The sequence below is a fragment of the Listeria immobilis genome, from assembly GCF_014322765.1.
Classification (GTDB): domain Bacteria; phylum Bacillota; class Bacilli; order Lactobacillales; family Listeriaceae; genus Listeria; species Listeria immobilis.
Genome location: NZ_JAASTZ010000018.1, coordinates 1 through 56,553 on the forward strand (window position 1 = coordinate 1; position 56,553 = coordinate 56,553).

Here is a 56,553-nt window from a genome sequence, read left to right on the forward strand (position 1 = left end):
TAAGCTTTGGCCGAATCATATGCTTTTCCTTTTAAAAAAGGCTCGAGGGTGAACTGACTGATTGCTTGTTGGATTGCCTCATAACCCTCTAAATGTTGTTGGCAAACTTGGCTGGTACTCGTCGCTTGGGCTTTCGATTTAGATACATACATATCAATACTCATGGTTTTGTTTTGCCTCCCGTTCCATCTATTCGTATCCTCTCTTCTTTTGTTAGGAGTCCATTCTCCTGTTCTTATTATATCATTCACAAATGGAAATGCTAGAAAAAAACATAGACCAAAAGCCCTAAATATGTTATTGAACTGTTGTATATTCTGTGCAATAATCAACATGTAGATACTGTTCGTTATCTACTTTATTTTTATTCAACTTTTGCACCGCTTGATACTATTCCTTCATCCCGTTTTTGTCTCTAGTAAATATAGTAGTAACGCTAAGCATAGACTTAGCATCAGACTGTAGAAAAAGTGAGAAATGAACCGACCCCCAAAAATCTAACTTTTGGGGGGCGGTTCATTATGAAAAAAGACTATGCCTTTTTATTTTTTTCTACAGTCTGGACCGATTCTAACTACTGCTAGAATCGGTTTTCTCTATTATTGTGACTGCCAATCAGCCGGGTAAGTAACATAAACAAATCTTGCTTCACCAGTAACAGAGAACTTGATTTTGCTTCCTTTTGGAATGAAAATAATTTCTCCTGGACCTGCTGAAACGGTTCTGCCATCAATAATAACATCTAATCTACCTTCAATTATATAATCCACTTCATCATAATCTAAAAACCAATCAAATGTTGTATCTTTCATTTCCATTAAGCCAAAACCTAGTCGTTTGCTTTCTTCTAATGTGACTAAATCTTTTGTATACACTACGTCACTAGGATTTCCAGTGTCTAATCGATCTTCTTCTGCCACTTTTACTTCTGGAAGTTTGATAGATAAAATGCCACTAACATCCACTTGCTTCGTTGTATTCCCCATTTTTTCTAAAACTACTTGTTTGACTAATTGTTCTAATAACTCTTTCGTAATATCAGCCATTATTTTTCACCGCCGTTTGCTCTTTTGCTTTATTTTTCTTCATCATTCGGTTAGCCATATAAATCGCTACCCCAACAGCTGTAACCCCACCAACTAATTTTCCGACAATCATTGGGAAAATCATATCTTTGGCAACACCAGCTGTAAAGCCTAAATGATCTCCGAGAACGAAGGCAGCAGACACTGCAAAAGCGACATTGATAATTTTTCCGCGTTCATCCATATCTTTCAGCATTTGAAGCATAGGAATACTATTTGCCAAAGTTGCGACCATACCAGCAGCAGCAACTTCATTCATTCCAAGTAATTTACCCATTTTCATTAATGGTTTATTGAAAAGTTTTGTGATAACAAATACTAAACAGAAGGCTCCTGCTAGTACAAGGGCGATACCACCAACGATTTCAATCCCTTCACTTACTGGTGCAATTCCTGGAATAATAGTTAAGCCAGTTAATTGTTGAATCGCTCCAGCAACCAGTCCGATTGTTGCAACAATAACTACACCTTTTCCAAAAATAGTGAAGCCTTTAATCATTGCTTCTGGTTTAAACCAAAGCCCAATCATAATTAATACTGCTACTAAAATAATTGGTACTAAGTTTTTAAAAATCATGATTGGTGAGAAGCCAGCTACAAGTCCGCCAATTAAACAACCAATTGGAATCGTAATAATACCAGATAATACACCTGTTGCTAAATATTTGTGATCTTCTTTTTTAATAATTCCTAATGCTACTGGAATTGTAAAAACAATCGTTGGTCCCATCATAGAACCTAAAATAGCTCCGGCAAAAAGCCCAGCATCTGGTGTTAACGCAAGTTCTTGAGCTAGTGCAAAACCACCCATATCATTTGCTAAAAGTGTTGTTGCAAACATCGCCGGATCTGCTCCAAGTGCTGTATAAATTGGCACAACAATTGGACTTAAAATTTTTGCTAAGACTGGGGCAAGTGTGATAATCCCAACCATGGCAAGCGTTAGCGATCCCATCGCCATAATTCCTTCTTCAAACTGTGCTCCTAAGCCAAATTTATTCCCAATAATTTTGTCAATGGCGCCAAGAATCATAAATATTACCATTAAATATATAATAATTTCATTAATGCTCAAAAGTGTTCCTCCATTCTATAGATAGCGTTTTAAAAGTTCATCAGGAGAAGGAATAATCGTGTGATGTATCACCTTTTTTGGTTCAGCAGTTTTGATAAGAATCTGCATCCCTTCCTCGATAGCACTAACTTCCCCTGTAAAAACAGCAACAAATTTCCCACCAATCGAAGCACCAAGCGTCATCCGTTTTAAATGAATATCCGCCTTTTTTAGCGCTTCATTAACAGCATTTAAACCAGCTCCTAATTGACTGATTTCGATAATTCCAACTGCATCAATATCAACTTTAGGGTGTTTATTCTGTAAAAAATTGAGCAATTCTTCATGCACTAAATGAAGTATGTAAGAAGAAACATGAAATTTCCCAGCCTCTTCTTTTGCATGTTGCATTGCACTAGTAAGTTCTCCAGAAGCACCTTGCAAAATAATTAAAAATTTACCTGGACAAGTGGGACGAAAAGTAAATAAAGTTACATTTCCGGTTTTTAAAAAATTATCTGCCATTTCATAACCTTTACTTATACTTCTGAGTTCAAGAATACCTAAGGATTGTTCAGCCATCACGTTCTACCGAGTCAATAATGCCAACGATACATGCATCTACTGGAATAGTATTATCTCCCGTTGATGCCCGTGCTGCGCTACCAGTTGTAACAAGAACGATATCGCCACTTCCTGCTCCGGCATTATCAGCTGCCACGATGGAATGTCTTACATCTTCCACTTCATCGGTACAAATCTCTACAAGTAGTAATTTTAAACCATTTAGTTTTTCATCTTTTCTCGTTGCCCATAAACTTCCGGTAACTTTTCCAATTTGCATGTGGCTCTTCCTTCCTAACTTTCTTTAATGCTAATTCGGTGTTCCTCTAAATAGTCTTTTGCTAGTGGAGTTAAGAAACTTCCCGCTGGCAAAATAAATTCGCTTTTATTCTTCGTAAGATTAATAACATCTTGTTCGCTTATAACTTTGCTTATTTTCACTTCTTTTACCGGACTGTCGATAAATTCTACTCCAAAACGAACGAGTTTTTCTTCATATTCTTGAAGAGCTTGTCTAATAGCATATTTAGCAGAATGTTTATAATCCTTTGCTTTAATTCCACTTTTCAACAACCAAATAGGACGTCCTTCTAAAAGATGTTCTACAGTAAATTGTTCTTTTTTGTTCATAGGTGCAAGCAAACTAATTCGAGCTAGTTCGGCGATTTCGATTTCTTCTAATAATAAAATGTCACAAGTGCGTTCAGAACGATCATAAAGCGAAACTTGATATTCTTTTTGATAACACTGTCTGAGAGTGTGTTCTGAATCCTGCCCCATGATAATCATTTTTTTATCTGGAAGTTGCAAACGGCGCATAACTTCCTCAGTGACGGCTTTTATAAGAGCTTCTATATCCATACTCATTTTGCCTTTGTTTTCTTAATGATTTGACCTCGAATTCCTTTTTTAAAGCCGCATGCGTTGGCTTCGTCATAATCAATATGCATATATGTAGCAAAATCAGGGCTAATTCGAACGACCACATCATCAAAAATAAGCGGTCTGTCGCCATTAATTTTCACTTGCACAATTTCGCTTTGTATTACTTGTTGTTTTTCTGCATCTTGTGGTGTCATATGAATATGACGTTTGGCAACAATAAGTCCTTCAGATAATTGAACACTATTTTTTGCAGATAATAGTAAAATCCCAGGCGTTCCAGCTATGTCTCCACTTTCACGAACTGGTGCTTTTATACCAAGTGCAGTACCATCTGTAGCACTAATTTCTACTTGTGTTTTTTTACGGATTGGTCCAAGAATTACCACGTTATGAATGACGCTTTTTGGTCCAACAATACTAATTCTTTCTTTACAAACATATTGACCTGGTTGAGAAAGATCACGGAAATGTGTAAGTTCATACCCAGTTCCAAATAGTGCATCGACAGTTTCACGATCTAAATGTACGTGACGACCAGATGCTTCTACTTCGACGCCAGTTTCTAATAGTGCCCGGCGAGTGACTTCTTCAATAAGGCTTGTTATTAACTCATTATTCATGAATAAGCCTCCTTACTTTTTATATTCACCAGTTCTTACACGAAACATAAGTATCCAAAATAAGCTAGATAATCGGTTAAGCGCTTCGATAATATCTGGTCTTTTTATTGAATAATCCGCTTCCTTAAATGCCGTAAAAGCAGCAAGTTCGGTTTCGCGAACCATTGTTCTTAATTTGTTTAAATGAATTACAGTACTTCCCATTGTATAATCGGGCATAAAGTGGGGCATTTGATAATATTTTTTCGGATTATGACTACGTTCTCGCAGTTCTTTTTCATCCATTCCAAGCAAATTAATTGTTTGGATTGGCTCGTTTAAAACTTCTGACCGAACAATATTTCTTACAAAGTTGAGGATTTCTTGTAAATCTTCTGCAAGTTTTTTAAATTCAGAAGCAACCGAACACTGAGTTTCCAATATTTCTGCTTCTAATGTATCTAATTTTCCGCGGAAAGCGATTTGTGGATGATCTTTAAACACAAGCAGATTGCCGCGCAAATGTGTCATATGCTCTGGCTTCTCATCTAATGCGCCACCATAAATCGTTTGAAATTTTGCACGCGACATTTCTTTTTTTACTGGTTCTACTTCTACTTTAGTTTCTGTAACTTCATCAATATAACAAAGGTCGATTTTCTTTTCAGATAGAAAACTCTTGGCTGATGGTGTGATAATCGTGCCTTTTTTTATATCTAGTTTTTTCTTTGTTTTTAAATCGGTGTGTAAGTAGGCTTTTCGTAACTCTTCTTCTGTCAAAATAGCCAAAGAACCACATCCTTTTGTCCCATTTACAATTGGTGTTAGTAATGATGGGAAGCTTTGTCTTACTTAAATTTAGGAAAAAGCGGAAGTTTGCGGCATTTTCTTTGGAGTCTGATGGAACTCTTGCCTTCGCTAACGCTTCTTCCTGATTGATGTTAGAATTTTGTCTTATTCAGCGCTTTTTGGTAAAATTGCATCTACTTCGCTGTGTGGACGTGGGATTACATGTACGGATAATAATTCTCCAACACGTTCTGCTGCTGCTGCGCCGGCATCTGTTGCTGCTTTTACTGCGCCAACATCGCCGCGAACCATTACTGTTACTAGACCGCCACCAACTTGTTCTTTACCCATAAGTGTTACGTTCGCTGCTTTCACCATTGCGTCTGCTGCTTCTACTGCTCCTACTAAACCTTTTGTTTCGATCATACCTAATGCGTTTGCGTTTGCCATTTTAAAATTCCTCCAATTAGTGTTTTATTTTTTATTTTAATTCTGCTAAAACTTTTTCGACTAAACTTTGGATGAGTGCATCTGCATCAGCCGGAAGTTCAGATGTTGCTTGGTTTTCTTCTTTACGAATGTCTTCTAATTCTCTAACTCCTGTTGCGATACGGCGAATGTTGAATAGATTTTCTGGTCCGATATTGTCAGACGATGAACTTCCACCAACTGCCCCACAACCGAGTGTTAAAGCAGGTACTAAGTTTGTTGTTGCGCCAATTCCGCCAAGTGCTCCTGGTGTATTAACAAGCAGACGAGAAACTGGTTTTTTCAGTGCGAATTCGCGAATGATTGCTTTATCTTCGGAGTGGATAATTAAAGTATGACCAGCTCCTTCATGATAAAGAATATCCATGCTAAGTTCGCAAGCATCTTGCCAAGTTTCCGCTGTATAAAACGCCAAGATTGGTGCTAATTTTTCTCTTGAATAAGGGATTTTAGCGCCCACTTTTGTTTCTTCAGCGATAAGCACTCTTGCGTCAGCCGGAACAGTTAATCCGGCAAGGTTAGCGATATGTTGCACGCTTTTACCAACGATGGCAGGATTCATTGAGCCATTTGGACGTAAGATGAATTTACCAAGTTGAACAGCTTCGGCATCGGATAAGAAATGCGCCCCTTGCTTTCTAAATTCAGCAATTACAGCTTCTTTATTCACTCGTTCCACTACAACAGATTGCTCAGATGCGCAAATCGTTCCGTTGTCAAACGTTTTTGAATCAAGAATATGTTTTACTGCTTGGGGTATGTTAGCACTACGTTCGATAAATGCTGGACCATTACCTGGACCAACGCCAATTGCTGGAGTACCAGATGAATAAGCGGCTTTTACCATTGCAGAACCACCTGTAGCAAGGATTACTGCTGTATCTTTATGTTTCATCAGTTGATCTGTTCCTTGAATTGTTGGAACAGTCATACAGCTGATAGCCCCTTTTGGACAGCCAGCTTTTTCTGCTGCTTCACTAATAATTCTCACTGTTTCAAGAATTGCTTTTAGTGCATTTGGATGTGGAGAAAATACGATACTATTTCCTGCTTTGATAGAAATAAGTGTTTTGTAAATAACAGTGGATGTTGGGTTTGTTGATGGAATTAATCCTGCAACTACGCCCAGTGGAACTGCAACCTCCATTACTTGCTTTTCGTTATCTTCTTTTAACATACCAATGGTTTTCATATCTTTGATGTAATTGTAGACGTGCTTGGAAGCGAAGACGTTTTTAATTACTTTGTCTTGCCAAATTCCAAAACCAGTTTCTTCATGTGCCATTTTTGCGAGTTTTTCGCGCGCATCATAACCGGCATCTGCTATCGCTTTTACAATTGTATCAATTTGTTGTTGGCTCATTGCAGCAAGCTCTTTTTGTGCAGTGTTAGCTGATTCAATGAGGCTTCGAACTTCTTGGATTGAGCGTAAGTCTTTATCTTCTAGTGCCACTAGTTTTCACTCCTTCCATAAATATCTTTTAGTGCGTGAACAAGTTTATCTTTGTTCGCATATTTAATCTTGCTTTTTGGAATAGGCACATTAGCTAATGTGTAAGCAAGTTTCCTTAAATCAATAACTTTCATTTCGCGAAGTTTCTTTTCTGTTGCATCGGTTGTTGTTTTTACTTCCGCTACTTCTTGAATAACTTCACTTGTTTCTTCTTTTTCTTGCTCTTTTGGGACAAAGAGTGATTTGGTTTCTTCACTCATTCTTGCTATCACATGACTAGAAATGAGACAACCTAAACTTTCGGTTGCTGCTTTTCCTGCTTCGACTGCTGCATTTACTGCGCCAACATCACCAGTTAATTCAACGGTAGTTAGTCCGCCTTTAATAACTTCACATTTAATGAGTTCCACATTGGCTGCTTTTAAACAAGTATCGGCAGCGACTACAGCTCCAAGGAAACCAGTAACTTCAATTAAACCGAGTGCTTCATTTGGCATTTATCAGCACCACCTTAATATTGAAGTGGATTTTCAGCCACATTTTCTACTGCCATTTTGAACGCATCACAAGCAGCTTTACATGCAGATTGACTACCTGTTAAAAGTGCTCCGCCGAAGTTTGTTTCGGATGGTGGTCCGTAGAAAGTTCCAATTGTTACATCTGCTGCTTTAAGTGCTGCGTCTAATGCGTACATTGCTTCAAGTGGAGGTGCGATTAAGTAAGCAATCGCTTCACCTTCTGCTACGTTTGCTTCTTTGGAAAGGAAAGTTCCAGTTCTTGATACACAGTGCGCAAAGTAAGGTACACTATCATCTTCATTAGCACTAACAAAACTAGCACCATTTTCAATGAAGTCTACTGCAACTGATAGACCACTTTTTACTTCTGCTGGGCTAGGTCCGGCGATAATACCGATGACTTCACCAGCTAATTTTGTTGATGCATTTAAAGCACCAGCATACATACTTTTCGCATATACAACATCAACTTCTGCTGCTTTTGTTGCTTCATCAAGTGCTGTGTATGTAACATCATCACAATCAGATGTAATAATACCTAGGCTTCTTTGATGTGGTTTTAAGTCTAGTTGTTTAAATAAACCGTTGTCTACATTTGATACAACTTTGACACTTAAAACGGATGCAGGTAATTTATCATTTTTCATGAAGTTTCCTCCTCTAACTCGCTTATTTTAAATCAATACCAGAACATTTTTTCTCTAACATATCGTGAATTAATTCAGCAATATAGGCACCTGCTTCTACTGGTGGAGTTCCGCCGCTATGAATATTAGAAATAACTGTACGACGAGCTTCTGGCATACCAATAGTTGGTTTGTAAGCAATATAAGCACTCATGGATTCAGCAGTTACAAGTCCTGGGCGCTCACCTACAAGTAAGCAAACTACGTCAGCACCGGTAATTTCGCCGATTTGATCCATGGATGGTACACGACAATGTTTGACAAAAATAATGTTATCGAAATCTAGGTTGTACATTTTTAGACCTTGTTTAATAGATGGCAAAATGTCTTTGATGTTAGCCTCGATTGCCGCTGAACTAAGTCCATCCCCAACAACAATTTGTAGTTTTGCATTTTTAGTTGTATTGGTACGAATAACTTCTACCATTTCCTCAGAGAACTCACGACCTAAGTCTGGACGAGTTAAGTATTCATCTTTATCTTGGCATTTAGTACCAACTGGGATAAAATTCATTTCTTTGATTAAATCCTCCGAAACATAAGAGAACACGGAGTCTTGCGCTACTGCATGGTCCGCACGGAAACGAAGAATTGTTTCTGTTTTATAACGTGGACCGGCACGCCATAAACCTAGTCTAGCTGGCGTCATTTGCTTCATCTTCAAATAGCCTTCGCGGTCAGCTGGTTCTGGGACAAGTAATTGTTTTTTTATGTCTACTTCAGTTATATCTGGAACGCTTCCTTCTGATACAACTGTTTCAGTCGCTGCTTTTGTCGGCATTACTGACGCTGTTTCAGTTGCTTTCCCACTAGACATTTCCGTTAAAATGCCTTCAATCATTTGTTTTAATTCTTGTTCGTTCATCGCTTTATTCCTCCCTTCCTTATTTTAGGAAAATAGATGCATCTCCAGCACGGCTAGTTAGTTTACCATTTTCGCTGAAGCCCATTTTTTCCATCCACTGATCAAATTCTTTAATAGGTTTTAAACCAAATAATTCGCGTAGAGTGGCTGTTTCATGGTACCCAGTTGTTTGATAGTTAAGCATAACGTCATCACCGTGAGGAATACCCATAATAAAATTACATCCTGCTGCTGTTAAAAGTACGGATAGATTTTCTACATCGTTTTGGTCCGCTTTCATATGGTTCGTATAACAAACATCACAACCCATTGAGATACCAGTTAATTTACCCATGAAATGATCTTCTAGACCGGCACGAATAACTTGTTTGGAATCATATAAATACTCTGGTCCAATAAATCCAACAACCGTATTAACTAAGAATGGATCAAATTTCTTCGCAAAGCCATAACAACGAGCTTCCATTGTTACTTGGTCTACACCGAAATGTGCATCAGAAGAAAGTTCAGAACCTTGGCCTGTTTCAAAATACATCACGTTTGGTCCTGTTGCAGCACCACTTTGAAGTGCTAATTGTCTCGCTTCTTCAATGGTTGCTCCATCAAAACCGAAAGCAGTATTTCCTTTTTCAGAACCGGCAATAGATTGGAACACAAGACCAGTTGGAGCGCCGCGACGCATTGCTTCCATTTGAGTCTTCACATGTGCTAATACACAAGTTTGCGTTGGCACGTCCCATTTGCTACGGAATTCTTCAAATTTATTTAGTAACCGAACAACGCTATCTGTAGAATCATCTACTGGATTAAGTCCGATTACTGCGTCGCCGATTCCATATGTTAACCCCTCCATTAGTGATGCAAGGATACCGTCTGGATCATCTGTTGGGTGGTTCGGTTGTAGTCTAGCAGAGAATGTTCCTGGAAGACCGATTGTTGTGTTTGCATGAGCGATTACACGGATTTTTTTTGCTCCATAAATTAAATCTAAATTGGACATTAATTTGGTTACAGCAGCAATAATTTCTGATGTAAGTCCACGCGCGACACGTTTAATGTCAGCGTCTGTAGTTTTATGATCTAAAATCCACTCCCGCAATTCTTCCACTGTCCAATTCTTAATGGAATCATGGATACGATCGTTTACTTGGTCTTGAATAATACGTGTTACCTCATCTGTTTCGTATGGGACAACAGGATTATTACGCAAATCACCAAGTGTCATCTTAGAAAGCACTACTTTTGCAGCTACTCGTTCCTCTGCAGATTCAGCAGCAACTCCAGCTAAGCGATCGCCTGATTTTTCTTCGTTTGCTTTTGCCAACACATCCGTGATGGATTTAAATTGATATGTATGGCCGAATAAATTCGTTTTTAAAATCATTCGATAAATCCTCCTCTCAAAATTAAAGCTATATATATGGATCAGTTAAAGACTAGGGTTTTTACTACAACTGGTAGTACTTTCCCGTCAGCAACTGGTTTTCCTATATCAATATAATCACCATTATCAACTTTGACACTATCCAAGCAAATAAGTGGATAGCCAGCTGGTAAATGCCCGAAAATACTTTGTCCGAGGGCTTTTGCCATATCGTGCCAAGTAATGATAATTAATGGATGACCAAGTGCGATTGGTTCTTTCATTCCTTCACAAATGGCTTTTGCATATTCTGTAACTGTTTGGAAACTCGGGCTATTTTCGCCTTCAATCGCGAGTGCAATTCGTTCCATTTCATTATCTATTTTGAACCAGTTTAGTTTTTCCTGGATGATTTCTGCCATTTGCTCTTTCTCTTCTTGTTTGGCAAGTTTCAAAATCGGAATATTTTTCACTGGGAAAATTTTTTCGGTGTAAGTAATGGTGCTACCACTAATTTCGGCTGTATGTGAACCGGCTCCGACTACAGTTGCTCGTATGGTTTCGACAGATTCGATATACTTTTTTTCGGTCATCAGGCTAGATTCTGCTATCTCCTTGCCTAGTAAAAGACCAATATCTCCGTATCTAAATGGATCAGTTAACGCTCCAGTTGCGATACAATCTGCCACCCCGCCGGAAAAGGAAATAGCTTCCATTTCATTGGTTTGTTTTAAGCCTTTATTGGTGATAATTGTTTCATAAAAGTCATTTGCTGCCCCAAGTCCCACACTATTTTTAAGTAATTCAACCATTTCACCTAAAATTGGTTGTAAATTTTCTGGCGAAGTAGTTGCACCAAGCATAATAGGATAACCACGCTTTTCGATTAATGCTTGGATTTTGGGTGCTATATAGGTAATTTTTTTAGTTTCACGGTCGACTTTGATTAATCTGCCACCAATATCTAAACATGCTGTATCAATTAGTTCGCCACGATCAAACAATGATAAGTTTGTCGTCCCACCACCAATATCTAAGTTCACTACAGAAGTATTATTTTCTTTGGAATAGGTATGTGCGCCTGCTCCTTTCCCAGCGATGATACTTTCTAAATCTGGTCCAGCAGTTGCTACAACAAAATCCCCAGCAAAGCCGCTCATAGCATCAAGAACATTACTGGCATTATCTTTTCGAGCTGTTTCGCCTGTAATAATTACTGCTCCCATGCCGATGTCTTCTTTTTTTATACCTGCATTAGCGTATTCTTTTGTTACAAAATCGCGAATTGCTTCTACATCAATCATGTTATCCGCGAGTATTGGCGTAAATAGTATTTCACTTCTGAAAATGATTCGTTTATCTGAAATAACAATTCGTGGCACGGTAAAGCTTGATGCCATATTTTGAATTTCTAGTTCTGATAATATTAGCTGCGTTGTCGATGTTCCAAGGTCAATTCCTACACTTAAAATCGTTTCCGCCAACCCATTCACTCCTCTCATTCCAAAAAGAAAAAGCTTAAAGACAAATAACGTTATCGTTACTTGGCTTTAAGCTTCATCGCTTTTTCATCACTACTTCTTTGTAGCGTGGATAGAATTGTATTTAAAATCAAACATTGTTTTCGTCCCATGTTCATTTGATTCAATCGTTACTTTGCCGCGAAGTTTATCTTTTATGTAGCTTTTTACAATCGAAAGTCCGAGGCTCTTCTCAGAAACTTTACGAACGTTAAAGCCATGTCCATTATCAGTTACTTCGGCATGAATAATATTTTTTTCTTCTTTTATTTGTAGTAAAATTTCACCTGATTCATTTGGATGAAATGCGTGATCATAAGAGTTTTGTAATAGCTCATTCATGACTAGAGCAAGTGCAACGGTTCGATCACTATCCAAATAAATTCGTTTATCAATATCCATCCGCACTGCTATTTTAGGGCAATCAGTACAGCATCTTTCTACATTGTAAGCCACCGTTTCGATTACCATATATAAGTTGATGCCGTCTTCCATTTGCTTTGATAGCAATTCGTGCGTTGCGGCAATGGCGAGAATTCGACTAACGCTCTCATTTAAAATCTTTTGTGCCTCCACGCTTGTTGACCTACGCCCTTGAATTCGGAGCAGCGATACAACAGATTGAAGATTATTTTTAACACGATGGTGAATTTCACGAATGGCAACTGACTTTGATACGATCTCGGCTTCTTTTACTTTAATATCTGTTATATCATGTAAGATGAGGATAAACCTACATTCCTGTGCATCATCTTCTTTGACAAAAATTTGCTTCATTATGAAATAGTTACCAGCAATGACCACTTCTTTTTTTAGCTGAATAGGCTGTTTACCAGTTTCGATTTGGTACATAATCGCATCAAACATCATTTGATCCAGCGATAAATTATCATAATGCATTCCGTGGATATTTTCCATGTACCCAAGTCGTTCATAATACTGATCGGCTGCATAATTCTTTTGTTGTAAAATACCATTTCTGTCAAAAATTAAGATTGCATCATCAAGTTGATCCGTAATAGAGTCTGTTAATTTACTCATTGCAGACAAGGTAGTTGAGACATCTCGATAGGCCATATCTTCCGTATCAATTTCAAAATGTGCTTTAATTTCTGCACTTATATCCTTTTCTAAAATCAAGACAGCGATAACTCGTTGCTTATTTCGAATGGGATACACTTTTTGACGAATTAAAACATTTTCTTGTGTTTTTGCAAGCAGATCATTGGAATTCATTCCCGTTTCGAGTGTTCTCAGTACACCTGGTTCATTACTTCGAAGGGCTGTTTCTCCAATGACAGTGTTTTTATAAAGTGAGTTGGTTGTTTTTGGTGGTGTATGGTGGACTACGAGTGCCTCATTTGTTAGCTTATTATAAACATCAATAAAAACATCCACGTCTTGATACATCGCTGACTTACTTAGAGATTCTGCTGTATGAATCAATTCGTCAATATCATACTCGGCTAAATCAGTATAGCGTAAACACATTTCTCTAATAGTGTTAGTCATCGCTCATCACAATCGTTTCTGCAATTTCCATCATTGGGCAACGTTTATCCATGCTTAAGTTTCGAATCATATTATAGGCTTCTTCCTCTGTGATGTTATTCTCAATCATAAGCACACCTTTTGCTTTTTCAATCACTTTTCGTTCTTCTAATTTTTTGGTTAGTTTTTCTAATTGCTGTTCTAGTTTTCTTGTTTCTCGTCCTTTGGCAATACTCATTTCAACTGTTGGAATTAAACTTTTTTCGTCAAGCGGTTTTACTAAATAGCCTAATGCTCCGAATCCTTTTGCTTTTTCCGTGTTTTTTGGATCACTAAACGCGGTTAGTAAAATAATCCCGCCAGCAAGGCCTTCTGAAATAATTCGTTTCCCTGCTTTCAAACCGTCTAAGAGTGGCATTTGAATGTCCATGATGACTAAATCTGGTTGATGGCTTTTGCAAAGTTCAATTGCTTCAAAACCATCTGTCGCTTCCCCTACAACTGTGTAGTTCGCTTCTTCCAGTATGTCTCGGATATCCATTCTTGTAATAGGTTCATCATCGGCTATTACAATTCTTCCATTCATTCCTGTCACGTCCTCTTTTTTTGCTATAAGTTAATTCGTACAAAAGATGTTCGAATCACTATTAGAAGCATTTACTTGAGCGAAAGAGTTAAAGAGCTAGAGAAAAAATCTCCAAGAAAATAGAAAGAGCCCCTTAAAAATATTGTGTAATATTTTTGAGGGAGCCCCGTTGCTCTGCTATATTTATTATTCCACACGTCTTTGTGCTCGGTTCTATTATAAGGTAGCATGAAAACGATGTCAATAGGTTATTTATTTCACAACTAGAAATAACTTAAAATTAAGCAAGCATTTTTTCCAAGATAGCACTTACGTCTGTTTCTGTAGGTATTCTCGGATTAGTTGCTGTACACCCGTCATTTAGCGCACCTTCTGCAATTTGTGAGCTATATTCATTTAATTCTGTGCGACTAATACCACATTCTGCTAAAGTCGTTGGCATATTCAATTTCTTTTGAAGCTGTTTAATCGCATTAATTAAACTCCGCACGCCAAGTCTTGTGTTAGAAGCGGGCATTTTAAGTATTTTCGCAATCGCTGTATAACGTTCTGCTGCACGGCTGTTTGGATTGTTACCAAAATCACTTGTTAGTCCAGCATTATAGCTAATAACATGCGGTAATAATAATGTGTTCATACGACCATGTGGAATTTTAAATTTAGCTCCTGCTGTATGTGCAATTCCATGATTTAAACCTAATGAAGTAATATTAAAAGCCATTCCCGCAAGACAAGAAGCATTGTGCATTTTTTCGCGCGCTTCTAAATCATTTCCATCTTTGTAAGCACGTTCTAAATAGGTGAAGACTAGCTGAATTACTTTTTCCGCCATGGCATCTGAATAATCATTGGCTTTAGTTGAAACATAGGCTTCTAGTGCATGCGTAAGTACATCCATTCCTGTATCCGCAGTAATTGCTGGTGGAACTGACTTAACCAAATCCGCATCCAGAATAGCTTCATCTGGTAAAATAGCATCCGTAATAAGTGGATATTTAATGGCTTTTTCTTTATTGGTAATGACAGAAAAACTGGTCACTTCTGAACCCGTTCCACTAGTTGTCGGGATAACGATAAATGGCATTGCGCGCACCGTACCTAGTTTTTGTCCGAAAAATTTCATTGCTTTCGCTGCATCAATCGCTGAACCACCACCAATAGCAATCATTAAATTAGCATCACATTGATTTAAAACTTCAATTCCAGCCACTACATTTTCAATTGGCGGATCTGGGATGATTTCACTAAAAATAGTGTATGTATTGGATGGATCAATTTTTTCTGTAATTGCATTAATCATGCCCGAACTAACCATAAATGGATCTGTTACAATAAAAATTTGTTTGTCTTTAAAATCTAGTAAACGATCTGTTGCTCCTTGGCCAATATAAAGGTCTGTTTTAAAACTAACTTTTTGCATGAGATTACCTCCTAAATTTTTTAAAAACTAAAAAAGAAGCTTTGAGTAGAGGGTTTTCCTCTTTCAACTCAAAGCTTCTTTGCTAAGTAAACAGCACGCCTTTGTACTGTAAAATATTTTATTTGTCCACTTTATTAAAAACCAAACGAGTGGAAATGTCAAATCTTTTTTGTTAATAGGCAATGTAGATACGCTCTTTGTATCCCTCTTTTCAACGTTGAAAAGACCATTGCCCACTATAAACTTAAGCGGTGCACTTCTTTGTGCGCATGGTGCTTGGTAAATGATAAATCCAGCTCAATTCTCGGCACCAAAACCATTACAGTGGGCTTATTTGCTAAAAAACAAATAAAAAAGCCCCAGTGAGACAACTACACTGGAACCAAGAATTGTATTTGCTTTGCCTCGAAGCAGTACAACCAGTTAAAACAAATAGATAAAAGACCTGACTTAGAGCGTCTAACTCCTTACAGTGGCGGGACCGTGCTGGATTTTCACCAGACTTCCATTATCTATTAGTTTGTATGAGCGAATTCATTTACCACCGTTATTATAGCACAAATACATTGCTATGCAAGAAAATTTTGCTTCAACTACTTATTTGAACTCCGCCAGTCGTCCATTCCCGAAAATAATATCTGCTGTAAAAAGTAGTGATATAGCGCCGTTCTAGTTCAAATAAAATTTCGAGCGGATCGATTTTCTGCTGTTCATAAAATATACCAACAACGGTTCCACTATGAGAAACATTAACACCTGGTAAATCAAGCTGTTCGATAACTTCAAGTATTTCTTTAAAAAAAGGTTTAGCTAAAATGGTTTGATTACATGTTGCGCTAATGGTGGCCGCTTCTCCAAGTAAGGAAATCGAGTGTTGCTCAACTGCTTGTTCAAAAAGCGCGAATCCGTGTGCCAACTTCTCCTCATTTTGTAACAATTGCTTTTGATGACTTTCCTGCCTAAAAATGGCTGTTTCGAGAATAGTAAGTGGCTCTAAAACTACCACGCCTAACTTTGGTAACCAATTAGTGGAATGAATCGTAATCCCTTCTAAATGGTCAAATAGTGTGAGAGTTGGAAAAATAGTGCTATCAGTTGGTTCGAGTTGTAGACATAGTTTAGCAATTTCTGTATCTGTTACCGGTTGCTTTAACCAGCTAGCTGTTGCGCCAATTGTAGCAGCAATATCCGCTGTAGAGCTTGCCATTCCTTTAGCGACAGGAATGGTTGATTTTACTTGAAGTGAAACATTTGGCCGCTCATTTTTAGGCACACCAAAATGCTCACAAGTTAGATGAAATGCGCGCCATGCTTTCGTTTCACCTGTACTAGGAGCAACTATTTTATCGGATAAAGTGACTTCGGAAAACCAATTGATTGGATAGGAAATTAATTTTTCGCCACCTTGTATCCACCCCTGTAAAAGCTCGCCACATGAAGCTGGACATTTTGCTTTAACTTCCACTGAAAATCACCTCAAGCGCTTGTAAAAGTTGCTGATTATCGCTGCGGTTTTTGACTGCTACGCGGTAATAACGCTCGGATAAACCACGATAGTTAGCACAACTGCGGATAAAGATTTTTTTAAGTAATAATTCTGTTCGCAAGTCACACTTTTCCTCAAGATGAAAGAAAATGTAATTAACACTTGGTTTATATACCGTTAGTTCTGGAAATTTTTTTAGCCCATCATATAAGTATGCTCGCTCTATTGAAAGCCAGCGATAAGTTTGCTCTATGTATTTTTCATCATCCAATAAACATTGTCCCGCGATGTCCGCAAACGTATTTATCGACCATGGTTCGCGAATTTGGAGCAATGCCTCCTGAATCATTTGATTTTTGGTTAGTAGATAACCTAGGCGTAACCCAGGTATTGCAAAAAATTTCGTAAAAGCACGAATTATAACTAAATGTGAAAATTCCGCTAAATAATGTACCATCGAAACATGCTCACTTGCTTCTAAAAAATCTATAAAAGCTTCATCAATAATTAGATAAATGTTTCTTTCTTCACATAATTTGGCAATCTGTATCATTTCTTTTTGACTGATTAACTGCCCTGTCGGATTATTAGGATTACAAAGACAAACAGCCTCTAAATCTGCTTCACGTTTAATTATTTCAAATACGGTTTCAAATGCAGCAAAATGGTTTTCTTTGGAAAGTTCGGCATAAATAACTTCCGCACCACAAAATGCACGTTCATATTCCGCAAAAGTAGGCGCAAGTATTAGAACTTTTTGCGCCTGTGTTACTTTTGCTATACCAAAAATTAATTCTGTTGCCCCGTTTCCAGGGATAACATTAGAGATTTCAAGTTGATGAAATGACGCAATACGCGCACGGAGCGCCAAATAATCAGGTTCTGGATACTCAGTTAACTTATCCAGATTTTCTGCTATCTTTGTTTTTAAACTAGCGGGAACGCCTAATGGATTAATATTTGCGCTAAAATCAAGCACTATTTCTTTTGTTAATCCATGTTGTTTTGCCAGTTCACCGTAGTTCCCTCCGTGTGCAGCTGTCGTCATTTTCACCAAAAATCGCTCCTATCTTGTCGGTTGTTTCGCATAATTTTCCACATCACGGGCGATCATTAATTCCTCGTTAGTTGGAATGATACAAACTTTTACCGCTTGATTATTTTCGCTAATTATCATATCACCCGCATTATTTTTTGTCACATCACAAGTTACACCAAGATAGCTTAGTTGTTCTGTAACCATCTTACGGATTAATGGAGAATTTTCACCCACACCAGCTGTAAATAGTAGCGCATCACAGCCATTCATTGCTGAAGCATAGGCGCCAATATAATTACAAATTTGACCAGTGAACATTCTAAGTGTTAATAAAGCTCGGGAATTTCCTTCTCCAGCAGCAATTTCAATATCTCTAAAATCACTAGAAATGCCAGATACACCAAGAACACCAGATTCAGTGGACATCATTTGGACAACTTCATCCAAGCTATAGCCTAGTTCGTCCACTAAATACGGTATGATTGTCGCGTCAATTGTACCAGAACGTGTTCCCATCATCAACCCTGCATTGGGCGTGAATCCCATCGACGTATTCACAGATTTCCCACCTTCAATCGCACAAACACTAGCCCCATTGCCTAAATGACAAGAGATGATTTTTAATTTTTCTAAAGGCTTATCAAGAACTTCTGCTGCTTTTCCGGCAACATATTGATGACTTGTCCCATGAAAACCATATTTTCGAATGTGATGTTTCTCATAAAGTGCATAAGGAAGTGCATATAAGAAATTTTCTTCTGGAATTGTTTGGTGAAAAGCGGTATCAAATACAGCCACAGATATAGCATCCGGAAGCAACTCACGGAATGTTTTAATCCCAATAATATTAGCTGGATTGTGCAAAGGAGCAAGACTTGTAACTGACTCAATTCCTTTTACCACTTCATCTGTTACGATACAGGATGAAACAAAATCTTCCCCACCATGAGCAACCCGATGACCGACTCCAGCGATTTCTGAAAGATCTTTTATTACTCGGTGTTTTTTTAATTGGTCAAGTAAAATTTCTACTGCTTCTCCGTGGTTCTCGATTTTACAAACTTCTTTCATTTTTTCATTTTGAAAGGACATGTTGAATATGGCACCTGGTAATCCAATTCTTTCAATTAAACCCTTCACTATCACTTCTTCTCCCGGCATTTCAAAAATCTGGAATTTCAGTGAAGAACTCCCTGCATTTATCGCCATAATTTTTTGCATAATGATCCGTCCTTTCTAATCTTTAAAGGAGTAAACAACGAATTGGTCGTTTACTCCATTGTTTTTTTTATAGTAAAATGTTATAAAGTCCAATGGCTAGTAAACCACCGATAATTGGCCCTACAATTGGAATCCAAGCATAGCGCCAGTCAGATCCACTTTTATTTGGAACTGGTAATAAGAAGTAAGCCAGTCTTGGCCCAAAATCACGTGCTGGGTTGATTGCATAGCCTGTTGTTGGTCCAAAACTCATTCCGATTGCTACTACAAGAAAACCAAGAATAAGCGGGTTTAATCCATCAGTGAAATTATTTGCACCAATCATTAGTAAACCAAAAATAAACGCAAAAGTCGCAATGATTTCACTAATTAAGTTGAATGGTGTATTTCGAATGGCAGGTCCAGTAGAAAAAATACCATGTGTATCAATTTCTTTTGGCGTTGCTTTGAAGTGTGGATAGTAATGTAAAATAACGATGGATGCACCTACAAAAGCACCCGCAATTTGAGCAATAATATAAGGCACTACATCTGCCCAAGGAAAACCTCCGCCTACTGCAAGCGCAATAGTTACTGCAGGATTTAAATGAGCACCACTATATGCTCCTGCTATATATATCCCAATCATTACTGCGAAGCCCCAACCAAATGTTACAACAACCCAATTGGCACCTTGTGATAAAGATTTATTCAAGTTCAGTCCTGCTAAAAGCCCATTCCCAAACATAATCAAAACCATCGTACCAATAAATTCCGCCAAATATGCTGACATAGTTTATCCTCCTTTTTTATCTTTCTTTAAATAATTTGTTCTAAAATCTCTTTTAGTTCTTGATGCGATGGTGTTGTAGGACTGGTTGGCAAACAAGCATCTTTAAGCGCATTGGTCGCAATTTCATCCATTTTCGCAAATACTTTTTCTTTTGCTACACCCGCCTCTGTTAATGTTCGTGGCATTTGCATATGCTCCATCATTTGACCGATTCGTTCTCGCAATAATCTAACAGCCGTTTCATTTGAGTCAGATCTAGAAGCAATGCTACAAATCCGTGCCATTTCTGCATATTTTTGCTCAGTTTCTCGATTTTTAAATGCATTAAAACGAATAACGGCATCGAGTAAAATCGCATTGGCTAAACCATGTGGAACATGAAATTGAGCACCTAATTGATGCGCGATGCTATGATTTAAGCCAAGATTAGCACAATTAAAAGCCATTCCAGCCATTGTGGAAGCATTGTGCATTTTCTCACGGTTAAGTAAATTACGACCATCATCATAACAACTGGTTAAATATCGCAATGTTAGTTGAACACTTTTTTCACCTAAAGCATCTGTGTAATCACTAGCTGCTTTTGAAACATAGGCTTCAATAGCATGAGTTAATACGTCCATTCCTGTATTTGCAGTAATTGCCGGTGGTACAGTGACAACTAATTGCGCATCTAGAATAGCCATATCTGGAATTAATTCATCAAGGAACAATGGATATTTAATTTTCGTAGTCGGATCAGTAATTACTGTTGCGGCTGTTACTTCAGAACCAGTTCCACTCGTTGTAGGAATAGCGATAAATGTTTCAATATTGATTTTTTCTAATCGTTTGGCAAAATAATAAATTCCTTTTGCTGTATCAATGGCGGAACCACCACCAAAAGCAATCATCACTTGTGGCTGAAGTTTACCAGCTTCACTCACCCCACTTGCAACTTTCGAAATGGGAGGATCCGGAACAACATCTGTAAAAATATGCACATTATTAGTTGTATCAAGCTTACCAATTAAACCTTGCAAGCCCTCACCATCTGCTAAAAAACGGTCACAAATTATCCAAACATTTTTATTTTTAATTTCTGTTAAAACTTGTAAACTATTTGTGCCAAAAGCCACTTTTGTCTTGATTTGAAAGCTATTCATTTACTTTTGCCTCCTCTTACCGAATCGAAAAACCATCTGTTAAAACACAACGGCGACGTCTAGCAAAATGACGAGCAGTTGTTGTGCCTTCCCCAGTAGGTGTCGCGATAGTGAAAGTTGCGCTACCTTCTCCACCAAAGCCAAGACCTGCAAACGATGGTCCATTTTTCACGAAAATAGATGTTTGCATATCGCGCGCTGCTTTGTTTAATCTAGAAATATTTTGCGAATGCATGGTTGCTGTATGATGCAATCCTTGCTCTAATTCGATTGCTACTTCTAAAGCTTGATCAAAGTCTTTTACTCTTACAACTGGAACAATTGGCATTAAAAGTTCTACGGTCGCAAATGGATGTGATTTATCTGTTTCAACAATAATTAATCTTGGTGTAAAATCACAAGCTATTCCTGCTTCTTTTAGAATCTCCGTTGCACTTTTTCCGACTAATTTTTTATTGGTAGCTCCTTTTTCAGTAACAGCTACTTTTTCTAATTTTTGAATATCACTTGGATTAGTCACATGTAGTGCGCCATTTTTTTCCATTTGGAATAATAAGAAATCTGTAATACTATCGACTGCTACGACGCTTTTTTCAGCAATACATAAAATATTATGATCAAAAGAAGCTCCTGCTACAATATCCGCTGCGGCTTTTTCAATGTTTGCTGTTTCATCTACTATAGATGGTGGATTTCCAGCGCCTGCTCCAATCACTTTTTTCCCAGATTGCATTGCTTGAAGAACTACTCCTGGTCCACCTGTAATGACAAGTAGTGGGACTTTCGGATGGTTCATCATTTCTTGCGCTGCTTGAATGGAAGGTTTTTCTACTGTAACGACTAAATTATCAATGCCACAACTTTCGCGAACAATTGTATTTAATTTTTCGATTAACCATAACGAAATATTTTTAGCACCTGGATGTGGGCTATAAAATACAGCATTACCCGCAGCAAGCATCCCAATTGTATTACAAATTAATGTTTCTGTTGGATTCGTACTTGGCGCAACTGCTCCAATAACACCATATGGAGAAAGTTCATAAAGCGTCATGCCATTATCTCCAGTTGCTACTTCTGTATAAAGATCTTCTACTCCTGGTGTTTTTTCAATTGCTAAAGTGTTTTTCAAGATTTTGTCTGCTACATTACCCATACCTGTCTCTGCAACAGCTCGTGTAGCTATATTTTCGATTTCTGGATAAAGTGCTGTGCGAATTGCTTGTACAACATTTCTACGGTCTTCCAGCGATTTTTCTTTAAAACAGTTTTGTGCGATTACTGCCGCTTGAACGGCTTCATCAACCGTGTCAAAAATACCACTTTTTGCCCCTGTTTTTATTGCTGGTTCTTCATTTTGACTGGTTAATTTCTCTAAAAGAACTTTTTTTACCAGTTGTTCAAGTTCTAATGCTTCCATACTGAATTACCCCTTCTCTATCATTGATAATGCTTTTTTGGCAATGCGTATATCTTGCTCCACAGATCCACCACTTATTCCAATTCCACCAATTATCGTTCCATTTGACGTATAAATTGGAACCCCTCCGCCAAACGTTACAATATCTCCGTTCGTCAAAGTTTCTAATTGATAAAGCTCGGCACCTGGCTGAACTGCTTCTGCTAAATTTTCTGTACTTGTTTTCATAGCTACTGCCGAATAGGCTTTTTTTGTTGCAAGTTCCGCACTTACTAGGAGAGCATGCTCCATACGGTAATTAAACCTTGTATTACCGTGCGCATCAACTACTGCCAACGTGACTGGAACACCTTCTTCTTCAGAGATAGCACAAACATGACGCATTAATTTTTCACAAAAGGAAAAGGATAGTTCTGTCGTTTTGGACGGTTCTTTTTCAGTTTGCTTTAAGTATCTCTCAACAATTAATTTAGTTGCTTTATCGAGCATTTGTCTAAAATCTTCTTCTCTGGCAAGGATGTATAAGCAATCTGATAAACGATTGACATATTTTAATATTTCCATTCTAACTGGAGTTTGTTCTGCAAAACGAACTAATAATCGTTCCGCGCGTCTTGCTATTGTGCGAGCACTATGTAAAAATGCTCCTGCTGTACTAGAACCTGGTAAAACAAAACTGTCTACTTTGGGTAATTTGGTCGAATAATTGTCGATGATTTTTTCCAAATTACTAATGTCATCTTGTGTGATTATAATCTTGTCATTAAGTGCTGCTTCATTTTCTGTTGCAAGTTCTGCGCAAAGATAAAATAATTGTCGTTCGATATTTCGAAGTAACGTTTTATTTTCAGCAGAAGTTACAAATTTTTCAGCAACACTAATTTCGGCATTTAATTCATCAAAAGAACCATATGTCTCCACACGATCATCATATTTTTTCACACGACTTCCATCAAATAGCGCAGTAGTGCCTTTATCGCCAGTTTTTGTATAAATACTCATGAGTTTATCACTCCTTACTTATCAAAACTATCAACAATTGCAATAATTGCCGAGTCAATTGCACTATTCGGTTCCATAAAGACACTTCTAGCAGCATTTCCCCGAGCGACAAGGACATACTCACCAATACCAGCACCAACAGAATCACATGCAACTTCTTCAGAACGAACATTTTCTCCATTTGCATCTACTGGTTGGACAATCATTAATTTTTTCCCAACAAGCGAGTCTTCTTTTTTAGTAGAAACTACACTTCCAGTAATTTTTGCCATGTACATTCCATCACTGCCTTTCCCGCACTGCAATATTATTTTTCACTAAAAATTCATTTGCAAGCGGTGTAATAAGCTGCTTTTTATATTTGCAAAGTGTACTTCCGCTTGGGATTATTGCGCTATCACTATAACAAATAACGCCACCTTCTGAATGAACCAACAGCTCACCCGTAACACTAAAAATTGGAAACGGAATAGACGTGAGCATCTGATAATCAAGCCAAGGTTCCCCGTTATCAAATAGTTCTAGTTCTAGAGAAACCTCATAATCTACTGCTTTTTTTAACCAGCAAGATAAGAGCTCCGAGCGATTTCCACTAAGCAATCGTTCTAGAAAATGCTGGTTTACTTGTGTTAACCGAACTGTTCCGCTTTTCATAAAAACCGCAACTGGATCACGTGGCATTTTCGAAACAGGGATACTAGTTTGGTTAGCTGCTCGCATTTTCAAGCGTTTGACAATGATTTTTACTAATTCTTCTATCATAGATTTCCGCTCCCTGAACTCATTGCAATACCAAGTGGCGTAACATATTGTGGATAATTTGGTTGAAAAACAGGCACTTTCAAATAGCTTTCAAATGTGCCTTTAAATTGGCTATATGCCGAAGCCCCGCCAACAATATAAAGTGGTTCTGAAGGAGATTTTTCGAGATGAACGCGGGTGATTTCTGCCATTTTCTCAACTACAGGGCGCATCACAGAGTAGTGTTCGCTTGAATCTTTTTGTTTTCTTTTATTCTGTTCAGCTTCTTCTACGGTAACTCCATAGTAACCTGCTAGAACAAGTGTCATATGTGTTCCCCCAGTTGGTTCGTCAGCGGTATAAATCACTTCCCCATCCTGAAAAACACTAATACCGGTTGTACCACCTCCGACATCCACTACTGCTCCATTGTTTAAATCAAGCACTGCAGCAGCAGCGGTTGGTTCATCAATCGTATAAAGTGCCTCCATTCCTGCACTTTCGATTACGTTAGCAACGACTTTTTTATTATTACCAATTGTGCCGGGTGGGATTGCTCCTGAAGCATGTGTTAGTGTTATCCCGAGGCATTTCTCTGCCCGTTCTTTAAGACGTGTTACCACTTCCACTGACTCGCGGTAATTAACAACTAGGCCATCCCTTACTGCATCAGCAAATTCAAATGCACCAAAAAGTGGCACATCGTCCTCATCTAATACAACAAATACAATGGAGGATGTACCTAAATCGACGCCAACTTTCACATTTGCTTCGTTAGCAATAGATTGTTTTTTGTCTTTATTCATTAATGCCGCGAGTTGTTCCATTCGCTCATTTGCTACTTGTAAAATGTCCATTTCTCCACCTCCTTATTAGTTACGGCTTGATTATTTTTGCAAAAGCATTGCCAGCAATATCTGCCGCATTTGCTTCATCGGTATCAATATGCATTTCTGGAATAAATTGGTTATTTACTCGAATCGTACAATGATGCAAAATGAGGCTACGCATTTCTGAACCAACTTGAACAGAAACTTCATCCCCCTGTTTTACACCATATTCCGTCGCTACACTTTCTGGCAAATGAATATGACGTTTTGCAATAATCGTACCTTTTGATAAAGTAAGTTCGCGTTCTTTTGAAACGAGTTTAATTCCGGGCGTTCCTTCAATATCACCAGAAATACGAATCGGTATTTGCATTCCAAGCATTCTTGCGTCAGTTTTAGAAAGTTCCACCTGCGAAAATTTGCGTAATGGTCCTAAAATTCGGACACGTTTTAATTCGCCCTTATCAGAAACAACCGTTAATGTTTGTTCTGCTGCGAATTCGCCTGGTTGTTTTAGCCATTTCTTCACTTGAATTGGCTCATTTGGGAATAATTGGTTATAGTCCGATTCTGTAAGATGGATGTGGCGGTTAGAGACTCCAATTGGAATCTCTGTCTCCGCACCATCAAGTTTTGCTGCCACTATTTTTTTAATCAGACTTTTTAATTCTTCTCGTTCCACGGTTTATAGTCCTTTTGGTAACAATGTTTCCACATCATTATGAGGGCGTGGAATAACGTGGATAGATTGAACTTCTCCCACATTACGTGCTGCTGCAGCTCCTGCGTCTGTTGCTGCTTTTACTGCGCCAACATCACCACGAACCATTACTGTTACAAGTCCAGAACCAATTTTTTCATAGCCAACAAGTGATACGTTAGCTGCTTTTACCATTGCGTCAGCTGCTTCAATTGCGCCAACAAGTCCTTTAGTTTCAATCATTCCAAGTGCGTTATTCATTTTATTTCCTCCTTAAAATTGGGTTTATTTTTCTTCGTCAAAATGGATGCAGTCTTGTCTAGGATCCCCTTTTACTCGAGGGCAAGCTGGATCATGACATAAATTGCATGTTGCTTCTGCCATTACTTCTGGTTCAGCTGGTTTTTCTTGTTCTACCGGAGCTGGTTCCTCTTTTTCTGGTTCCGGTGCCACTTCTTCTTTTGGCCAAAACACTGTGAAAATTTCTTCTCCTGGACGAGGAATGACCTTTTTCGCAACAAAGCTATCTGATTGGATGGCTGTTTGCTCTCCTGCTTCTAATGCTGCATTGACCGCTGCGACATCGCCTTCAATTTTCACCGTAATCCAGCCAAAACCTTTTGCTTTTTCAGTGTCAATTAAATCAATATTTGCTACTTTAGCCATAGTATCAGCTACAGTAATTGCGGAAGCCAGTCCTTTAATCTCAATAATACCAATCGCTTGATGCATTCCTTCACCTCCTTATTTAAAAGGTACACCCTTAACAAGCCGCGCCGCATTCATCCCTATATTCCGTTTTTCTTCGGTAGTACTTGCTTCAAAACGGTACTCAGAAAAAAGTGGTTTATCTGGGGGTAAATTACGATAATGAATCACTAAATGATCATTTTTTAGTGTAACTCCGACTAAAAGCGGCGAACTTGCAGAAGCTCGAAATGCTGCCTCTACCTCATCTTTTAAGGGCATAATTTCTAACTCACAAGGAATGCCTTCTTCTTCTATTCCAAACAACACTTGCTTAATACAATCTGGATTCGCATCTGTATCTGCATGAAAATATATCGCTGGTTTACTTAGAACAGGAATCATGCACGATCGCCTCGCTTATTAGAAAGTATTAATCCAGTTGCTACAGCATTCCTTGGACCTTCTTTTCCGCGAATATTTCCACGACCAGCCACAAGCGAATAATGCGAAAGTGCATCCGTAATTAATTGTGGAATCTCAAAATCAAGTGCAGATCCTCCAACAATTACTACAAATGGAATGTCGCGAATATTTCCAGTTGGGCTAACATATTCAAGTGCGCGGATAGTATTCGTTACAAAAACTCGCTCTTTAGCAGAACGGCGTACTAATTTAATTTTTTCGATTGATACATCTCCTGGAATTGGGATAAAGCCATCTGGTTTTACAATAACTACTTTGGCAAATACGCTTGGAGAAAGTGGGGTATCAAAAAACTGAACTGTGCCATCTTCATGACGTATATGGAAAATACTTTCTACTTTTGCTAGCGGATATTTTTTAATATCTTCTGCTAAATAGCGATCTTCCAAACCAATTTCTGACTGAATAATCATGGTTACCATATCACCAGCACCTGCTAAATGAGTTGCAATCATCTCTCCCTTACCATTAATAATGGAGGCATCCGTCGAACCTGCCCCAAGATCTAAAATGGCTAGAGGTGTATTTGTTCCCGGGGTTGTAAGCGCACCAAGAATTGCTGCTTCGGCTTCTGCTCCTCCGATTTTAACAGCTACTTTTAATTCTTGCTCCATCTCAGAAGCAATCGCAGCCATCTGCAAATGATCACTTTTTACCATCGAGGCAATACCAACCGCTTGTTCCATCGAAAATTCACCAGCAAGACCACCTTGAACATCCATAGGGACAAATGTATCAACCGCAAGTAAATCTTGGATAAAAATATCTGCTGGAAGTTTATCTGTTAGTCCAGCCATTGTTTGCCGTACTTTTTCAAGCATCCCACCAATGTTCGTTCCTGGTTCTCCGCTCGCATTATCCAGTTCTGATAAGGACCTAATTGCTTGCATAATTTTGTCGGATCCTTCTGCAACATTTACACGAAGCGTCCGATTCCCAGAGGTGAGCTCAATGTGACCAGCTGGAATAGTGCGTGCTTTTACATCCCCTTCAGGAGTTTTAATTACAACCGCAGAACGATTGCCAATTAAAGCTCGAGCGACTGGAATAATATTTTTTGTTTCATCAGAATTTAAATGAAATACCGTCGCAATACCGTATGGATTTGAAATTGTTTCAATGACCTTACCTGGTGCTGCAACTTCAACCGCTGCCAACATATCTACAGGAACTTTATCAATAAAACTAACTTCATCTACTATCGGTATTTTGTGATTTAAGCGATTATGAACAAGGACGCCATCATCCGCTTGAAGAATTGCAGCTGTAATTTGATAACCGCGTTCAGCATAAGCATTTATCGCTAGTGCCGCATCTTCAAAGTCGACTGTTTTTGGAATGATAACAATGTAACTATCCTTATTTGGTTTGGAAGCTAACTCATCCAAAAGAACTGTTATACCGGAACCCATCCCTAGCCCACCAGGTGTTTTGGGATTATGCCCAATCATGGTCGATTCAGTGATGATTGTTTCGGTAATTGTTTCCATCGCTACATCACCAATTACGGGAGTTGCTTCATTAATCCGAATTTCGGCTAAATCAGCAGAAGTTGCACCTACCTGTTTTAAAGCAAGATTTAATGCTTTAAAAATTCCATGAAGATTTTGTTTTGTTCCCTTGATACCAGTCGTTTCCGTAATGGCACTTGCAACAAAAACTGGGTCATCCAAAGAATCATTTTTAGCAAATGCTACTTCTGTCGTAGAGTTTCCGATATCAATGCCTGCAATATACTTCATTTATTTCACCGCATTTCCTTCGTAATCGAGAGCAAGATGTTTTAGTTATCACCTTTTAATTTTTTACGCTCTTGATAAAGTTCTGCTGCTTCACGTACATAATTTGAACAAATGGTTGCATGATAAACATTTTCTAACTCATCTGCAATGGCAAAAAGTTCTGCTTTGGAAGAACGATAAGGACGCATCGCATTATAAATTTCTAAAATACGCTCATCCGGAACAACCGTTAGTTCTGCTGCACGTTCAAAATTATTAGCAAGTGTCGCACGACCAGCATCTCTTGCTACTTGTGCTTGCATTTTTAATGTTTCGGCAGTTACTCGAACATCTTCTGGTTTAATCGTACCGTCTAAAACATTTTTTAAAGTAATATCATCTAATGATTTTTCGGTGGATGTTTTAACAAGTTCTGGACGTTTTGTTCCAAGTGGGTAATCACGAACTGTAAGCGAATCTCCGCTTACTTTCTGTGAAGTAGTTGTTTTAACCGCACCACTGTTAACTTCTTGCAAAATATCTCTAACCATATTTTCTAAAGCTTCTTGATTCATTTTTTTCACCTCACTATTAGTTTACTTGTAGTTCTACCGCATTTTTCCCTTGAATAACATGTTTCGTTTCTTTGATATGAAGTAATGCCGCTTTTGCTTGGAATTTAGGACGAGCCATTTGATCATTCACCATTGGTACTGGATTAGGTGATTCACCTTTAGCATATTTCGCAGCATTTTTTCCGATTGCACGATATGTTTCAAGTGTAATTAGTGGTGCTTGTGGGAAAAGTTCTAAATTTGAAAGTGGTTGTAAGTCTTTTTGGTGGATTAAAGCTGTTCCACGTGACTGAATTCCGATACAAATACCAGAACCACTTAATTTATCTCCTTCTACTGCTACAAAAGCAACGTCAGAAGAACGGAATACACGAACAACACGTGCCTTTAATCCTTCTTCCTCAATTCCAGCAATTACTTCTCGTAAAATTTGTTTATGTGGGACACCAACTATATTTTTCGTTTGGTATTTTCCAAAAGCTGGCGCAACAGCGATAACCACTTCATCTTTTTGTCTTCCAGGTTCAGCTTCCCCAACTTCTGTTAAAAAGCTTTCTTCTGAAACTGCAGCAACAGGTTTTTCCTTTTGAAAAGAAATTTTATCTTCTTTTAGCTGTAATTCATCTAGCACTTCGGATATAATTCCGCGAAGTACTTTTTCGTTAATTTCAACCATGTCTCTTAGTCCTCCTTTATAAAAAATGGGAAGTAGCTTAGTCTAATTCGTTTGCATCAACCGCAACAGCGATATCTTTTAATTTTTCCCAACGTTCGCCCTCTAAGCGATAACCAGTTCCTGGACCAGCATAATCATTTAAATCATTGACAGAACTAATAACATTCCAATCTTTGTCAATAATTGCAGATGTATGAAGGAAGTCCCCGGATACACGTTGTTTCAACATATTAAGTACGCTTTCGGCAACATCATCATATCCACCAGCAGATAAAGCTTTTACTACATCAAGACCTGTTACACCACGATCCATCATTTCAGCTGCTGCTTTAATATCTTCTACCATATTACGTTCTGGCATATCTTTGCTTCCACGTGCATATGTTGCTGCTTCTACTTCTTCATCCGTTACTTTTGGAAGACCTAATTGTTCAAAAACAACTTGGATAACACGAGCCGCTTTATTTCTTACTGCAACAACTTCTTCTTCGGTAACTGGGGTTAAACCACCATCTACTTTTAAATCACGTTGTAAAATATTATAATCATCAAAATCATCTGCATCGAAATTGGAACCTGCAAACATATTGTCATAGTTTGGTGTTGCACTATAACCAGAAGAAATATAGTCAGTTCCAGGTAAGAATTGCATTAGTAAACGAGCTGTACGACGAATATCAGAATGCGAGAATGTTTGGTCATTACCAGATGCAACTTCCAGATCAAGCATTACTGCAATTAAATTCTCTGCAAGTACAGCACGAATTCCACTTGGTACTGCTCCTGGAATTCCGATACAACTAATTGATCCATTTTGTAATCCTTGAACGCCAGCTGCTTTTGTAATGAAAATACAGCGAGATTCTAGGTATAACATTGATTTTCCTTCTGCATATCCCATTTGTACTTCCGAACCTGTTCCTGAAGTGAAACGCATTTTCAGCCCACGGGAAGCATAAGCACTAGCTAAAATCCCTTTAGACCAAGGTGTGTCGTCTCCATCTGTGAATACTGGTTCTGTTCCATAAACGGAAATAGTTTCTGCATAACAAGTTAATCCACGCATACCAAGTTCTAACTCGGTTGCTTCTTCTAAGGAACATTGTGTAAGTACGCCGCCACGACCAGTTTGTGACCCAACTAGTAAGCTAAGTGCATTAAATGGTGCATAACGAACTACCGCAACAGTTGTTTCTTGTTCATCAAAACCACGAATTGCTGCTTCTGCTGCATCCGCTGCGATTTGTACTGGGTTATCACGTAAATTAGTTACGTGAGCTTGTGTTGTAGGTGTCCGACGAGAACGCATTTTTTGCATTGACATCATCATTTCTACTACGTTCATTTGTGATACTACTTCTACAATTTTTGCCGGTGTCATCGCAGTTGTAAGTAAAACGATTTTTTCACGTGGTACATTTGGATCACAAAGCATATTGGCAAGCTTCACAGAATCCATTTGCATAACTTCTTCTACACGAGATAAATCAATCCCATATTTAGCGATAAAATGGTCGATTAAGTCAAATTCAGCTAGTTTTTTGCTATCCATTTCGACTACTTTACCATTTTCTATTTTAATGCTAGGTTTTGGATCATTCGGGCTTTCCATTGCTATTAAGCCTTCTTCTATCCATTCCTTTACAAAACCATCTTGATTAACCGGGCGTTTTGCTAATTCTTCAAAGCGTTTTGATTTCATCAGTCGTTACCCTCCGTTCTAAATGTAGGATGGACGATCATTTTTCGGTTCATCCCCTAAAGCTCCAAGTAATTTTTTACCAATTTCACGTGCTGAAACAACTGCTTGACGAACAGCACCAGAATCTCCAGAAATGCATAGAATCACTTCATTAGAGAAACTAGTTCCGTCAGTTGGTGAAGAATAAGCAACTACATCAACATTTGCCGATTTCACTGCTGTATCAGCCATAACTACACCAATACCTGCAGGACCACCGACAATAATGCCGCAAGCTTTACCAACTGGAGATCCAAAAGCTTTTTCGAGTGCATGACTCGCACGTGCTGTATATTGAAGTTCAATATGACCAGCCTCGTTTCCGTATACATCACCGAAAGTTTTATCTAATTCATTAAGCGCAACTTCTACTGCGCGTTTTACGTCAGAAACATCATTTCCACCAAAGATAATTAAAGAACCGTGACCTGCGCCACCTTTTGTATCTCGTGGTAATTCAATTTTTACTACTTCTGTATTTGTTGCTTTTACAGCTTCATCTGCTGCCATAATATGTGGACCTGCACCTGTACGGGCTCCCAAAATACCAATAGAACGGTACGACTTTTCAAGCTTCATTGCTTCTAAAAGTTGACCATCTACATTCGCAATCACTAGGCCGATTGTATCTCCAATCGCTGTTCCTACAAACTCTGTTAATTGAACTGCTTTTTCACTCATTTGACGTGATCCTCCATCCTCTACTATTTTTTCCGGGTCATTTCCAACCGTTTCCATTACCTGTTTTAGAATTTCGTCAATCAGTTTATTCTGCTCACTCATCTGACTTCACCCTCACTGGCAAAATTTCTTCCACATCTGTGTGCGGACGAGGAATAACATGAGTACTCATTACCGTGCCAACGTTTCTTGCTGCTGCAGCCCCAGCTTCTGTTGCTGCTTTTACTGCGCCAACATCCCCGCGAACCATAACAGTTACAAGACCAGACCCGATTTTTTCGTACCCGTTTAATGTTACATTAGCTGATTTAACCATGGCGTCAGCGGCTTCAATGGCGCCAACTAGCCCTTTAGTTTCAACTAAACCTAGTGCTTCTTGCATGGGTGTACCTCCTTTGTAATAATAAGTATTTTACTCTCTCAGTATATGCAATTCAGACTATAAATAGTTGGCACTTCCGGGAATAAAAAAAGAAGACCCAAATCATGTTTTAACACAATTTTGCGCCTTTAAAAAAAATAACGACAAAAACCCATCCACTGATGCACGGTTTCAGTCTCCAACTATAAAATTTATCGTAGCAATATATTGTTATCTTCATGGCAAGAAAATGTAAGCGCATTATAAATATGATATACTTATAGCGACAAATCACGCTAAGTATCGCCGAAAGGGGAATCACTATGTTACTACAGTCCAAAAGCAACGAATTACTTATCGAAAAAGTCATGGATGAATTTTCAGCAGCCACCAGTTTAGCATCGGTTGTAGTTGATATCCATGGTACCGAAGTTTCTAGATTATGTAACTTTACTCCTTTTTGCCAACGCATTCGTTCCAATCCAAAATATCGCTCGCTATGCCAAAAATGTGATATGTTTGGTGGACTCGAAGCATCCAAAACAGGCCAACCACTTATTTATCGATGCCATGCTGGATTAACAGACTTTTCCGTACCAATCGTTGTTGAAAATCAGCTTAGTGGCTTTTTATTAAGCGGCCAGGTCATTTGTGAGGAAGATAGTCAAGTTGGTAATATTCAAACGGAAGAAACTGACTGGAAAAATGATAAAGAACTCATTTCTGCTTTTCGTTCTGTTCCTGTATTTAGCGCCAAAAAAATCAACTCTTCTGCAAAAATGCTTACTATAATTTCGCAATATTACTTAAAGTCAGAGATGGAAAAAGGTCGCGAGGAACAAAAACAAAAAATCGCTTTTCATCATACAAAAGTCGTGCATCAAGAAGAAAATAAAGAAATTCGTAAAGCTCTGAAATATATTGAGAAAAACCTTAATCGTACTATTACACTAGACGAGGTTGCTAGTCATGTATTTCTAAGTTCCTATTATTTCAGTAAGCTCTTTAAAAAAGAAATGAATGTGAATTTTATCAATTATGTTAACCAAAAGAAAATGTCTCTAGCAAAAGATATGCTTAAAAATCCGCGTTGGTCTATTGATAACGTTGCAAGAAACTTAGGCTTCACACAAACCAGTTATTTCTGCAAAGTGTTTCGCAAAGAATTCGATATTACACCAAAAGGCTACCGAGAAACATTAAAATAAATAGCTATAAAGTCATATTCTTCTATAAGAATATGGCTTTTTTTCATCCTTAAAAAACAAAAAAACTTTCATCCAAAATCGGATGAGAGTTTACATACATAGCAAATAACATTACTACGTTTACTCACATACGCTTTTTAGGACCCCGAAAAAGAGCTGTTTCCATCTTATTTGGCGAGTATCCTGACTTGGCTTCTTCCAAACATTGAACCTTCCCATACATAAAAATCATGTACAGTGGTTATCTCAATCTTTGTCCACCTTACAGTTGCGGGGGCAGTTTCGGCATCTAACCGAATTCCTCTTTCAGAAATGTTTATCCATTCCACCAACATAAGAACTATTTAATTAGTTACATCTTATCACAAATCCATTATAAAAAGAGCGCTTCCACCTAAAACAACAATATTATACTATTTATTTAAAATTAAAAAACGAGCAGAATCATTGTCCCACAAAGAATAACACCCTTGCTTAAAATCAGCATCCCAATATTGTGTTATTTGCTTTTTTTGCAAAAAGAGCGTGATTAATCGCAAAACACCTAGATGACCGACAATTAAAACGGTATTTAGATTCTGCCAATTGCTCCATTCAGCCTCTATTTTTTCCATTACACGTTTATAAAAAAGCGAGAAATTTTCTCCGTTTGGAAAATCCGCCGTTTGCCAATCATGACAATATGCCTCCCAAGCTACAGGAAATAACGCATTAATTTCCTGATATGTATGCCCCTCGAAATCCCCAAAATTTAATTCGTTAAGTTCTGAAAAATGAACCACCTTTGTATCGCTCAAAATAGCAGCAGATTCTTTTACTCGTTTTAAATCACTTGTAACAACCAAATCAAGCGAGTAGCTAGCCAACTTTTCTTTTAGCTGTTGCATCTGGATTTTCCCTGTATCATTTAGCGATACATCCGTTTGACCGCCATATTGTTTTCTTTTGTTCATTTCTGTTTCACCATGTCTCACTAAAATAAGTTGCATTTAAATCAACCCCCAAAGTAGCACAAGGCAAAATAAACAAACTAATTGTCCCATCTGTCCGCCCGCTCCTAGTGTATCCCCATTCATTCCACCAATTCTTCGGTAAACAAAAGTACGATAACCAACAACAAATAATAGCACACCAACGTATGCAATTAATCCTACATACGAAAAAAACAAGCCTAAAAACATAAGTACCATTATTTGCGATAAAATAATAATCCAAAGTGGAACACCTAAAAAAATGGCACCTAAACCTTCTTTAGATCCAGCATATTTCATATTTCCAAAAAGCAACATTGTTACTCCCTTAGCGACAATCGGTAACATAAAAAACAGCCAGCCAATTTGGCTAACATCAGGAACTGAAATAAATAATGCCGCATACAATAGAAAGTAAAAACTAATAGCAATCACACCATTGGCTCCAACCCGACTATCTTTCATAATTTCTAGCATCCGTTCCTTTTTACGAGAAGAAAAAAGCCCATCTGCAGTATCGGCAAGCGCATCCACATGAAACCCGCCTGTAATAATTATTTCTGCAAAAAGCCCCGTAATAATTGCGACTGGAAGCGGCATAACCAGATCAACTAACGTAAAAACAAGCCAGTTCCAAGCGCCAATTACAACGCCTACTAAAGGAAGTAACACACTCCCTTTTTTTAAGTTAATCTCCGCCATATTAATTTCGATAGGTATTGGTATTCGCGTAAAAAATTGAATTAATAAAATAAATGTTTTCATGCTATTTCCACCTTTTCGGAATGCCACTTAAAACAAAATAAACTTCATCCGACTGAGCAGCGATTTGTTGGTTTACTCGACCAATTATATCTCTAAAAATCCGTGTCATCTTATTTTCAGGAACGACACCAAGTCCGATTTCATTTGTAACAAAAAGCAACTTCGCATCTGCTTTACTCCCCGCTAACAAAATCTCCAAAACTACGGATTGAATTTCTGTCTCTATCTTATCAGCCAAAGAGTTTGTTAGTTCTTGTTCACCAAGTGCTTGAAAGAATAAATTCGTCACAAGCATCGTCACACAATCCAGTAAAATTACCTCATATTTCTTAGCATGCGCATTTAAATATTCTGGAATTCCTTGAAAAACTTCTAATGTTTCCCAAGTTTTTGGTCTGGATGCTTGATGTTTTTTAATTCTTGCTTGAAATTCCATATCATCTTGAAAAGCGATACCCGTTGCAACATAAAGAACCCGTTCAGAGTTTGATGCCACTTTTTCAGCAAAACTACTTTTTCCACTCCTAGCTCCACCTGTTACAAGGATTATTTCTCCCATGTTGATACCTCATTTCTATGTATAGCTCCTAAACATTTTGCACTAGGATATTCTTTCAAAAAAGGCGCGGCTAAATCGGCTTTAACTGCAGCTAAAATAACAGAAGCAGGTCCCGCAGTTTTATTCATTTTTTCATCATTTAATGTGTCATCAGGAATAAAAACACCATTATTCAGGTGTGCCAACAAGTTCGCTTCATAAGCCATTCCTTTTGATCCAACAGGAACCACTTCCAACACTGCATTATTTTTAATTAGACGTTTTACCAATTGGTAGTCTGGCATTTGATCCATTTTTTGCAATACTTCTGCTCCGACAATTGGTTCTCCAAACGCAAATAAAATCGCAGCTTGATGCACATTAGTTATTTTCAGTGCCGCTCTAGTTGCGAATCCGGTTACAAGCACACCAACACTGGTCGCTGCTACTTCCATATTTTCTTCTGTACTACCATTTAATTCAATATGCGCTAAATTAGCTTTTTTTAATTCATTCTCTAATCCAGCGATAATACGTCTTCCAGTTGGCTCCATTTCAGCACCAACAACATCACTTACCGCTACAACTTCTGCGCCCGTTGCAATCATTTCAAGCAGTGCTACCCGCAATGTTAATTGGCCAGTTAACTCTGGCGCAACTGTTAGACTATCATGCAGTTTCTCGCCAAAGCCAGCACTTATATCACAGCTGGTTAATATACAACCACTTGGTAAATCAATGATAGATAAATCCCTCACTTGCGGCATGGAAAGCACCTCCACCTAATAAAAATTAATCTTCTAAATATGCGCGAAGTTCTTCGATGCCAGTTTCTTCTACTGAGGAGATATAAAATATTTTTTTCGCGCCAGCCAATTTTAATTCTCGTTCTGCTCGCTCAATATCTTTGTCCGATTCCGCTAAATCCACTTTGGTAACAATCCCAATAACCGGCTTAGCAAAAATACTAGCAAACATCGGAGAAAATGTTTGTTTTTTCTCAGTAACACTTTGTAAAATCGCAATAACCGCGGCATCAGCTGCAGTAACTGTTAGCGCACTATAAAGTTGTCTATGTTGCACAAATTCACCGGGTGTATCTATCATTTCTTGAAAATAGTCCACCGCTTGCGTTTTCTTATATAAAATATCAAAACCATGTAATTTTTGGCATAGTGTTGTTTTTCCACAACCAACTGATCCCATTACCATCATTTTCTTCAAGTGACTCAGCTCCTAGTAAGTTTTGGAATCGAGAAATCTAAAATTTCATGTAAAGAATAAACCACTTGTTGTAGAGCCGATTCCACGGATGAAACATCTCCAGTAAGTACAACCGATCCACTAAAACGGTCAATAAAACCAATTTGAACATCCCCTGATTTAGTGGCGATATCACTGGCAATAATTGCTGCTTCACTTGGAGTTATCGTTAAAATACCAATAGCGCTAGCACCCTCTTCTAGACCTAATTTTATATAAATATCACGGTTAGGATTGGCAATTAAATGCGCAAGTGTCACCTGTTTACCTGGTACGTATTCTTGAATTACACGCTCTTTATTATCATCAAAACTCATTTTTCTCACTCCTTATCTAGACAAACTCTCTCAAAATAATCCTAACATATTAAAACACCACTATTTTGTCAGATTCTACAAAAGGCACGCAACCTCAGTCAGTGCGCACCTTTTTTTAAAAGTCCATGACAATATAGTGTTATCTTTTTTAATAAATTAAGCTCTCAAAAACTTCTTTGCGAGGACGTGGAATAACTACTTTATTAATTAACAGTGCCTCTTCCTTTGCAGCTGAAATGCCTGCTTCTACTGCTGCTTCACATGCTGCTGTATCACCAGTAAGTACTACAAATGACTTTCCAGCAATACCTGTCGCTAAACGAATATCCATTAGCTGGACATCCGCTGCCTTTACTGCTGCATCTGCGGCAATAATAGATCCAGAACAAGAATAATATTCCATCACACCTACTGCATTCATTTCATCAGGAACCTCCGTTTTGTTGATAGCCTTAATTACTTGATCTGATACTCGTGGAATCACTAAGTTTCCAACAATATTTGCTGCACCTAGTTGCGTTCCGGCTTCAATAGATTGTGCTACCGAGTCGACGGTTCCAGCAATTAGTATATAATACTTCCCTGGACAGCTGGCTTTGGCATAAATCAACTCTGAATTTGCTGCTTTAAGCATAGCATCAACTGCTTCAATGCCTTTTGAAATACTATTTAGTTCTAAAAATCCTAATGTATCCATTTTCATGACATCACCTTCTTAATATGAACTTTGTCTTCTGTAATACTTATGATTTGACCATCAATGCTGGCATGAATATTCGCCCCTAAAGCAGTATCAGGAATTTTAGCAATTAAGTCTCCTTTTTTCACCAGGTCTCCTTCGCTCACTACTGGAATTGACGGCGCACCTATATGCATTTTTGTTGGGATAAATACTTCCTCCACATCTAAATAATGCATTTTTTCTAAATGAACATCGGCATATTGCTGCAAGCCCATTTTTATTAAAATATTTTTTGGAGCAATGGATTTATATTCTCGCATTGGATCTGGGGTAAACTCTTTTTTGTCCGTTTGATAACGAATTCCTTGTTTTAAAAGTTCTTTTTTTACATGAATATTTACTTGACGCGGGGAAAGCCCCATTGGACAAGCAATTACTTCACAAATACCACATTCACAACAAATCATTGCTTCTTCCCAAATAGGATCATCTTTAATCGCGGAAATATCTTCTGCAACTGCAAAATGACGCATCACTTTATGGGGGTGAATATCGTGTCCAAGCTGTTTACGTGGACATAAATCTGTACAAAGTGTGCACTGGATACATGCTGATTTAGTTTCATTAAAAATTTGCTCTACCGTTTGATAATGCAGTTTATGCAAATAACCCGTATCTTCTGCAACAATCAGACCAGAAGTTGTTTTTGTCACTACTTTTTCAGAGATAGTGGATTGATTGTTTAATTTTCCCATCATTGGTCCGCCATCTAGAAAAAGATACTCTGATAAGTTTGTACCACCAGCAGCAGCTAAACATACTTCAAAAGGAGTTCCAACTGGTACATCTAACAGCTTTGGTTCGCCTACTGCCCCAGTAACCGTTAATTGCTTTCGAATCACAGGAGCACCGTCATCAATCGCATGGAAAACATTCCACATAGTTGATACATTCGAAACAATACAACCTACCATTAATGGAATTCCGCTTGGAGGTACAACTCGTCCGGTTACTTCAAAAACCATTACTTGTTCATCACCGGTTGGATACACATTATCCATCTCATGAATAGTCACACTGGAATTAAGTTCTTGAATCGCCATGCGTAGTGCTGCGATTTCTTCAGTGTAATAACGCTTTGTTGCAATAACTGCAAATTCTGCACCTACTTGGCTTTTAACCATTTCAATAGCTTTAACTGTTTCAACTGCATGGTTTCTCATAACAAAATGATCTGTTTTTAGTAACGGCTCACATTCAGCCGCATTAATGATTAAATATTCTACTTCTCCGCTAAATTTGGCATGTGTTGGAAACCCCGCTCCACCACAACCAACAACACCAGCATCTTTAATTTTTTCTAAAATGGACATTGGTTCAACACCCTCTTAATAGTTTTTCAGTATACTTCCATGATAGAGCGTTTACATTCCAAAATCTATAGTAAAATTTTGCAGGTGGAAAGACAGCAATATAGTAGAACAAAATGATATATTTAACTCCATTCCTTTATAATGAAAAAAGCTAAAAATACCTACTTTCAGGAATTTTTAGCTTTTTTCTAATTCTTTTTAACTCGTTTAGCAATTTCTTTTGTATCAAAGTTATCAACTAGATCTTCTATTTCATTTTTTACTTTTTTAGCATAACTTGGATTTCCTCCATCTGTTGAAATCCCAATAACTAATTCCTTTTTCGTTACTGTCGCCATATTAAAAAAGGTAGAATTGGCTTGGTTTGTCGTATCATTTACCAGCTGATTAGCAGAAGCATCTTGCATAACTGCTTGATTTACTTCGAGATTATCTGTACAAATAAAAACCAGAAATGCGCCTTCCAGATGTTCTTTACGATAGGCTTCTTCTAAAAAATGTACATCCAATGTTTTAATTTCTGGCAATACAGTTATACCAACAACTAAGACATCCGCAGCAGTCCCCACTAATCCCTTAGCCTTACGAAGTGCCACCTTCCCGCCACCGATAATCACTACTTTTTTCTCAGTCAAATCTAACATAATCGGATACTTCATCAATAATCCTCCGTATATTTTTCTTCATTTTAACACATAATCTACTTTAAAATCGGGTATATTAGAAATAAATCAAAAGGAGGTAGAACAAATGTTTAATCATGCAAAGCCCGTTTCGACTTTCCTGACTTTTAATGGAAATGCCGAAGAAGCAATGAATTTTTATCTAGCAACGTTTCCCGATATTAAACAAGTCGCCCTCACCTATTTTACCAAACCAGAACAAGGAGGAGAAATTGGCAAAGTATTGAATGGTACTTTTGAAATTAAAAATGCTGCTTTTATGGTAATGGACATGACAGATAATGCTTCACCAGATTTTAGCTGGTCTGCCTCAACGATCTACTTTGCTGAAACAGAAAGTGAATTCGATGACCTTTTTAACAAACTTTCTAAAGAAGGAACTGTGATGATGGGACCTGAAGAAGTCGAACAGCTTCGAAAAGTCGCTTGGGTAACAGATAAATATGGGGTTACTTGGCAACTTGTTTTCCAATAATTTTTAGAGAAAGCGCGGATCATCGCGTTTTCTTTTTTTAGCAAATCATGCTATTCGAATTGTTTGACCATTTTCGACCATTATGCTAAGATACTTGTAATGCAACTAATACAAGGCTTTTAAAGGAGGACTTTTTCATGGCAGAAAATAAAAACAATGAAAATATTACAAACATCCTTACTCAAAAATTAATTGATACGCGAACTGTATTAATCTACGGTGAAATTAATCAAGAGCTAGCAGAAGATGTTTCTAAACAACTTCTACTATTAGAATCTATTAGTGACGAGCCAATTACCGTTTTCATTAATAGCCAAGGTGGGCACGTGGAAGCTGGCGATACCATTCATGATATGATTAAATTTATTAAGCCAACTGTCAAAATAGTTGGAACTGGCTGGGTTGCAAGCGCCGGAATTACCATTTACTTGGCAGCAGAAAAAGAAAATCGCTTTAGCTTACCAAATACACGTTATATGATTCACCAACCAGCTGGCGGTGTACAAGGTCAAAGTACCGAAATTGAAATCGAAGCAAAAGAAATCATCCGGATGCGTGAACGAATTAATCGCTTAATCGCCGAAGCAACTGGTCAAACATACGAGCAAATTTCCAACGATACTGATAGAAACTTCTGGTTATCCGTGAATGAAGCAAAAGATTACGGCATCGTCAATGCAATTATTGAAAACCGCGATAGCTTAAAATAAACCAAACGAGGCTAACTTAATCGAAGTTAGCCTCGTTTTTTATCGAAAGGATGGGTATAAATGGAATTAACAAAGGAAAATTTTCAAAAGTTAGACGAAATTCATTTATCCACGGACAACCGGCAGTCTATGGAAGAAATTATCGCTATTTTAAGCGAGTCTTATATAGAGATAACACAAAGCGGTCAAATAACAGACTATGCGTATTATAAATCACTAACCTCTTTAAGTACCAATCCGCTAGAAATAATCGACTACGCTATAAAAATAATGGATCCAACAAAAGTGCTTAGCTACTATAAACTAAAAGATACCGTGGAAAATACTTATACAATGAGAAGTAATTTATGGGTACTTGAAAACGGCGCTTGGAAACTTACTTTTCATCAAGGGACTAGGATAGTGTGACAACTCCAACAACGCTATCTTCCTTACGTTGTTATTCTTTTTTAAAATTTCAAACTAAATCCTTTCGAAATAAAATAGTATGCTTCATTTCAGATTTCTTTTCAAAGCCCATTTTTGTTAGAAATTGAATAGCCGCCACATTCTCTTTCCGCACTTCATCCAACATAACTCTACCACCACAGTCATTCACAAAATAAGCTAAAAACTGTTGTAAAGCTATTTTGGCGATAGAATGACCACGATATTTTGCGCCAACTTTGATATTTAAATGCGCAACACCATCTTTCAAATCTCGAAAACTTACTTCACCGACAGATTGCTTATTCCATTTTATAATAAAATAGGCATTTGTTTTTAATGATTTTGATTGTAACCAGTCCATTCTAGTTTCTTTTGGAAAAGGAAATGGACCACCAAGAATTTGTGTGGTTGCAGGATCTCCCCATAACCATTCAATAAAGGGAAAATCTGCGGTAGTTGGTTTTTGTAATAGGATTTCCATGCTAGTCTTCCCCTCCGTTCTAAATTTTTTTATATTTGCTGACACGTTCATCCTCTATCACACCAGAGAAATCTTGTCCGTATGCAAAATCATAGCGATTACCAAGTTCATCTGTGTAAGGCGTCATATCATGAGCAACATCTTCTTTTTGTGTTTCAACGACATCCATACTTGCTGGCATTTGGAATGGTAATAAGCCACTTGGTTCTGTTTCGCCGCAAAGAATCGTTAGCAATGCTTGCGTGGTGGCGGAAAAATGAACTAACAAGCCATCAACTGCTGTTTCGAACTCAGCGACAACTGTCGGATTGGCACTATCTAAACAAACAATTACTGGTTTATCTCCCATTATTTTTTTCGTTGTTAAAATGGCATCTAAATCAGATTCGTTTGTCGTTTTATTCGTTTTGTTTTTATAAGAACGATTAGTTGACTCCTCAAGCGGATCTCCACCAGCAATACTGATTTCACGAGCAAGTTTAGCAGTATACGGCCGATATTGTAAAGAAATTGGCAAGTAGCCATCTTGTTCCGTATAGGCAACAGACTGTGGTGATTCGATAAAGACAAGCGCAAAATCAGCTTCCTTTGGGTCTTCTACTAATTGATAAAATTTAGCTACTATTTGTTTATCTACTGGAAACTGTTTTGTTGCAGCAATCTTTTTACCAAACCAATCAAACGTTTCTGGACGAGTTCGCTCCGGAATATATACTTTTAACTTTTTCGCCAGTGGTAAGACTTGTTTTTTATTTTTAAGAAGTACCACTGATTTTTTCTGTGCCTCAAATCCAGCTTCCATATAAGTAGGATTTCCACATATTTCTTTGGATTTTGCTAGCGATAAGTAAGGGTTTTCGAATAAGCCTGTTTGGAAAATGTTGCGTAATAAGCGGTGAGCACTTTGTTCGAAGCGGCTGCGCATCACGTCTTCACCAAATTGCGCTTTACCCATTTCATAGGCAGCAAGTACTGGTTTTAAATCATTGTTTCCACCAAACTGATCGACACCTGCTAAAATCGATTGATAATGCCGTTCTTCCACTGATTTATCTTCCACACCCCAACTTTTCCCAGAAATAAATTGACTCATACTGTGATTGTCGTGCGTAATATTCCAATCAGTACAAACAACCCCATCATACTTATATTTATCACGTAGTAAATCTTGGACTAAATAACGATTAAAGCCATTGCCAACATTACTGGGAGTTTGATTGTAGGAAATTGTATAATAGGGCATAATGGCGCTTGCGTATCCCGTTTTATCTAGTTTAAAAGCGCCTTCTGTAAATGGTTTTAAATGCGCTTCAAAATTATCCCCCGGGTACACGGCATATTTTCCGTAAGCATAATGCGCATCTCGACCAGCTTCCCCACTACCGCCACCGGGCCAATGTTTCACCATCGCATTAACACTATCACTTCCAAAGCCTGCTTCACTATTTTGGAAGCCTTCACAATAAGCTTTTGCCATATCCGCACTCAGCTTGCTATCTTCACCAAAAGTTCCGTTAAACCGCATCCAACGTGGTTCCGTCGCAATATCGACTTGTGGGGATAATGCCGTTGTAATCCCTAACGCGCGATATTCTAATGAAGCAATCTCACCAAATTGTTTTACTACTTCTGGATCGAAAGTGGCAGCAAGTCCAAGCGGTTCAGGCCATTTGGAAATATCGCCACCAGAACCTGCATTAAATTCTGTATTCGCTTCACTCGTATGGCGTGGATCGCTACTCATATTAATCGGAATCCCAAAATCCAAGTTTTCCACAAAAGCTTGCATTTGGTTATTCCAAGTCACCGCAGCTTCGGTGTTTTCCACTGCTGTTAATAACACATGGCGCAATCTATCCTCTTTTAAAAATGCCTTTTGCTGATCGGTAATATCCGAAATTTTTGCCTGCTTATTTTCCTTTAAAGGTAAGTCATCATAAGTCCCCGCAAACATCTCCGCAAATCGCCCCGTTGTTGCCACACTTTGATGCCCACTATAAAGCATTAATCCCGCAATCTCTTCCAGCGGTAATTGTGAAACTAAATCCGCAATTCGTTCCTCCATCGGTAAACGCCAATCTTCATAAGGATCTAGCCGTCCATTTTTATTTAAATCTTTAAATGCAAAACCATCTATTTCTAAAATTTCCACTGTGCTGTCTTTCGCAAGGCCTAGAGTCTCTCCATTTTCATTTTCAATTAAAACATAGGTATCGTTGTCAGTTACTTTATATTTTTTCATCTTGAAAACTCCTTTTCTTAATCAATCAGTTCTATTTCCGAATCAAAATATTGTTCAATAAAATAAACTTTTTTTGTCATTTCTTCTAAGGAAAGTTGTTCCCCTGGAGAAGTCGCTATCCATTTTTCCTCGACATCATCTTTTCTAGTGATAGTTGCAATGAGTTCCCCTGTAAAAGTTGTCAATGGCTCATCCACTTTACTAGAAATAATATAAACATCCTGCTCTTCGTCATCCCCGCCGATAATCCCGCTTACAAAACCGTAATTTATTGGGTATGTATTACCAAATTTATCTTTGTAACCAATTGGCCTATCAACCGTGATTTTTAACTTTAATTTTTTCATTTTCATCTGTATTTCACAACCTTTTTTTGTATGTGTCTATTTTATTCCCTACAAAAGAAATAGTCTCAGCAAGATTTGCTTGCTGTTCATAAAGAGCTTCCAAATGCGTGTCTAGCATCTTCATCCTATCTGACAATGAAGTATCTCCAAGCTTTTGCAATCTCGCAAACTCTTTCATATTTCTTAGTGTCATACCTGTTTGTTTCATTTTGAGCAATAACTGCACCCAACAAAAATCTTCCTCACTGTATATTCGGTAATTTTTTTCATTTCGTGCGGGCATTAATAATTTTTCTTCCTCATAATATCGAAGTGTATCAATGGATAGTCCCGTTTTATTCGAAAATTCTTTAATAAACATTGAATTCCTCCTTGCTACCCGAGTGTACTCCATACTTTAAGCTTAACATATTAAAAGGAGGAGAAGAAATGAGAACTGATCATTATTTATATTGTACTGCGGTTATTCAAACAACTGGAAAAGTGCCTTACGAGCAACTTGTGGAACACTTGGCAAAATTAAGAGAGCAAACTATAGCAGAAACTGGATGTATCATGTTTAAAGTCGTTCCATTAGAAAAAACAACAGGTCGGTTTGCTCTTTGGGAAATCTGGGAAGATCAAACTGCTTTTTATACACACCACGATCAAACTTACACAAAAGAATTTTTCCAAGCTGAACTTGATACGATAGAATTTTTCGAAAGCTCCGAGAAAGTAGAATTGTGATAGCCAAAAACAGCCTGTAAACATTTCTGTAGACAGGCTGTTTCTATTAAATTTATTTTATAATCCTATTCAACTTCCCTTTCTCCAAATAAATCCGCTCTTCCGCTAAATCCAGCGTTGTTTCACGGTGGGAAATTACCAAAACCGTTTTATCCTTAACCTCTGAGCGTAAAGTTGTAAGAATCGCCTGCTCATTCACATAATCCAAATTACTCGTTGGTTCATCGAGCAGTAAAAGCGGCGCATCATGAAGAAATAGTCGTGCTAGGCCAATTCGTTGGCATTCCCCATCAGATAAATTCCGTGCTTGACCGCCAACTTTCGTATCATATCCCTCTGGTAAAGTTTCAATCCACTCGTCTAAAGCGGCTTTTCTCGCGGCTTCTTTTACGTCTTCCAAAGTCGCATCCTTTTTCCCTAACCGAATATTATTACCAAGTGTATCTTCAAATAAAAATGTACTTTGCTCCATCACGCCTTCAAGTTGATGCAGCGATGATTCTTTAAGATTTGGAAGCTTTTTCCCATTTAAGCTAACTTGCCCCTCTGGATCAAAATATCGCATCAGAATTTTCATCAACGTACTTTTTCCACTACCACTTTCTCCACCAATTCCTAACCATTTTCCATTTGGCAAATCAAGCGACACCTCACTCAAAATTGACTGGTTGCCGTCATAGCTAAAACTTACTTTATCAAGTTCTGCTTTTTCAAAATCCGTTAATTCTAGCTGACCGTCAAAAACAACCGTTGTTTTTTCTTCCGTTAAAGCATTCAACCGTTTCCCACTAGCAAAAGTAGTTAACAAAGCCGTTCCTAAACCATTTAACGCTAACACCGACCCAAAAGAACTTAAACTTAACACTGTCCCAATTAAAACAGTTTCCACTGATAATTGCCAGAAGCTTCCTAACCCTAAAACCAAAGCCGCAGTTCCAATCAAAACCCATTCACTCAAAATTTGTAGCTGAGTTCCCTGTTTTAATTTCTTTTGATACTGCCTATTCAACTTTTGCCCGCTCTCATTTAACATAGCTAAGCGCTGTTCTCCTAATTTAAATTGAAAAACATCTTGCAAACTAGCAACATTTTCCATCACAGCTTGATTTAATCCAATAAATTCCGTTTGATAATCCGCTCCAATCTGCTTGTTTCGGTTATAACTAATTACTGGTAAAACGATACCAACTAAAACTTGACCAATGAAAAGTATTAACGCCAAACCGACATCATAAGTCCCTAAATAGACCACTGTCACTATCGTCGTTCCAAGCGCAATGAAAACTGGTGAAATAGTATGTGCAAAAAACACTTCCAAAGCTTCCACATCGGTTGTAATTGCCGTAATTAAGTCACCACTTTTTTTACCAGATAAGCGTGCAGGCCCAAGTTTTCTAAGTGTCGCAAAAATTCGTTCCCGAATAATCGCTAATAATCGAAAAGCAATATCGTGATTTAAATACTGTTCCGCGTACCTCGCCAGCCCACGAATTATTCCACAGCCCACCATTACGATAAGCCACTTTTGCGGACTCAGAGCTTGTCCTAAAACAACCGCCAAAATTCCATATGCTCCAATTAAAGAAATCGCAATTACCGATAAATTACTAATAATCCCTAGTAAAATCGCCAAAAACATCCGCATCTTCAAAGGTTTCACAAAACTTAACAACCAACGAACAATCATCCATTCTGTCAAATTAAGCGCCCCCTTTCAGTAACTTTACTTCTTCTAAAAAGTAATTCTTAAAGTAAATAGATTCTCGTTGTAACTGTTCAGGAGCGCCTACTTCTACCAATTTCCCGGCTTCAAACACCAACACTTGGTCCGCATCTAAAACATTGTATAACCGGTGTGAAATAAAGAGTACCATTTTTTCCCGTGCCAAATCTTGCAGAACCTCCAAAATGATTTTTTCACTTTCTAAATCCACCCCAGAAGTAATTTCATCAAAAACATACAATTCCGCTTCTCGTAGCATCGCCCGCGCAAGTAAAAGTCGTTGCCGCTGACCACCAGATAAGTTACTCCCATTCTCTTGCAAAGTTTCTGCCAATTGCTCAGGCAAATTTCTAACAAAATCTGCTAAACAAACTTGCTCCAACACACGCCACAAATCCGCCTCGCTCGCTAGTTGGTTACCGATTAATAAATTAGCGCGAATACTATCAGCATAGAGATAGCCATGATTATCGACTAATACCCCTTGCTTTCGAATCGCCTCCTCATTTAAATCCGTAAGTGGCACACCATTCCAAACAAGCTCCCCTTGATATCCAGACAATTGATGCAATAATACCCGAGCAAAAGTACTTTTCCCAGAGCCTGATTTCCCAACTAACGCAGAAAAAGTCCCTTGCTGAAAACTAGCTGATATCCCTTGGAGCGCAGCAGTTTTTTCCTTGTTATATGTATAAGACAAATCATGAACATTAATTTTTTCTAAAGCTGTATCAAGCTCATCCTTCCCATAAACTTGCTCTGGTAATTCCAAATAACTAAACAATCTGCTACAAGCACTAATCCCATTCATCGCCACATGAAAAAGTGAGCCTAATTGGCGCATCGGAATAAAAAACTCCGCACTTAATAATAGAAACATCAACATTCCCGTTGTAGTAATAGTTCCACCTTTAAACCCAATTAAAGCTATGCCAATCCCAAGAGCTGCCCCGCTATACGAAATAATATCCATAATCGTAATCGAATTTAGCTGCATTGACAATAAACTCATCGTCGCTTTACGAAAACGTTCCGCATCTGTTGCAACCTCTCGTTGTTTATATTTATCTTGATCATACGCTTTTAAAATACTAAAACCGCTTAAGTTTTCATGAAATTTACTCCCTAAGTTCGTATAATCAGACCAATAACCACTCAAAATCCTCTTCGCAATTTTCATCACAGCCATAATCACTACCGGAATCATCGGCATACAAATAAGAAGCACCACTGCCGACACCCAAGCAAAACCAACTAAACTCAAAAAAATCATCAATGAAGCAATCAAACAATAAAACAACTGCGGTAAAAAACGCGCATAATAAATTTCGAGCTGTTCAATCCCATCCACCGCAAGCTGTGTTAAAGTGGACGCTTTTAATTGCCCCTCGTTATTCCCTAATCGAAATGCTTTTGCCATAACCGCCCGTCGCATTGACAAACGTAATTCCGCTGAAGCTTTGTATGTTTGCTTTTCCATTAATTTTGTAAGCACTGATTTGCCCATTAAAACGAGCGCAACCGTGCCAACTAAATAATATATATCGATCCTTTGTCCATCTAAATAATTCGTTAATTGTTGAGCAAAAATGAACCACAAAGTAATCATTAGCCCTAAATGGATAGTACGGAAAAGAATTAGCAAAATTAATGGCTTTTTTTCAACCAATTGGAAGAGACGTTTATCAATCATTATTGTTTCCCCCAATCATATATGGATATTGCTTTTTCATATAACTTGTTTTTTTGGCTCTATTAGCCGTTTTCTTTATTGTTTTTCCCATGTTTTTGCATACCCCTTCTAATAAATCTTTGTTTATTATATCACAAAAAACCGTATTTGATAATGATAATCATTATCAAATACGGTTTTTATTGAAAATACAATATTTAGTTGCTATACTATTTGGATACTTCCAACCAAAATAATTTCTCTTATGAAGGAGTTAGTCCTATTCATTAAAAACAGTGGTTAACTCTCCTCCGTAGTATAATCTTTAAAAAATGCTAACTGCCAATCTTGTGTTTTCTGAGCAGTTTTATTTAAATCTCGACACCAAGTAGGATAAAATCTAGCTGCCATCTTCCCTTTAGCCCCCGCACTTCTCAAAATACCTTTCTCCACCAAGACATGCTTCGGAAAGACAAATACGCCTTGTAAGTGATTCTCCGTAACAACAATACATAAAAAATCTGCCGGATTCTTCTTATCATAAGCAACATTAGTATTTTCGTTGTTTTTCTCCCAAAAAGCAACAAAGTATCCTGCTTTCTTGGCTGTTTTCTTTGCTAATCGCGTCCGAATTATTTGGTTTTTTGGGATAGTTTTTAATAACATACCTCGATATTCCTTATTTTGATTCTCATAATGAATTAACTCACTTGCACCAAACTCTTCATCTAAAAGCTCTTCATAAGTCATATTTCCCTCCATATTCGCTATATTTAAATCCGTTTTATCAACTGTCACCACTATTTTTACTCTGATACTTATTTAATCACTAGCAATATACTGTAATCTTCCACATATAACACTAATGAAAATGACAATTAAAAATAATATTCAAGCAAGAATGGCTTCACGAACCTGCTTGTCACACACATCAACTTAAAAAATGCTAATAAGCTTTAAGCAAGTTCTTCACTCATAATTGAATAAGACTGACCATTTTCATCTATTGCAGTTATTTCTAGGAAGTCAAATCCATCAGCTTTGGTGTCTTCCCAAGAAATATATCGACCATCAATTAATAACACATTACCATCTTCATCAAAGTCGTAATTTTCTTTTTCACTTTCATAATCTATACCTATCCCAACTAAAAAATTAATTTTAACAATGTTATTCAGAGGATACTGTATTAATTCCCGATTATCAATTGCCTTTTGGTCATAAACATCACAAAACATATTATCATATCCATAAAAAGCGCCATCAAAAAGTACTATTTCTTTATTTGTATGTGTACTTTTAGCAACGATTTTAAGGGGAACCTTCATATCTTCTGCTGTAATTAATTGATCATCCCCACTTTTCCAAATCGTTCCGCAATAAAAAATTTCAAAATATTCGTCTACATCCTTAGTTGTAATTTCCAAATGCAAATAATCATCGATAGTTACTTTTCTAGCTACATCTTTTAAATAAGATGGAATCATATTTCCTTACCTCCTTGGGTATTTTTTTGTAGGATTATTGTTCTTTGTTAGTAGAGTTTTTGGTTTAACTTTTTCCATTAAATAAAAGTAATTGCTTTGTTTTTATTATTCCATATTACGCTAACAATTCATATACTGGTAATTCATAAAACCGCTCAAAAATATTTAAATTTTGTGAACATATCTAGTTTAATGAGAAACACCGATTTTTTATTATATATAACAACTCCATAATTAGATAATGTTTATAATCTAATCCTCCAGGGTTGTGAAAAGTTCATGTACTGCATTACAAGCATTTTCAAGCTTTTCGTTATCTTCATCTGATAAAAAACGGCTACCACCTGCTAAAAAATCAGTTAAGTAGAGGCAAATTATAAATGTCTCTTTTGGAATGCTATCTTGTGTTTTCCATTCTTCAACAAAAATTTCAAGGGTTCCAAAAATCTCATCATACAGACTATCATCAAACACATTTTCATTTCTTAATTTAACCATAAAATTCATTACTTTATTATGAAAGCCTTGTAAGTCAGTCATTTTAACTACCTCCAAATATAAATAATATCCGTTGAATTAACCGCTCAACCATACCACACAAAACAACTTTTAAAAGCAAGTTAAAGTTTTTCCGGATTTTGAAAATCAAATATATATTGAATTGAATTATTATTTTCAGCAATCAGTTTATCTTTTGATATGGTGCATTTCATTATAGGATTAATGCGGTCATCAAATAAACACCATAACAATTGCTTCGTTTTAGTATCTTCTATATAAATAAAGCCATCACCGCCCCAACTTCCCTCCCCACAATAAAGGGTGTAATTATTAATAGTGGTCTTAAAGAAACTATCAATTTCACTGAAGTCATCCCCTGTGAAATCAAATGAAAATGGAATGGGATTGGCTGTTTTCATCTGATTTTCTTCATACTTAATCTCATAATATAATCCATCTTTTTTTACAATACCTTGCATGATAGGTAGGTGCCCCTTTGCCCATGATTGTTCTAATAACGCTATCATATTACTCATAATAACACCCCAAAAACCATTGAGTGTCTTCACCACAGATAAAATTCACAAATACCTTATCTTCAAACATATTATCTATTTCAAATTGATCCATAATCAGCCTCCAAATTGCTAAACGTACAATGATAAAATATAAATTTAGTTCGCTTTTTTATTGTTTCTTGTAATAGATTCACGCATTTAGTGAAGAATCTACTAAGCAGCAGAAATCACGAATAGGATGTTTTGATTGCGTTTCCTTTTAAACTTTTGTCATTTGAATAATTGTGTATCATCTTTTTTACTATATCATTTACAAGAAAAATTGTTAAACAAAAATAGTATTTGGAAATAAATGAAACAGTTGAATTTTTTTACATTCCAACTTTCCAAAAGGCTTTAATATTATGACATAAGTAAAAGAAAAATCTGGCTACATAACAAATAATTGAAAAGCATAGTTATTTTACTTGAAAATAATAAGACATTCGGGACAGAATTAAAAGTTACTATTTACTTATAACTAATATTTTGATAATATAAGAATGAACGTTCTAATATTTTAGAAAGGATGAATTATCATTGGGAAGAGTGAAGCAGTTTGATGAACAAGTTGTTTTAAATAAAGCAATGCACATTTTTTGGGAAAAAGGCTATGAGAAAACATCTATGCAGGATCTGGTTGATCATATGGGAATCCATCGTCGTAGTATTTATGACACTTTTGGAGATAAACATGAGCTATTCTTAAAATCACTTGATTGTTATGAATTTCGACTTAATCAAATAATTAATCAACAAGTAAAACAAGATATGACCATAAAAGAAAAACTTGAAACATTATTTTTGAGTGTATCTTCAGTAAATAATGAAAGCCCTAAAGGTTGTTTAATTGTAAATTCAGCAGCAGAATTATCTTTGTTAGATGAACCCATAAAAAAGAAAATACAAGAACTATTTGATAAAAGTGAAATGTATCTTTATCAGCTATTAGTGGAAGCTATGATAAAAGGAGAAATTTCAAAAAATAAAAATTTACAAGAGCTAGCAAGTTATTTGCATAATGCTTGGGTTGGCATAAGAGTACTAGCGAAAACTACCAATGACCAAACAAAGTTACCCACCATTGTAAAAACAACCTTGTCAATAATTAAATAGAAAGTAGGTAAAGATATGAGTAAAAAGTACACAGTTATTACTGGCGCAAGTTCAGGTATAGGCTATGAAACTGCATTAGCTTTTGCTGAAAAAGAAAAAAATCTAATCCTTATTGCAAGACGAAAAGAACAGTTAATTGCATTACAAAAAAAGATTCAAAAACAATATGCTAATTTGGATATCATCATAAAAACAAGTGATTTATCAGATAAAGAGCAAGTATATTCACTATATGATTCATTGCAACAGTATGAAGTTGAAACATGGATTAACAATGCTGGTGTTGGTAGTTCAGAAACATTAGTAAATAGTGATTTAAAACAATTGGAACAAATGATTGATGTAAATATATCAGCAACAACTATATTATCAACTCTATACGCTAAAGATTATGCCCAAACACAAGGCACACAACTAATTAATGTTTCTTCCGCAATGGGCTATGTAATCGCTTTGGGAAATGTTGGATATTCTGCTTCCAAGTTTTTTATCAGTGTTCTAACGGAAGGACTTGCTGCCGAGCTGAAAAATGCACAACTACAAGCCAAAGTCTTAGCACCTGCCCTTACAGCTACTGCATTTATTCAACAAGCCAATGATTCAAATGCTACTGATTTATCTGCTAATAATTATCCAATACGAACGCCCCAAGAAGTTGCTTCCTACTTAGTCGCACTTTATGAAAGTAATTATACGGTAGGCATTGTAAATGAGAAAAATGAATTCACTTTAAGAGATGCTATTTTCCCAATATTTACGATGTAGTTTTTATTTTTTAGCAATATTAGAATGAATGTTCTAATAAATGTATGTAAATTATCTATTTTTACAAACAGTCCAATAAAATGAAAGAATGGTGAGTCAAAAATGAAAGCAGCACAAATCAGCAAATATTCAAAAGAACTACATGCGAATATTACAGAAATACCGATCCCCCCTATTTTGGATACCCAAGTATTAATAAAAGTGAAAGCGGCTGCTGTTAATCCGCTAGAAATTCTGAACATAACTGGTTCAGTAAAACTAATCCAAAATTATTCTATGCCTTTCACTCTTGGGAATGAATTAACGGGTATAATTGAGAAAGTTGGCGACAATGTACAAGGCTTTAAAGTTGGAGATGCTGTCTACACTAGACTACCGATAGAACATATTGGTGCTTTTGCAGAATATGTCGCTGTTGATGCAACTGCCATATGGTTTTTGCCTAGCCATTTAGATTTTGTTACAGGCGCAGCAGTTCCTTTGACAGGTCTAACAGCTTATCAAGGTCTGCACGAAAAATTAAACGCTAAAGCAGGTCAGACCGTATTTATTGCAGGAGGATCAGGTAGTTTTGGTCAAATGGCCATCCCTATTGCAAAATCAATGGGATTAAATGTTATTGTATCAGGAAACATTACCGCTAAAGAACGAACTTTAGCAGTTGGTGCAGATCGCTTTATCGACTATAAAACAGAAAATTATTGGGAAGTACTAGAACCAGTCGATTTTGTGATTGATACATTAGGTGCATCCGAATTTGAACGAGAATTAGCAATTATCAAATCAGGTGGTCGTTTATTAAGTCTTATAACAGGCCCTAATAAAAATTTTGCAATAAGCCAAGGACTACCAAAATGGAAGCAATTTTTATTTGGTTTAGCTGGCTCCAAGTATGATAAAAAAGCAAAAGAAAAAAATATCGAGTATCATTTTATTTTTGTTCGGGCAGATGGAAAACAATTGGAACAAGTATCTAAGATTGTCGAAAAAAATCAGATTATCCCAGCTGTTAATCCAATAAAATTTCAGTTAGAGGACATCAATCAAGCCTTAGAGCTAGTCGCAAACGGACATCCAGAGGGGAAGGTAATCATAAGGTTTGATGAGTGACAAGAAGTAAATGGAATAGAAGTCTTCCTCAGCCATAATGTTGATGTTCCTTACGAATCGCTTGAATTTCTTCTTCCATGCTTTGTGTTGAAGTGTTTCTATCGAGGCGTTTTTGCCAGTACATGTAAGTGGCCTTTGGAAACCTTAGGGTTTCTAGAATATCTTTTAATCGAAAATGTCCTCGGAGGTTGTGAATAATTCGTGCGATTCGTTCATTTTTTGTTCATCCTCTAGACGCAGCCTCCTCAATTCTTTTAAATAGGCATTCTCAATTTTTAACATTCTATTTTCTTTTTCTAGTTTCTCTACTTGGGATGATTCACTTGGTAATGACTGGATTTCGTTTCTTTTCTTCTTAGTCATTCTAGGTGGACGTCCTTTCTGTTTAGAGAGTCCATCTATACCAAGCGTACGTGAATTTTAAGGCAATTCGCAATCAAAGATGGATTGCTCATTTTGAGAATATTGGCTACTTCTTGATAGGATAACTCTGTCGTAAAGTACAACTCTATCGCATTTAACTTAAATTGAACCGAGTACTTCTTACTTTTTCGGCTACGAAATAGTGGAATTGGAAACTTTTAATAATTACTTCCTGTGCATGTTCATCAATTTCCATATTTCCCTCGTAATACTTGTTAGTCAAATATATGAATTTAAAGAATCCCTCAAATTTCCAGATACTTTCTTTGGTAAACTAGCTAATTCATATGTTTTATAGTCTTCTAACCACTGACAGTCTCCATTGAGCATGAAACTCCAATGCCGTGGAAGACCTCTCGAAAGGATAAGAAATGATACATCAATTCGTTCTTTCGCAGAGTTGTATTCTGGCAACTCTTCTCTATCTTTATCGTCAAAAACATGTAAAAAATAGGACCACACATCATAACAAATAAGCAAACCATCCATATCCCGACATACATAATTTAAAGAAACCTCATCAAAATGCATTAAAAAAACTAGAGCGAATGTTGGACCAATAAGCGCTATTTCTTCATCAGATAAAACTTTATAATTCAATTGATAGTCATCCATTAATTGTTTGAATTGGTTTGTGAAATCAGTTTCATACTCCATTTTAACTCCTTCTTTGATAAGCTTCCTGTTCATCTATACTAATTTCTCTAGGTTCATTATAAAAATTGGTATTTTCAAATGCTTCAATCCAATCAGTTTTTCCCGCTAACAATTTCGGAAAATATTTTCTAAGTCCTCTTGAATGGATAAGCAAGCCATTAGAAATTTTATCTGCTAGACTATTGGCTGGAACAATATTAGCTAATAAGCTTTTTTCATAACTTGAGAATAAAAAATTGGTAATCTTCACTTTCTCTAATCGATTAATAAATAAGTAATATATATCAATTCCTTCTCTACTTTTCCAAATAGTCAGAGCGTAATTAGGGTGCAATAACATTATCTCGTCTTCGTTTACTTTAATTACGCTAAATTGATACTCTTGAATTATATCTGCAAAACAATTTTGTACTGCGTGTTTAAAATCCATTAATTTCACCAACGTTATTTTAGTTCATAGCCTTGACACTTTTCGTATCAATTACAAGTCCTCGTTATTTATCTTATCTAAAAGTTTTTCTCTCTCAGCTTTCCATTCCACAACAATTTTTTGGAATTCGGAAGTAGGCATTTTTATTGTTGGTTTTTAGTATACAGATTTTGACAATAAACAACTCTATTCTTCATTCATAAAGTCCTCTATCATTTTTCGACTTTCTTGGCAAAATTGAAAGTTTG

General features: G+C 37.2%; 68 protein-coding genes and 2 riboswitches (1 of these 70 only partly in view). Of the genes, 8 read left to right on the forward strand and 60 right to left on the reverse strand.

All coding sequences use genetic code 11. From position 1 onward, the window contains the following. Positions 1-599 precede the first annotated feature (599 nt). From HCJ50_RS12700 to pduA (HCJ50_RS12880), 37 genes are all read right to left on the reverse strand, one after another. Positions 600-1,046, reverse strand: a complete 447-nt coding sequence (locus HCJ50_RS12700; protein ID WP_185347592.1) for a cupin domain-containing protein — start codon at positions 1,044-1,046, stop codon at positions 600-602. Further along, the gene (eutH, locus tag HCJ50_RS12705) at positions 1,039-2,160 is read right to left on the reverse strand and encodes an ethanolamine utilization protein EutH (RefSeq protein WP_185347590.1); all 1,122 of its coding nucleotides are present in this window, start codon (positions 2,158-2,160) and stop codon (positions 1,039-1,041) included. Before eutH ends, HCJ50_RS12700 begins: the two co-directional genes overlap by 8 nt. A gap of 15 nt (positions 2,161-2,175) precedes the next feature. Further along, on the reverse strand, positions 2,176-2,721 hold the full coding sequence (locus tag HCJ50_RS12710) for an ethanolamine utilization microcompartment shell protein (RefSeq protein ID WP_185347588.1): 546 nt from the start codon (positions 2,719-2,721) through the stop codon (positions 2,176-2,178). After that, entirely contained in the window at positions 2,714-2,983 is a 270-nt protein-coding gene (locus HCJ50_RS12715) for a EutN/CcmL family microcompartment protein (RefSeq protein ID WP_185347586.1), read from the reverse strand. Before HCJ50_RS12715 ends, HCJ50_RS12710 begins: the two co-directional genes overlap by 8 nt. A gap of 14 nt (positions 2,984-2,997) precedes the next feature. Beyond that, a complete protein-coding gene (locus tag HCJ50_RS12720; protein WP_185347584.1) occupies positions 2,998-3,570 on the reverse strand; it encodes a TIGR02536 family ethanolamine utilization protein in 573 nt (190 codons plus the stop codon). Further along, positions 3,567-4,208 (reverse strand): ethanolamine utilization phosphate acetyltransferase EutD, encoded by a 642-nt coding sequence (gene eutD, locus HCJ50_RS12725; RefSeq protein ID WP_185347582.1) that lies wholly within the window; start codon positions 4,206-4,208, stop codon positions 3,567-3,569. Before eutD ends, HCJ50_RS12720 begins: the two co-directional genes overlap by 4 nt. A 12-nt stretch (positions 4,209-4,220) precedes the next feature. Beyond that, positions 4,221-4,976 (reverse strand): cobalamin adenosyltransferase, encoded by a 756-nt coding sequence (locus HCJ50_RS12730; protein WP_185347580.1) that lies wholly within the window; start codon positions 4,974-4,976, stop codon positions 4,221-4,223. 165 nt (positions 4,977-5,141) lie between these two features. Continuing rightward, positions 5,142-5,426, reverse strand: coding sequence for a BMC domain-containing protein (locus HCJ50_RS12735; protein WP_003719393.1), 285 nt, complete (start codon positions 5,424-5,426; stop codon positions 5,142-5,144). 31 nt (positions 5,427-5,457) lie between these two features. Next, the gene (locus tag HCJ50_RS12740; RefSeq protein ID WP_185347578.1) at positions 5,458-6,918 is read right to left on the reverse strand and encodes an acetaldehyde dehydrogenase (acetylating); all 1,461 of its coding nucleotides are present in this window, start codon (positions 6,916-6,918) and stop codon (positions 5,458-5,460) included. Continuing rightward, positions 6,918-7,415, reverse strand: a complete 498-nt coding sequence (locus HCJ50_RS12745) for a BMC domain-containing protein (RefSeq protein ID WP_185347576.1) — start codon at positions 7,413-7,415, stop codon at positions 6,918-6,920. Before HCJ50_RS12745 ends, HCJ50_RS12740 begins: the two co-directional genes overlap by 1 nt. A gap of 14 nt (positions 7,416-7,429) precedes the next feature. Continuing rightward, complete coding sequence (eutL, locus tag HCJ50_RS12750) at positions 7,430-8,083, reverse strand: ethanolamine utilization microcompartment protein EutL (RefSeq protein WP_185347574.1); 654 nt, start codon at positions 8,081-8,083, stop codon at positions 7,430-7,432. A gap of 22 nt (positions 8,084-8,105) precedes the next feature. Beyond that, positions 8,106-8,987 (reverse strand): ethanolamine ammonia-lyase subunit EutC, encoded by an 882-nt coding sequence (gene eutC, locus HCJ50_RS12755; RefSeq protein WP_185347572.1) that lies wholly within the window; start codon positions 8,985-8,987, stop codon positions 8,106-8,108. A gap of 19 nt (positions 8,988-9,006) precedes the next feature. Further along, positions 9,007-10,371 (reverse strand): ethanolamine ammonia-lyase subunit EutB, encoded by a 1,365-nt coding sequence (locus HCJ50_RS12760; protein ID WP_003721574.1) that lies wholly within the window; start codon positions 10,369-10,371, stop codon positions 9,007-9,009. Between the two features lie 41 nt (positions 10,372-10,412). Then, positions 10,413-11,834, reverse strand: a complete 1,422-nt coding sequence (gene eutA, locus HCJ50_RS12765) for an ethanolamine ammonia-lyase reactivating factor EutA (protein WP_185347570.1) — start codon at positions 11,832-11,834, stop codon at positions 10,413-10,415. Between the two features lie 90 nt (positions 11,835-11,924). After that, the gene (locus HCJ50_RS12770; protein ID WP_185347568.1) at positions 11,925-13,382 is read right to left on the reverse strand and encodes a sensor histidine kinase; all 1,458 of its coding nucleotides are present in this window, start codon (positions 13,380-13,382) and stop codon (positions 11,925-11,927) included. Next, positions 13,375-13,956, reverse strand: coding sequence for an ANTAR domain-containing response regulator (locus tag HCJ50_RS12775; protein ID WP_185347566.1), 582 nt, complete (start codon positions 13,954-13,956; stop codon positions 13,375-13,377). Before HCJ50_RS12775 ends, HCJ50_RS12770 begins: the two co-directional genes overlap by 8 nt. Positions 13,957-14,227: 271 nt before the next feature. Further along, positions 14,228-15,367: a 1-propanol dehydrogenase PduQ gene (locus tag HCJ50_RS12780; protein WP_185347565.1), complete on the reverse strand. Its 1,140-nt coding sequence runs from the start codon at positions 15,365-15,367 to the stop codon at positions 14,228-14,230. A gap of 384 nt (positions 15,368-15,751) precedes the next feature. Then, positions 15,752-15,901: riboswitch (adenosylcobalamin (AdoCbl) riboswitch) on the reverse strand. Between the two features lie 55 nt (positions 15,902-15,956). Then, positions 15,957-16,832: a GHMP family kinase ATP-binding protein gene (locus tag HCJ50_RS12785; RefSeq protein WP_185347563.1), complete on the reverse strand. Its 876-nt coding sequence runs from the start codon at positions 16,830-16,832 to the stop codon at positions 15,957-15,959. Next, positions 16,822-17,907: a threonine-phosphate decarboxylase CobD gene (gene cobD / locus HCJ50_RS12790; RefSeq protein ID WP_185347561.1), complete on the reverse strand. Its 1,086-nt coding sequence runs from the start codon at positions 17,905-17,907 to the stop codon at positions 16,822-16,824. Before cobD ends, HCJ50_RS12785 begins: the two co-directional genes overlap by 11 nt. Before the next feature lie 12 nt (positions 17,908-17,919). After that, complete coding sequence (locus HCJ50_RS12795; RefSeq protein WP_185347559.1) at positions 17,920-19,113, reverse strand: acetate/propionate family kinase; 1,194 nt, start codon at positions 19,111-19,113, stop codon at positions 17,920-17,922. A 67-nt stretch (positions 19,114-19,180) separates the two neighbouring features. After that, positions 19,181-19,885: an MIP/aquaporin family protein gene (locus HCJ50_RS12800; RefSeq protein ID WP_185347557.1), complete on the reverse strand. Its 705-nt coding sequence runs from the start codon at positions 19,883-19,885 to the stop codon at positions 19,181-19,183. A 26-nt stretch (positions 19,886-19,911) separates the two neighbouring features. Next, positions 19,912-21,030 carry a 1-propanol dehydrogenase PduQ gene (locus HCJ50_RS12805; RefSeq protein WP_185347555.1) on the reverse strand — a complete coding sequence of 373 codons (1,119 nt, stop codon included), beginning with the start codon at positions 21,028-21,030 and terminating at the stop codon, positions 19,912-19,914. 16 nt (positions 21,031-21,046) lie between these two features. Further along, positions 21,047-22,450, reverse strand: coding sequence for an aldehyde dehydrogenase family protein (locus HCJ50_RS12810; protein ID WP_185347552.1), 1,404 nt, complete (start codon positions 22,448-22,450; stop codon positions 21,047-21,049). Between the two features lie 6 nt (positions 22,451-22,456). Beyond that, positions 22,457-23,452, reverse strand: coding sequence for a cob(I)yrinic acid a,c-diamide adenosyltransferase (locus tag HCJ50_RS12815; RefSeq protein ID WP_185347551.1), 996 nt, complete (start codon positions 23,450-23,452; stop codon positions 22,457-22,459). Positions 23,453-23,466: 14 nt separating this feature from the next. Then, the gene (locus HCJ50_RS12820) at positions 23,467-23,730 is read right to left on the reverse strand and encodes a EutN/CcmL family microcompartment protein (protein ID WP_185347550.1); all 264 of its coding nucleotides are present in this window, start codon (positions 23,728-23,730) and stop codon (positions 23,467-23,469) included. A 4-nt stretch (positions 23,731-23,734) separates the two neighbouring features. Beyond that, entirely contained in the window at positions 23,735-24,214 is a 480-nt protein-coding gene (gene pduM, locus HCJ50_RS12825; protein WP_185347548.1) for a PduM family microcompartment protein, read from the reverse strand. Further along, positions 24,211-25,050, reverse strand: coding sequence for an ethanolamine utilization protein EutJ (eutJ, locus tag HCJ50_RS12830; RefSeq protein ID WP_185347546.1), 840 nt, complete (start codon positions 25,048-25,050; stop codon positions 24,211-24,213). Before eutJ ends, pduM begins: the two co-directional genes overlap by 4 nt. Before the next feature lie 19 nt (positions 25,051-25,069). Further along, positions 25,070-25,705, reverse strand: a complete 636-nt coding sequence (locus tag HCJ50_RS12835; RefSeq protein ID WP_185347544.1) for a phosphate propanoyltransferase — start codon at positions 25,703-25,705, stop codon at positions 25,070-25,072. Positions 25,706-25,708: 3 nt separating this feature from the next. Continuing rightward, positions 25,709-25,984: a propanediol utilization microcompartment protein PduA gene (gene pduA, locus HCJ50_RS12840; RefSeq protein ID WP_003719364.1), complete on the reverse strand. Its 276-nt coding sequence runs from the start codon at positions 25,982-25,984 to the stop codon at positions 25,709-25,711. A gap of 24 nt (positions 25,985-26,008) precedes the next feature. Then, on the reverse strand, positions 26,009-26,455 hold the full coding sequence (locus tag HCJ50_RS12845; protein WP_185347542.1) for a BMC domain-containing protein: 447 nt from the start codon (positions 26,453-26,455) through the stop codon (positions 26,009-26,011). A gap of 12 nt (positions 26,456-26,467) precedes the next feature. Continuing rightward, entirely contained in the window at positions 26,468-26,815 is a 348-nt protein-coding gene (locus tag HCJ50_RS12850; RefSeq protein ID WP_185347540.1) for a glycerol dehydratase reactivase beta/small subunit family protein, read from the reverse strand. Further along, positions 26,812-28,638: a diol dehydratase reactivase subunit alpha gene (locus HCJ50_RS12855; RefSeq protein WP_185347538.1), complete on the reverse strand. Its 1,827-nt coding sequence runs from the start codon at positions 28,636-28,638 to the stop codon at positions 26,812-26,814. Before HCJ50_RS12855 ends, HCJ50_RS12850 begins: the two co-directional genes overlap by 4 nt. A gap of 41 nt (positions 28,639-28,679) precedes the next feature. Continuing rightward, positions 28,680-29,192, reverse strand: coding sequence for a diol dehydratase small subunit (locus HCJ50_RS12860; RefSeq protein ID WP_185347536.1), 513 nt, complete (start codon positions 29,190-29,192; stop codon positions 28,680-28,682). A 16-nt stretch (positions 29,193-29,208) separates the two neighbouring features. Next, positions 29,209-29,868 carry a propanediol/glycerol family dehydratase medium subunit gene (locus tag HCJ50_RS12865; RefSeq protein ID WP_185347534.1) on the reverse strand — a complete coding sequence of 220 codons (660 nt, stop codon included), beginning with the start codon at positions 29,866-29,868 and terminating at the stop codon, positions 29,209-29,211. Between the two features lie 37 nt (positions 29,869-29,905). After that, positions 29,906-31,570, reverse strand: a complete 1,665-nt coding sequence (locus HCJ50_RS12870) for a propanediol/glycerol family dehydratase large subunit (protein ID WP_185347532.1) — start codon at positions 31,568-31,570, stop codon at positions 29,906-29,908. Positions 31,571-31,588: 18 nt separating this feature from the next. Then, positions 31,589-32,392: a propanediol utilization microcompartment protein PduB gene (gene pduB, locus HCJ50_RS12875; RefSeq protein ID WP_185347530.1), complete on the reverse strand. Its 804-nt coding sequence runs from the start codon at positions 32,390-32,392 to the stop codon at positions 31,589-31,591. Then, a complete protein-coding gene (pduA, locus tag HCJ50_RS12880; protein WP_185347527.1) occupies positions 32,385-32,672 on the reverse strand; it encodes a propanediol utilization microcompartment protein PduA in 288 nt (95 codons plus the stop codon). Before pduA (HCJ50_RS12880) ends, pduB begins: the two co-directional genes overlap by 8 nt. Positions 32,673-32,974: 302 nt before the next feature. Here pduA (HCJ50_RS12880) and HCJ50_RS12885 point away from each other — a divergent pair, with 302 nt between their 5' ends. Beyond that, complete coding sequence (locus tag HCJ50_RS12885; RefSeq protein WP_185347525.1) at positions 32,975-33,859, forward strand: PocR ligand-binding domain-containing protein; 885 nt, start codon at positions 32,975-32,977, stop codon at positions 33,857-33,859. A 156-nt stretch (positions 33,860-34,015) separates the two neighbouring features. Next, a riboswitch (cobalamin riboswitch) is annotated at positions 34,016-34,208 on the reverse strand. Between the two features lie 64 nt (positions 34,209-34,272). On the opposite strand, the gene cobC is transcribed toward HCJ50_RS12885, so the two are convergent. The 9 genes from cobC to HCJ50_RS12930 all read right to left on the reverse strand — a co-directional run bounded on the left by cobC (position 34,273) and on the right by HCJ50_RS12930 (position 40,427). Beyond that, positions 34,273-34,848: an alpha-ribazole phosphatase gene (gene cobC, locus HCJ50_RS12890; RefSeq protein ID WP_185347524.1), complete on the reverse strand. Its 576-nt coding sequence runs from the start codon at positions 34,846-34,848 to the stop codon at positions 34,273-34,275. Further along, on the reverse strand, positions 34,849-35,595 hold the full coding sequence (cobS, locus tag HCJ50_RS12895; protein ID WP_185347522.1) for an adenosylcobinamide-GDP ribazoletransferase: 747 nt from the start codon (positions 35,593-35,595) through the stop codon (positions 34,849-34,851). 1 nt (position 35,596) lies between these two features. Continuing rightward, a complete protein-coding gene (cobU, locus tag HCJ50_RS12900) occupies positions 35,597-36,154 on the reverse strand; it encodes a bifunctional adenosylcobinamide kinase/adenosylcobinamide-phosphate guanylyltransferase (RefSeq protein WP_185347520.1) in 558 nt (185 codons plus the stop codon). After that, a complete protein-coding gene (gene cblS, locus HCJ50_RS12905; protein WP_185347518.1) occupies positions 36,142-36,900 on the reverse strand; it encodes an alpha-ribazole kinase in 759 nt (252 codons plus the stop codon). Before cblS ends, cobU begins: the two co-directional genes overlap by 13 nt. 25 nt (positions 36,901-36,925) lie before the next feature. Next, on the reverse strand, positions 36,926-37,357 hold the full coding sequence (locus HCJ50_RS12910; RefSeq protein WP_185347516.1) for a EutP/PduV family microcompartment system protein: 432 nt from the start codon (positions 37,355-37,357) through the stop codon (positions 36,926-36,928). A 5-nt stretch (positions 37,358-37,362) separates the two neighbouring features. Continuing rightward, complete coding sequence (gene eutS, locus HCJ50_RS12915) at positions 37,363-37,713, reverse strand: ethanolamine utilization microcompartment protein EutS (protein WP_185347514.1); 351 nt, start codon at positions 37,711-37,713, stop codon at positions 37,363-37,365. A gap of 148 nt (positions 37,714-37,861) precedes the next feature. Next, positions 37,862-38,416 (reverse strand): BMC domain-containing protein, encoded by a 555-nt coding sequence (locus HCJ50_RS12920; RefSeq protein WP_185347512.1) that lies wholly within the window; start codon positions 38,414-38,416, stop codon positions 37,862-37,864. After that, positions 38,413-39,768, reverse strand: a complete 1,356-nt coding sequence (locus tag HCJ50_RS12925; protein WP_185347510.1) for a 4Fe-4S dicluster domain-containing protein — start codon at positions 39,766-39,768, stop codon at positions 38,413-38,415. The genes HCJ50_RS12920 and HCJ50_RS12925 overlap by 4 nt, the downstream gene beginning before the upstream one ends. Positions 39,769-39,956: 188 nt before the next feature. Then, positions 39,957-40,427: a precorrin-2 dehydrogenase/sirohydrochlorin ferrochelatase family protein gene (locus tag HCJ50_RS12930; RefSeq protein ID WP_185347508.1), complete on the reverse strand. Its 471-nt coding sequence runs from the start codon at positions 40,425-40,427 to the stop codon at positions 39,957-39,959. A 91-nt stretch (positions 40,428-40,518) separates the two neighbouring features. On the opposite strand from HCJ50_RS12930, the gene HCJ50_RS12935 reads away from it, so the two are divergent. From HCJ50_RS12935 to HCJ50_RS12945, 3 genes are all read left to right on the forward strand, one after another. Next, on the forward strand, positions 40,519-40,926 hold the full coding sequence (locus tag HCJ50_RS12935) for a VOC family protein (RefSeq protein ID WP_185347506.1): 408 nt from the start codon (positions 40,519-40,521) through the stop codon (positions 40,924-40,926). 137 nt (positions 40,927-41,063) lie between these two features. After that, complete coding sequence (locus tag HCJ50_RS12940) at positions 41,064-41,636, forward strand: ATP-dependent Clp protease proteolytic subunit (RefSeq protein WP_185347504.1); 573 nt, start codon at positions 41,064-41,066, stop codon at positions 41,634-41,636. Between the two features lie 60 nt (positions 41,637-41,696). Beyond that, on the forward strand, positions 41,697-42,044 hold the full coding sequence (locus HCJ50_RS12945; RefSeq protein ID WP_185347502.1) for a nuclear transport factor 2 family protein: 348 nt from the start codon (positions 41,697-41,699) through the stop codon (positions 42,042-42,044). A 49-nt stretch (positions 42,045-42,093) separates the two neighbouring features. On the opposite strand, the gene HCJ50_RS12950 is transcribed toward HCJ50_RS12945, so the two are convergent. From HCJ50_RS12950 to HCJ50_RS12965, 4 genes are read right to left on the reverse strand one after another with little or no spacing between them, the layout of a single operon-like run. Continuing rightward, positions 42,094-42,546, reverse strand: coding sequence for a GNAT family N-acetyltransferase (locus tag HCJ50_RS12950; protein ID WP_185347501.1), 453 nt, complete (start codon positions 42,544-42,546; stop codon positions 42,094-42,096). Between the two features lie 19 nt (positions 42,547-42,565). Beyond that, positions 42,566-44,788: a glycoside hydrolase family 3 protein gene (locus tag HCJ50_RS12955; RefSeq protein ID WP_185347499.1), complete on the reverse strand. Its 2,223-nt coding sequence runs from the start codon at positions 44,786-44,788 to the stop codon at positions 42,566-42,568. A 17-nt stretch (positions 44,789-44,805) separates the two neighbouring features. Then, positions 44,806-45,141: an inorganic pyrophosphatase gene (locus tag HCJ50_RS12960; protein WP_185347497.1), complete on the reverse strand. Its 336-nt coding sequence runs from the start codon at positions 45,139-45,141 to the stop codon at positions 44,806-44,808. Between the two features lie 7 nt (positions 45,142-45,148). Further along, on the reverse strand, positions 45,149-45,496 hold the full coding sequence (locus HCJ50_RS12965) for a MerR family transcriptional regulator (RefSeq protein ID WP_185347495.1): 348 nt from the start codon (positions 45,494-45,496) through the stop codon (positions 45,149-45,151). A gap of 68 nt (positions 45,497-45,564) precedes the next feature. On the opposite strand from HCJ50_RS12965, the gene HCJ50_RS12970 reads away from it, so the two are divergent. Further along, the gene (locus HCJ50_RS12970) at positions 45,565-45,864 is read left to right on the forward strand and encodes a putative quinol monooxygenase (protein WP_111142798.1); all 300 of its coding nucleotides are present in this window, start codon (positions 45,565-45,567) and stop codon (positions 45,862-45,864) included. Positions 45,865-45,916: 52 nt separating this feature from the next. On the opposite strand, the gene HCJ50_RS12975 is transcribed toward HCJ50_RS12970, so the two are convergent. The 6 genes from HCJ50_RS12975 to HCJ50_RS13000 all read right to left on the reverse strand — a co-directional run bounded on the left by HCJ50_RS12975 (position 45,917) and on the right by HCJ50_RS13000 (position 51,783). Beyond that, positions 45,917-47,563 carry an amino acid ABC transporter ATP-binding/permease protein gene (locus tag HCJ50_RS12975; RefSeq protein ID WP_185347493.1) on the reverse strand — a complete coding sequence of 549 codons (1,647 nt, stop codon included), beginning with the start codon at positions 47,561-47,563 and terminating at the stop codon, positions 45,917-45,919. Between the two features lies 1 nt (position 47,564). Beyond that, positions 47,565-49,280 carry an ABC transporter ATP-binding protein/permease gene (locus HCJ50_RS12980; RefSeq protein ID WP_185347491.1) on the reverse strand — a complete coding sequence of 572 codons (1,716 nt, stop codon included), beginning with the start codon at positions 49,278-49,280 and terminating at the stop codon, positions 47,565-47,567. Between the two features lie 279 nt (positions 49,281-49,559). Then, the gene (locus tag HCJ50_RS12985; protein ID WP_185347489.1) at positions 49,560-50,009 is read right to left on the reverse strand and encodes a MepB family protein; all 450 of its coding nucleotides are present in this window, start codon (positions 50,007-50,009) and stop codon (positions 49,560-49,562) included. 206 nt (positions 50,010-50,215) lie between these two features. Then, entirely contained in the window at positions 50,216-50,746 is a 531-nt protein-coding gene (locus tag HCJ50_RS12990) for a hypothetical protein (RefSeq protein ID WP_185395658.1), read from the reverse strand. A gap of 252 nt (positions 50,747-50,998) precedes the next feature. Further along, positions 50,999-51,286, reverse strand: a complete 288-nt coding sequence (locus tag HCJ50_RS12995; protein WP_185349481.1) for a hypothetical protein — start codon at positions 51,284-51,286, stop codon at positions 50,999-51,001. An 80-nt stretch (positions 51,287-51,366) separates the two neighbouring features. After that, the gene (locus HCJ50_RS13000) at positions 51,367-51,783 is read right to left on the reverse strand and encodes a hypothetical protein (protein ID WP_185349479.1); all 417 of its coding nucleotides are present in this window, start codon (positions 51,781-51,783) and stop codon (positions 51,367-51,369) included. A 570-nt stretch (positions 51,784-52,353) separates the two neighbouring features. Here HCJ50_RS13000 and HCJ50_RS13005 point away from each other — a divergent pair. The 3 genes from HCJ50_RS13005 (at position 52,354) to HCJ50_RS13015 (ending at position 54,795) form a co-directional block, all read left to right on the forward strand. Continuing rightward, positions 52,354-52,920 (forward strand): TetR/AcrR family transcriptional regulator, encoded by a 567-nt coding sequence (locus tag HCJ50_RS13005; protein WP_311769592.1) that lies wholly within the window; start codon positions 52,354-52,356, stop codon positions 52,918-52,920. 15 nt (positions 52,921-52,935) lie between these two features. Continuing rightward, on the forward strand, positions 52,936-53,685 hold the full coding sequence (locus tag HCJ50_RS13010; RefSeq protein ID WP_185349475.1) for an SDR family NAD(P)-dependent oxidoreductase: 750 nt from the start codon (positions 52,936-52,938) through the stop codon (positions 53,683-53,685). A gap of 102 nt (positions 53,686-53,787) precedes the next feature. Further along, a complete protein-coding gene (locus tag HCJ50_RS13015; protein ID WP_185349473.1) occupies positions 53,788-54,795 on the forward strand; it encodes an NADP-dependent oxidoreductase in 1,008 nt (335 codons plus the stop codon). Positions 54,796-54,960: 165 nt separating this feature from the next. Here HCJ50_RS13015 and HCJ50_RS13020 read toward each other — a convergent pair whose 3' ends face one another. The 4 genes from HCJ50_RS13020 to HCJ50_RS13035 form a co-directional block, all read right to left on the reverse strand. After that, positions 54,961-55,158 carry a hypothetical protein gene (locus HCJ50_RS13020; protein WP_185349471.1) on the reverse strand — a complete coding sequence of 66 codons (198 nt, stop codon included), beginning with the start codon at positions 55,156-55,158 and terminating at the stop codon, positions 54,961-54,963. Positions 55,159-55,437: 279 nt separating this feature from the next. Then, on the reverse strand, positions 55,438-55,875 hold the full coding sequence (locus tag HCJ50_RS13025) for a hypothetical protein (RefSeq protein WP_185349469.1): 438 nt from the start codon (positions 55,873-55,875) through the stop codon (positions 55,438-55,440). A 1-nt stretch (position 55,876) separates the two neighbouring features. Continuing rightward, entirely contained in the window at positions 55,877-56,305 is a 429-nt protein-coding gene (locus HCJ50_RS13030; RefSeq protein ID WP_185349467.1) for a hypothetical protein, read from the reverse strand. A 186-nt stretch (positions 56,306-56,491) separates the two neighbouring features. Continuing rightward, positions 56,492-56,553 carry the 3' end of a hypothetical protein gene (locus tag HCJ50_RS13035; protein WP_185349465.1) on the reverse strand. 310 nt of this gene lie beyond the right edge of the window, so only the last 62 of its 372 coding nucleotides appear in the window; the start codon falls outside the window, past its right edge; the stop codon is at positions 56,492-56,494.

Coding starts and splice junctions, on each gene's coding strand:
- HCJ50_RS12795 (WP_185347559.1), bottom strand. CDS start 19,113: ATGCAAAAAATTATGGCGATAAATGCAGGGAGTTCTTCACTGAAATTC.
- HCJ50_RS13000 (WP_185349479.1), bottom strand. CDS start 51,783: ATGAGTAATATGATAGCGTTATTAGAACAATCATGGGCAAAGGGGCAC.
- HCJ50_RS12945 (WP_185347502.1), top strand. CDS start 41,697: ATGGAATTAACAAAGGAAAATTTTCAAAAGTTAGACGAAATTCATTTA.
- HCJ50_RS13025 (WP_185349469.1), bottom strand. CDS start 55,875: ATGGAGTATGAAACTGATTTCACAAACCAATTCAAACAATTAATGGAT.
- HCJ50_RS12970 (WP_111142798.1), top strand. CDS start 45,565: ATGAGAACTGATCATTATTTATATTGTACTGCGGTTATTCAAACAACT.
- HCJ50_RS12925 (WP_185347510.1), bottom strand. CDS start 39,768: ATGTCCATTTTAGAAAAAATTAAAGATGCTGGTGTTGTTGGTTGTGGT.
- HCJ50_RS12960 (WP_185347497.1), bottom strand. CDS start 45,141: ATGAAAATGAAAAAATTAAAGTTAAAAATCACGGTTGATAGGCCAATT.
- HCJ50_RS12800 (WP_185347557.1), bottom strand. CDS start 19,885: ATGTCAGCATATTTGGCGGAATTTATTGGTACGATGGTTTTGATTATG.
- HCJ50_RS12930 (WP_185347508.1), bottom strand. CDS start 40,427: ATGAAGTATCCGATTATGTTAGATTTGACTGAGAAAAAAGTAGTGATT.
- HCJ50_RS12720 (WP_185347584.1), bottom strand. CDS start 3,570: ATGAGTATGGATATAGAAGCTCTTATAAAAGCCGTCACTGAGGAAGTT.
- HCJ50_RS12810 (WP_185347552.1), bottom strand. CDS start 22,450: ATGGAAGCATTAGAACTTGAACAACTGGTAAAAAAAGTTCTTTTAGAG.
- HCJ50_RS12735 (WP_003719393.1), bottom strand. CDS start 5,426: ATGGCAAACGCAAACGCATTAGGTATGATCGAAACAAAAGGTTTAGTA.
- pduA (WP_003719364.1), bottom strand. CDS start 25,984: ATGAATAACGCACTTGGAATGATTGAAACTAAAGGACTTGTTGGCGCA.
- HCJ50_RS12715 (WP_185347586.1), bottom strand. CDS start 2,983: ATGCAAATTGGAAAAGTTACCGGAAGTTTATGGGCAACGAGAAAAGAT.
- cobU (WP_185347520.1), bottom strand. CDS start 36,154: ATGGGAGAAATAATCCTTGTAACAGGTGGAGCTAGGAGTGGAAAAAGT.
- HCJ50_RS12940 (WP_185347504.1), top strand. CDS start 41,064: ATGGCAGAAAATAAAAACAATGAAAATATTACAAACATCCTTACTCAA.
- HCJ50_RS13020 (WP_185349471.1), bottom strand. CDS start 55,158: ATGACTAAGAAGAAAAGAAACGAAATCCAGTCATTACCAAGTGAATCA.
- HCJ50_RS13010 (WP_185349475.1), top strand. CDS start 52,936: ATGAGTAAAAAGTACACAGTTATTACTGGCGCAAGTTCAGGTATAGGC.
- HCJ50_RS12845 (WP_185347542.1), bottom strand. CDS start 26,455: ATGCATCAAGCGATTGGTATTATTGAGATTAAAGGACTGGCTTCCGCA.
- HCJ50_RS12950 (WP_185347501.1), bottom strand. CDS start 42,546: ATGGAAATCCTATTACAAAAACCAACTACCGCAGATTTTCCCTTTATT.
- HCJ50_RS12700 (WP_185347592.1), bottom strand. CDS start 1,046: ATGGCTGATATTACGAAAGAGTTATTAGAACAATTAGTCAAACAAGTA.
- eutS (WP_185347514.1), bottom strand. CDS start 37,713: ATGAGTTTTGATGATAATAAAGAGCGTGTAATTCAAGAATACGTACCA.
- HCJ50_RS12980 (WP_185347491.1), bottom strand. CDS start 49,280: ATGATTGATAAACGTCTCTTCCAATTGGTTGAAAAAAAGCCATTAATT.
- HCJ50_RS12850 (WP_185347540.1), bottom strand. CDS start 26,815: ATGATTCCTGTTCTAAGTAAACCAGCGATATATTTTCATGCAGATACA.
- eutD (WP_185347582.1), bottom strand. CDS start 4,208: ATGAATAATGAGTTAATAACAAGCCTTATTGAAGAAGTCACTCGCCGG.
- pduA (WP_185347527.1), bottom strand. CDS start 32,672: ATGCAAGAAGCACTAGGTTTAGTTGAAACTAAAGGGCTAGTTGGCGCC.
- HCJ50_RS13030 (WP_185349467.1), bottom strand. CDS start 56,305: ATGGATTTTAAACACGCAGTACAAAATTGTTTTGCAGATATAATTCAA.
- pduM (WP_185347548.1), bottom strand. CDS start 24,214: ATGATAGAAGAATTAGTAAAAATCATTGTCAAACGCTTGAAAATGCGA.
- cobS (WP_185347522.1), bottom strand. CDS start 35,595: ATGAAAACATTTATTTTATTAATTCAATTTTTTACGCGAATACCAATA.
- cobC (WP_185347524.1), bottom strand. CDS start 34,848: ATGCAACTTATTTTAGTGAGACATGGTGAAACAGAAATGAACAAAAGA.
- HCJ50_RS12990 (WP_185395658.1), bottom strand. CDS start 50,746: ATGATTCCATCTTATTTAAAAGATGTAGCTAGAAAAGTAACTATCGAT.
- HCJ50_RS13015 (WP_185349473.1), top strand. CDS start 53,788: ATGAAAGCAGCACAAATCAGCAAATATTCAAAAGAACTACATGCGAAT.
- HCJ50_RS12770 (WP_185347568.1), bottom strand. CDS start 13,382: ATGACTAACACTATTAGAGAAATGTGTTTACGCTATACTGATTTAGCC.
- cblS (WP_185347518.1), bottom strand. CDS start 36,900: ATGCCGCAAGTGAGGGATTTATCTATCATTGATTTACCAAGTGGTTGT.
- HCJ50_RS12885 (WP_185347525.1), top strand. CDS start 32,975: ATGTTACTACAGTCCAAAAGCAACGAATTACTTATCGAAAAAGTCATG.
- HCJ50_RS12815 (WP_185347551.1), bottom strand. CDS start 23,452: ATGAGTATTTATACAAAAACTGGCGATAAAGGCACTACTGCGCTATTT.
- HCJ50_RS12860 (WP_185347536.1), bottom strand. CDS start 29,192: ATGAATCAAGAAGCTTTAGAAAATATGGTTAGAGATATTTTGCAAGAA.
- pduB (WP_185347530.1), bottom strand. CDS start 32,392: ATGAGTGAGCAGAATAAACTGATTGACGAAATTCTAAAACAGGTAATG.
- HCJ50_RS12985 (WP_185347489.1), bottom strand. CDS start 50,009: ATGACTTATGAAGAGCTTTTAGATGAAGAGTTTGGTGCAAGTGAGTTA.
- HCJ50_RS12995 (WP_185349481.1), bottom strand. CDS start 51,286: ATGACTGACTTACAAGGCTTTCATAATAAAGTAATGAATTTTATGGTT.
- HCJ50_RS12805 (WP_185347555.1), bottom strand. CDS start 21,030: ATGAATAGCTTTCAAATCAAGACAAAAGTGGCTTTTGGCACAAATAGT.
- HCJ50_RS12745 (WP_185347576.1), bottom strand. CDS start 7,415: ATGCCAAATGAAGCACTCGGTTTAATTGAAGTTACTGGTTTCCTTGGA.
- eutC (WP_185347572.1), bottom strand. CDS start 8,987: ATGAACGAACAAGAATTAAAACAAATGATTGAAGGCATTTTAACGGAA.
- HCJ50_RS12820 (WP_185347550.1), bottom strand. CDS start 23,730: ATGTACATGGCAAAAATTACTGGAAGTGTAGTTTCTACTAAAAAAGAA.
- HCJ50_RS12865 (WP_185347534.1), bottom strand. CDS start 29,868: ATGGTTGAAATTAACGAAAAAGTACTTCGCGGAATTATATCCGAAGTG.
- HCJ50_RS12870 (WP_185347532.1), bottom strand. CDS start 31,570: ATGAAATCAAAACGCTTTGAAGAATTAGCAAAACGCCCGGTTAATCAA.
- eutJ (WP_185347546.1), bottom strand. CDS start 25,050: ATGGACATTTTACAAGTAGCAAATGAGCGAATGGAACAACTCGCGGCA.
- HCJ50_RS12920 (WP_185347512.1), bottom strand. CDS start 38,416: ATGAAAATGGATACATTAGGATTTTTAGAACTAAATAGTATTTCAAAA.
- HCJ50_RS12780 (WP_185347565.1), bottom strand. CDS start 15,367: ATGCAAAAAGTTAGTTTTAAAACAGACCTTTATATTGGCCAAGGAGCA.
- HCJ50_RS12955 (WP_185347499.1), bottom strand. CDS start 44,788: ATGAAAAAATATAAAGTAACTGACAACGATACCTATGTTTTAATTGAA.
- eutL (WP_185347574.1), bottom strand. CDS start 8,083: ATGAAAAATGATAAATTACCTGCATCCGTTTTAAGTGTCAAAGTTGTA.
- HCJ50_RS12760 (WP_003721574.1), bottom strand. CDS start 10,371: ATGATTTTAAAAACGAATTTATTCGGCCATACATATCAATTTAAATCC.
- HCJ50_RS12935 (WP_185347506.1), top strand. CDS start 40,519: ATGTTTAATCATGCAAAGCCCGTTTCGACTTTCCTGACTTTTAATGGA.
- HCJ50_RS12855 (WP_185347538.1), bottom strand. CDS start 28,638: ATGAAGTATATTGCAGGCATTGATATCGGAAACTCTACGACAGAAGTA.
- HCJ50_RS12710 (WP_185347588.1), bottom strand. CDS start 2,721: ATGGCTGAACAATCCTTAGGTATTCTTGAACTCAGAAGTATAAGTAAA.
- HCJ50_RS12965 (WP_185347495.1), bottom strand. CDS start 45,496: ATGTTTATTAAAGAATTTTCGAATAAAACGGGACTATCCATTGATACA.